Origin of the sequence: Aeromicrobium sp. YIM 150415 (assembly GCF_016918125.1) — a bacterium.
GTDB lineage: Bacteria > Actinomycetota > Actinomycetes > Propionibacteriales > Nocardioidaceae > Aeromicrobium > Aeromicrobium piscarium.
In genome coordinates, this window is the sequence record NZ_JAERWM010000016.1 from 1 (window position 1) to 55357 (window position 55357).

Below are 55357 nucleotides of genomic sequence, written 5' to 3' on the forward strand. Positions count from 1 at the left end.
AATACGCCTTCGCATCGGAGTCGTCGAGGTGATAGGCGACCTCACGCGCGGTCAGCAGGATGTTGAGCGGCACCACCGTGGCACCAGCCTTCAGAATGCCGAAATACACGATCGTGAAGTACGGCAGGTTCGGGATCGAGATCGCGACCTTGTCACCCGGTTCAATACCGCGCGACACCAACAAATTCGCGACCTGATTCGCCGCGCCGTCGACCTGCGCATACGTCAAACGCGTATCGCCGAAAACAATCGCAGTACGGTCGGGATACTTCTTCGCCGATTCCTCGAGGATGCGAGACAGATTGGCCACGGTGGTTCTCCCTGTGATCAGTGACAGTGACGATGTCACGTTCACTGTAACGGGAGTCTCACCCGGGCTGTCCAGCGAGTCCGTCCGTGGGTCGTCGGCGAGCTACCAGGTCTGACCGGTGAGACGCTCGAAGGCCTCGATGTAGCGGGCGCGCGTGCGTTCCACGATCTCGTCGGGCAGGCGCGGCGGGGGCGCCTCGCCACGACGGTCCCAGCCGCTCGCGGACGAGGTCAGCCAGTTCCGCACGATCTGCTTGTCGAAGGAGGACTGCGCACGGCCCGGCTCCCACTCGTCGGCCGGCCAGAAACGGGAGGAGTCCGGCGTGAGCACCTCGTCGGCGAGCACGATGGTGCCGTCCTCGCGGGCACCGAACTCCAGCTTGGTGTCGGCGAGGATGATGCCCCGCTCGCGAGCCGTCCGCTCGGCCAGGTTGTAGATGCCGAGGCTGAGATCGCGCAGCCGGGTGGCCGCCTCCTGGCCGATCGTCGCAGCGACCTGCTCGAAGCTGACGTTCTCGTCGTGCTCACCGAAGGCGGCCTTGGTGGCCGGGGTGAAGATCGGCTCCGGCAGCCGGTCGCCGTCGACCAGACCGGCCGGCAGCAGCACACCGCAGACCTCGCCGGTGGCCTGATAGTCGGCCAGGCCGGAACCGGTGAGGTAGCCGCGGACGACGCACTCGACGGGGAACATGTCCAGCTTCTCCACGAGGAGTGCCCGACCGGCGACCACCTCGGGCACCTCGGTGCTGACCACGTGATGGGGGACGAGTGGGCTGAGCTGGTCGAACCACCACAGCGACATGCGCGTGAGGATCTCGCCCTTGTCGGGGATCGGGGGCTCGAGACTGAAGTCGTAGGCGCTGATGCGATCGGAGGCCACCATCAGGTAGTGGTCGCCATAGGAGTACAGGTCGCGCACCTTGCCCGAGTGGACATGGGTCGCGCCGGGGATGTCGAGGGCCACGTCGACACCCTACCGGCGGGGGCCGCCCGCTGACCCGGCGCGCGTGACAGCATGAGGACATGGCCATCGTTCATCCTGACGCGACCCTCACCCCGAGCAAGCACGAGCTGCTGAGCGCCTGGCTGCCGACGACCTCGTGGTGGCCGAGCACGGAGCCGGTTCCCTCCTTCGCCGCCAACCTGCGCTTCGACGACCCTGCGGGACAGGTCGGCATGGAGCTGCAGCTGCTGCCCCTGCCGGTCGCGGGGCGGTTCGCGGTGGTGACCCTGACCTACCGCGACGCGCCTCTGGAGGGGGCCGACCTGATCGGCGAGATGGAGCACACCGTCCTGGGCCACCGCTGGGTCTACGACGGCTCGACCGATCCGGTCTTCCTCGCCGAGATCGCTGCGGTCATCGCCGAGGGTCGGGGCGGTTCGGCGCTGCAGCTGCGCGATGGCACGCCTCTGGACCGGCCGGGGATGGCGACGGGGCGTGGCTCCGGCAGCGGCGCGGGCGAACCGCAGATCCCGCGCTTCGTGCCCGCCGACCTTCCCGACTCGGCCATCGGCACCCTCGAGGCGTCCTGGGACGCTCACCCGGACCCGGTCGTGGTCGCCTGGCTCACCGCCTGACGCGAGTCCCAGGGCGGTGGGTTACGCACCCCTCCCTCGATTCAGCGGTGGCCTAGGCACGTCTCAGCTGCGGTGAGGGGTGCGCAGGTCACCGCTCACCGGGCCGAGAGGTGCGTAAGTCACCGCCCCCGGGGAAGGGTCAGAGGATGTCGCCGGGCGTGTAGGCGGCGGCATCGGGATGGGCCTTGAGGACCGCCGCGATGCGCGCGACGACCTCCTCGACCTGCGACCGGGCAGCGCCGGTGAACTCGATCGGCTCCGCGACGAGGGCATCGAGATCGGCCTGGCTCAGCCCGAGCCGAGGGTCCCCCGCGAGTCGCTCGAAGAGATCGTTCTCGGACGTGCCCTGCTCCCGCATCTCCAGGGCCACGGCGACGGCGTGCTCCTTGATCGCCTCGTGCGCCTCCTCACGTCCCACACCGTGACGGACGGCCGCCATCAGCACCTTGGTGGTGGCCAGGAAGGGCAGGTACCGGTCGAGCTCGCGCTGCACGACCGCCGGGAACACGCCGAACTCGTCGAGCACCGTCAGGAAGGTCTCGAAGAGGCCGTCGGCGGCATAGAAGGCGTCGGGCAGCGCGACGCGGCGCACCACCGACTCGGAGACATCGCCCTCGTTCCACTGGTCGCCGGCGATCTCGCCGACCATCGAGGCGTAACCGCGCAGCACGACCGCGAGGCCGTTGACCCGCTCGCACGAGCGCGAGTTCATCTTGTGCGGCATCGCGCTCGACCCGACCTGGCCGGGCTTGAAGCCCTCCGTCACCAGCTCGTTGCCGGCCATCAGCCGGACCGTCGTGGCGAGATTGGAGGGGGCGGCGACGAGCTGCACCAGTGCGGTGACGACGTCGTAGTCCAGGGAGCGCGGGTAGATCTGCCCCACGCTGGTGAAGCGGTGGTCGAAGCCGAGGTGCTCGGCGACCCGCTGCTCCAGCTCGGCGAGCTTGTCCTCGTCCCCGAGCAGGTCCAGCTGGTCCTGCGACGTGCCGACGGGGCCCTTGATACCGCGCATCGGATACCGGTCGACGACCTCCTCGACCCGCTGCAATCCCACGAGAAGCTCGTCGGCGACGGTCGCGAAGCGCTTGCCGAGGGTGGTGGCCTGCGCGGCGACATTGTGGCTACGGCCGGCCATCACCAGCTCGGCGTGCTCGGACGCGAGCCGTCCGAGGCGGGCGAGGGTGGCGACGGCCTTGTCGCGCACGATCTCCAGCGAGGCGCGGATCTGCAGCTGCTCGACGTTCTCGGTGAGGTCGCGCGAGGTCATGCCCTTGTGGATGTGCTCGCTGCCGGCGAGCGCCGCGAACTCCTCGATACGGGCCTTGACGTCGTGACGCGTCACCCGCTCACGCGCGGCGATCGAGTCGAGGTCGACCTGGTCGACGACGGACTCGTAGGCCTCGATCACGCCGTCCGGGGTCTCGACGCCCAGATCGCGCTGCGCCTTGAGCACCGCGATCCACAGCTGTCGTTCGAGGCGGATCTTGTGCTCGGGGGACCAGATCTCGGCGAGCTGGTCGGAGGCGTAGCGGGAGGCGAGAACGTTGGGTGCGGTCACTCCCCCAGTATCGCAGCCGCGCTCCGCCGGGCGGAGCGGTGTTCGTTCCGGTCACGCCGGAGCGGTGACGTACGCACGGCTCGAAACGATGGTCGGTGAGTCATCCCGCACCCGAGGCGCGAAGGTGCGGGGTAGCTCACCGCCCCGGGCAAGGTGCGTATCCCACCTCCCAGGGAGACCTCAGTGCTCAGTTCGCGGGCTCGACGCGCTTGAGCGACCAGAGGTGGAGGTGGTCGTAGCCCTTCACCGAGATGCGACGGGCCCGGCGCAAACGCCACCGCTCCTCATCGGCCTGCAGCTCACCGGCCAGGTCGTCGTCGACCAGCACCCGCCCGGGTCGCGCGGCGGAGGTCAGGCGCGCGGCGAGGTTGACGGTGGAGCCGAACAGATCGCCGAGCCGGGCGACGACCGAGCCGTACGCCATTCCCACCCGCACCTCGGGGAACCGCTCGTCGTCCTCGGCGCGTTCGACGAGCCGCTGACCGAGCTCAGCGGCCTCGGGCGCGCTCTCCAGCACGAACATCGCCTCGTCGCCGATCGTCTTGACCACCTGTCCGCCGTGCTCGACGACGAGTTCGGTGGTGACCCGCTCGAACCACTCGACCATGTCGCCGAGCTCTCGCGCGTTGAGCTGGCGGCTCTGTGCGGTGTAGCCGACGATGTCGACGAAGCCCACGACGACCGGCACGTCGCCTCCGGAGGCGACCTCTCCGAGCGCGATCCGGCTCGCGGCGGCCAGCAGATGCCGACGCCACACATAGCCTTGGAGCGCCTCGACGGTCGGAATGACCTCGGCGAAGGCGTCGATCGAGGTCGGCTCCTCCTCGCCTTCCGCATCAGCGGCGAGCGCGGCGAGCATCACCCGGATGTGCCAGTCGGCCAGCCGCGCGAAGGTCCGCCCCGTCGACCGCACGAACTGCGGGAGCCGGTCGCGGTCGAGGACCCCGAGCTCCACGAGCCGCTCGGTCAGCCGCAGCGCCTCGACATCGGAGGGCAGGAAGCCGGGCTCGTCCTCGGCGACAGCGGGGAAGCCGAGATGGCGCCACAGCGCGTTGGCGGTGTCGAGGTCGACCCCGGCCGCTTCAGCGACCTCGGACTGCCGCAGGGTCGGCTCCCCGTCGAAGAGGAACTGCGCGGCGACATCGATCAGCAGCGACGGATCGAAGGCGTGTCCGTCGCCGCGGGGGTCCTCGGTGCTCACGAGGACGATGCTAGTAGTCGTGCCGGCCCGGCGGCGCCCGTCTCGCGCTCGCACGACAGATCGATGACGATGCGTTACGGCTGCCGGAGCGACCCGAACGCATCACCATCGGTCCGCGGCGCGGGAGAGCGTCAGAGCGTGATGTCGCCGCGCTCGGCGGCAAGCGCGATATCGGTGCGGTGGTGGGCGCCGCGGATGGAGATCCGCTCGACACCGGCGTAGGCGCGCTCGCGGGCCTGTCCGAGCGAATCGCCCACGGCCGTCACCGCGAGCACGCGTCCGCCGGCGGTGACGAGTCGGCCGTCGCCGTCCTCCGCCGTTCCGGCCTGGATCACATCGACACCCTCGATCTGCTCGGCCTCGTCGATGCCCTCGATGACATCGCCTTTCACCGGCGATTCCGGGTAGTTCTCGGCCGCGACGACGACCGTCAGCGCTGCGCCCTCGCGCCACTGCGGGAGACCCACCTCACCGAGATTCCCCTGCGCGGCCCCCATGAGCAGCGCCGAGATCGGTGTCTCCAGCAACGCGAGCAGCGCCTGGGTCTCCGGGTCGCCGAAGCGCGCGTTGAACTCCACGACGCGCACGCCCCGGCTGGTGAGGGCGAGACCGGCGTAGAGCAGGCCCGAGAACGGGGTGCCGCGCGCGGCCATCTCCTTGACCGTGGGGATCAGCACCCGGCGGGAGACATCCTCCACGAGCCCGTCCGGCGCCCATGCCAACGGCGTGTAGGCGCCCATGCCGCCGGTGTTCGGTCCGTCGTCGCCGTCATAGGCCCGTTTGAAGTCCTGCGCGGGCTGCAACGGCAGCACCGTCTGACCATCGGTGATCGCGAACAGGGAGACCTCGGGGCCGTCGAGGAACTCCTCGATCACGACCCGGTCGCAGGAGGAGGCGTGCGCCTCGGCCGCCGCACGGTCTTCGGTCACCACGACGCCCTTGCCCGCGGCGAGGGCATCGTCCTTGACCACATAGGGCGGTCCGAAGGCGTCGAGCGCCTCCGCCACCTGCTCGGGGGTCTCGCAGACCCGCGCGAGCGCCGTCGGCACCTCGGCCGCCGCCATCACCTGCTTGGCGAAGGCCTTGGAGCCCTCGAGCCGAGCCGCCTCGCGACTCGGGCCGAAGCAGGCGACCCCGGCCTCGCGGACGGCATCGGCGACCCCCGCGACGAGCGGCGCCTCAGGTCCGACCACGACGAGATCGATGCCGAGCGACGACGCGAGAGAAGCTACCGCGGCCCCGTCGAGAGGGTCGACATCGTGCAGCTCGGCCACCCGCCCGATACCGGGATTGCCGGGCGCGGCGTGCACCTCGGTGACGTGGGGATCGCGGGAGAGCGCGAGCGCGAGGGCGTGTTCGCGGCCGCCGGTGCCGATGACGAGCGTCTTCACGGGTCACCAGCCTACGGGGCTTCCCCTTCGGCGCCGTCAGGAGTTCACTGGGAACAGGCGGAAGGAGCTCTCATGGCCACTCGACTCATCCCCTATCTGCACTTCGACGGCACTGCCCGCGAGGCGATGGAGTTCTATCGATCGGTCTTCGGCGGGACGCTCGAACTGGCTCGCTATGCCGACATGGGCGCACACGATCCGGCCGATGCCGAGCGGATCATGCACGGTGACCTCGCCACCGACCACTTCGAGCTCATGGGCAGCGACGTCCCGACGGGACAGGCCGCTCCGAGGCCGCCCGCGCACGGCGTGGCCGTCTCCGCCGAGGACAGTCCCCAGTCGAGGGAGTACGTCGAGCGGCTGGCGGAGGGCGGCACCGTGATCGTCCCGCTCGAGACCGCGCCCTGGGGCAATGCCTTCGGCATGGTCATCGACCGCTACGGCATCGAGTGGATGGTCAACCTCGCGCCCTCCTCGTAGAGGTAGCTGGTCAACCTCACCCAGGCCGTGGCGGTAGCTGGTCAACCTCACCCAGGCTCGATGAGGTTGACCACGTACCGCCCACCGGGCGCGGCCGTGCGGGAAACGTTGACCACGTACCGCTGCCGGCCGGACCGCGGAGCCGAGATCAGAGGAGGTCGTGGACGACGATCGTCTCGTCGCGACCGGGACCGACGCCGATCGCCGAGATGCGCGCGCCGCTCATCTTCTCGATCGCCGTGACATAGCGCTGCGCGTTGACCGGAAGGTCGTCGATCGTGCGGGCACCGGAGATGTCCTCACTCCAGCCCTCGAAGTACTCGTAGATCGGGGTGGCGTGGTGGAAGCCGGTCTGCGTCATCGGCATCTCGTCGACCCGCTCACCGTCGACCTCGTAGGCCACGCACACGGGGATCCGCTCGAAGCCGGTGAGCACATCGAGCTTGGTGAGCACGAAGTCCGTGAGTCCGTTGATGCGAGCGGCGTACCGGGCGATCGGCGCGTCGTACCAGCCGCAGCGGCGCGGACGCCCTGTGGTGGTGCCGAACTCGCCGCCGTTGTCGCGCAGTCGCTCGCCATCGGCGTCGAAGAGCTCGGTCGGGAACGGCCCCTCGCCCACACGCGTGGCGTACGCCTTGACGATGCCGATGACGCGCGTGAGCCGCGTCGGCGGGATGCCCGAGCCCGTGCAGGCGCCGCCGGCGGTGGCCGAAGAGCTCGTCACGAACGGATAGGTGCCGTGATCGACATCGAGCAGCGTCGCCTGGCCGGCCTCCAGCAGCACCGTCTGATCGGCATCGAGCGCGTCGCCGAGCAGCAGCGACGTGTCCGCCACCATCGGCCGCAGCCGGTCGACATAGCTCAGCAGCTCCTCCACGACCTCGTCGACCTCGACCGAGCGCCGGTTGTAGACCTTGGTGAGGATCTGATTCTTCAGTTCCAGCGCACCCTCGACCTTGGCGCGCAGGATCTTCTCGTCGAAGAGGTCCTGCACCCGCACGCCGAGACGGTTCATCTTGTCCGCATAGGTGGGCCCGATGCCGCGGCCGGTGGTGCCGATCTTGCGGCTGCCGAGGAACCGCTCGGTGACCTTGTCGAAAGTACGGTTGTAGTCGGCGATGACGTGGGCGTTAGCCGACACGACCAGCTTGGAGGTGTCGATCCCGCGCGCCTCCAGACCGTCGATCTCCTCGAACAGCACGCCGAGGTCGACCACGACGCCATTGCCGATCACCGGCGTGCAGCCGGGGCTCAGAATGCCGCTGGGCAGCAGGTGCAGGGCGTACTTCTGGTCACCGATGACGACCGTGTGTCCGGCATTGTTGCCGCCGTTGAACTTGACCACGTAATCGACCCGGCTGCCGAGCAGATCGGTCGCCTTGCCTTTGCCTTCGTCGCCCCATTGGGCACCGACGATGACGACTGCGGGCATGGAGTTGCACCACCTCAGGGCATGCGGAAAGCCCCGCGTGGGGCCCTTACCCCCGTATTCTAACGAAAGGCCGGGTTCGGCCGGACGGTCCGCCATCGCGAGGCCGCGTAGGCTGGCGAGACCATGCCCCGCCTCCTCGCGATCACCAACGCCTCCGCCGGCACCTCGACCACCTCGTCGATCGATGCCGCCGTCGAGGTCCTCTCCCGGGTCCACGAGGTCGACACTGTCGCGACCGGCTCGACCGACGAGCTCGACGCGGCCCTCTCCGAGCGTCCCGATCTCGATGCCGTCGTGGTGTTCGGTGGCGACGGCAGCCTGCATGCCGTCGTCGACGCCGTCCACCGCGCCGGACGGTTGGACGACCTCGCCGTCGGGCTCGTGCCGCTCGGCACCGGGAACGACTTCTCCCGGACGCTCGGGCTCCCTCTCGACCCCGCGGCGGCCGCGGAGCGCATCCTCGGGTCCGAGGGCCGGCGCATCGATCTGCTGGAGGACTTCGGCGGTGCCGTCGTGGTGAACGCGGCGAGCATCGGCCTGGGTGCCGAGGCGGCCGTGCGCGCGAAACGCTATAAGAAGCGGTGGGGGCCCCTCGGGTACGCGATCGGGGCCGCCAAGTCGGCCTTCGTTCCCGACGCCAAGGTCGAGGTGAAGATCGATGGGCGTCCGGTGCGACGCCGGCACGGGCACATCACGCAGTTGTCCGTGGGCAATGGGCGTTTCGTGGGTGGCGGGACCGATCTGTTCCCGACCGCCGAGATCGACGATGGGCAGATGGACGTTCAGGTCGTGTTCGCCCACACGTTGGCCGGACGCGCCGCGTACGTCGTGCGTCTGTTGACCCGCACGACCGACGAGTCCCCGCTGGTGCACTACGAGCGTGCGCAGCGAGTGGAGGTGCACGGGGAGGGCCTGCGGTGCACGAGCGATGGAGAGATCAGCGATCCGTGCCCTGATCACACCTGGCAGATCCGACCCGGCGCCCTCACCTTCCTCGCCTGAGGGCTCACCTCCGCGGCGGTAGGCCAGCAACCTCATCGCGCGTCGATAACGTTGCCGGCCTACCTCCACCGCAACCCACCACGAGCGGTAGGCCAGCAACCCTTCGCCCCATCCGGCCGTCGCTGGCGGTAGGCCATCAACCTCATCGCGCGTCGATAACGTTGCCGGCCTACCGCCGTAGGACGGGAGAGGTTGCTGGCCTACCGCTGCCGGCTCAGCCGACGAGGACGGCGTAGCCCTCGGGACTGGACTCGCGCAGGAACTCGCGGCAGCGATGCGCCTCGGCCTCGTCGCCGAGCCGCTCCGAGGCGGTCGCCAGGGCCGCGAGCGAACGCAGGAAGCCGCGGTTCGGCTCGTGGGACCACGGCACCGGGCCGTGCCCCTTCCAGCCGTTGCGGCGCAGCCCGTCGAGGGAGCGGTGATAGGACGTGCGAGCGAAGGCGTAGCCCTCCAGATCCCGATTCTCCGCGAGCGCCTCGGTGGCCAACAGCGCCCAGGCAGCCGTGGAATCGGGATGGGCCGTAGCGGCCTCCGCGGGCGTCGATCCGGCGGCGAGAGCATCGGCTCCCGGGTCGGCGGGCAGCAGGGTCTCCGGCGGTTCTCCGAGCAAGTTGGTCATACCCAGAACCTAGGCCGTGCCTGGTCATCCCGGCTCCTGGGGCGCTGCCCGGCGACGTCGCCGGCCGGTGCGACCTCCCATCGCAACCCCGGGCCGGCCAGAGGTCGCCCGACGCTGCACCGCGCGACTGTCGGTGGAACGTGTCATCGTGTGACCGACGACGAAGGAGACCCCATGCTGCCCCTGACTCCCGGCCCGCTCCACGATGTGACCTGGTTCGACACCGAGCGCGTACCGCTCGCGATGGCGATACACGAGCGGGTCACGATGGACGTCCTGCGCGATCTCTTCGATGCCACGTACTCGGCGATCGGCGGTGCAATCGCCCGGGGTGAGCTCACACCCGCTGGTCCCGCGCTCGCGCTGTACCGCGGCGACCCGCGCGGCACCTTCGACATCGAGATCGGCTTCCCGGTCCACACACCGTGGGCCGGGCCGGTCGTCGCGGACGGCATCACCATCGTGGCGAGCGAGTGGCCCCCAGGGCCCACTGTGGCCGTGAGCCATATCGGCGGCTACGACACCCTCGAGGCCAGCTGGGAGCAGCTCGCGGCGGTGGCCTCGTCCTCAGCCAGCGGCGAGCCCGTCGCGCTCGGCGAGCTGTACGTGACCGAGCCGTCACCGGAGGCCGACCCGGCGACGCTGCGCACCGATCTCATGATCGCGGTCGAACGCACGAAGGGCCGGTGACGCCCCAGCGTCCCCGGCCCCTCGTGTCGTCGGATCAGAGCTTGTTGCCGGCCGACCGCAGATTCTGGCAGGCCTCGACCACACGTGCGGCCATACCCGCCTCAGCGGCCTTGCCCCAGGCGCGCGGGTCGTACATCTTCTTATTGCCGACCTCGCCGTCGATCTTCAGGACGCCGTCGTAGTTGCGGAACATGTGGTCGACGACCGGGCGAGTGAAGGCGTACTGGGTATCGGTGTCGACATTCATCTTGATGACGCCGTAGTCGACCGCCGCCGAGATCTCCTCGGGCAGCGAGCCCGAGCCGCCGTGGAAGACGAAGTCGAAGGCCTGCTCGGTGCCGAACTCGGCGGCGACGGCCTCCTGGGCATTCTTCAGCACCTCGGGACGCAGCTTGACGTTGCCGGGCTTGTACACGCCGTGCACATTGCCGAAGGTCAGCGCCGTCAGGTAGCGGCCCTTCTCGCCGAGGCCGAGCGCGCGGACCGTCGCGAGGGCGTCCTCGGTCGAGGTGTAGAGCTTCTCGTTGATCTCCGCCTCGACACCGTCCTCCTCGCCGCCGACGACGCCGATCTCGACCTCGAGGATGATGCGGGCGGCCGCGGCCTTCTCGAGCAGCTCCTGCGCGATCTCCAGATTCTCGTCGAGCGGCACGGCCGAGCCGTCCCACATGTGCGACTGGAAGTACGGCAGGCCGCCGCCCCGGACGCGTTCGGTGGAGGCCTCGATGAGCGGGCGGACGAAGCCGTCGAGCTTGTCCTTCGGGCAATGGTCGGTGTGCAGGGCGACGTTGATCGGGTACTTCTTGGCGACCTCCTGCGCGAAGGCGGCGAAGGCCAGCGATCCGCTCACCATGTCCTTGACCGTGGGGCCGGAGAAGTACTCCGCGCCGCCGGTGGAGACCTGGATGATGCCATCGGACTCTGCCTCGGCGAAACCGGCGAGCGCGGCATTGAGGGTCTGCGAGCTCGAGACGTTGATGGCCGGGAAGGCGAACGAGTCGCGCTTGGCCTTGTCCAGCATCTCGGCGTAGATCTCGGGAGTTGCGACGGGCATCAGTTCTCCTGGTGTCGAAAGCGGGCGCTACCGCCAGTATTCCAGCCCGCTGGTGCCTCGCTCGCCCTGGACCGGTCAGAGCAGTTTGTAGGCGGCGCGGGCGGCGACGTGCAAAGGCGACCAGACCGACGAGAAGGGCGGGGCGTAGGCGAAGTCCAGCATGATGAGGTCGTCGACCCGCATCCCGGCGGTGATCGCGGTCGCGGCGGCGTCGATGCGCAGCCCCGCCGTAGGCCCGCCGACGATCTGCACGCCGCGGACCTGCCGGGTGCGGCGGTCGGCCAGCAACCAGACGGTCATCGGCTCGGCCCCCGGGTAGTAACCGGCCCAGGTGGTGGTGTCGATGGAGACGCTGACCGTGTCCCACCCCAGCTTCTCTGCCTCGGCGGTCGAGACACCCGTTCGGGAGATCTCCAGATCGCAGAAGCGGGTGATGAAGGTCTGGACCACTCCCGGGAACGACCACTCGGGCTCGCCCCCGACGATCGCGGCCTCGATCCCGGAGGCCGCGACCATGCCCTGCTTGTTGGCGTGGTCGCCCAGCGGTAGGTGCAGCAGCTCGCCCGACTGACGGTCCCGGACGGCGGTGCAGTCCCCGGCCGCCCAGATACCGCGTGCGGGATCGGCGCACTGATACTCGTCGACGACGATCGCGCCCTTGGGCCCCAGGGGCAGTCCCGCCTCTCGGGCCAGCTCCGAGCGCGGCGTTACCCCGAAGGCGAGGATCACCAGATCGGCGTCGAGGACGGTCGAGTCGTCGAGTTCCACGCCGGTCACCCGGCCGTCCTTGGTGCGGAACCCCGTGAGCCGGCGACCGCCGTGGAAACCGATCTGCCGAGAGGCCATCTGCTCGTGCACCCGCTCCCCCACGAGCTTCTCGAACTGGGCGAGGGGGAACTCGGTGGCGCTGATGACCGTGGTGTCGAGACCGAGCCGCAGGCAGGCCTCGGCCATCTCCGTGCCGATGAACCCGCTGCCGGCGACGACGACTTTCTCGGGCTTGCGATCCAGCTGGCGCAGGATCTCCTGTCCCTGCGGAATGGTGGTGATGGGCACGATGCCCTCGGCATCGGCACCCTCGACCTCCGGCCACACCGGTTCGGCACCGGTCGCGATGAGGAGATGGTCGTAGCTCAGCTCACCGTCGGTGGTGGTGAGCACCTTGGCATCGGCGTCCAGCGAGGTGGCGGTGACCCCGAGGCGCAGGTCGATGCCGTTCTCGCGGTGTTTGTCGGGCGACCGGGCAATGAGGTCGTCACACGACTCGACCTCGCCGGCCACCCAGTACGGCAGTCCGCACGCCGAGTACGAGGTGAACTCGCCCCGCTCGATCACCACGACCTCGTCCTCGTCGCCGAGACGTTTGACCAGTGCGGACGCGGCCGTCATGCCGCCGGCGTCACCCCCGACGACCACCACACGAGAACCCATGCCCCGAGCCTAGGCGGAACCCGTTGAGGCTGGGCTGCGTGATCCCGTGCTCGACGTGGGTGGTGACTCAGCGCGATCGCGCGAAGCCAGATCACGAGCGAAGCGAGGTGGGCCACCTCAAGCCAAGAACTCACCTATCCCGCCTCGGGGTCCTCGTCCCTCGGACCCCTCACGTTCGGGCGCCGAGCGCCCTCTCTGGCGGGCGAGGCGGGTCAGACGGCGTGCTGGCGGATCCAGGCGTGCATCGCGATGGCGGCCGCGGCACCCGCGTTGATCGACCGGGTCGAGCCGAACTGCGCGATGGAGACGGTGCGGTCGCTCGCCGCACGCATCGCCTCGGTGATCCCGGGGCCCTCCTGGCCGAAGACCAGCACACAGGCGCGCGGCAGCTCCGTCGTCTCGAGGGGCACCGAACCCGGCAGGTTGTCGACGGCGATCAGCGGCAGTCCCGCGTCGTGCGCCCACCGCGCGAGGTCCTCCACCCCGTCGTGGTGCCGCACATGCTGATAACGATCGGTCACCATCGCGCCGCGCCGGTTCCAGCGCCGCTTGCCCACGATGTGCACCTCGCGCGCGGCGAAGGCATTGGCCGTGCGCACGATCGAGCCGATATTGAAGTCGTGCTGCCAGTTCTCGATGGCCACGTGGAAGTCGTGACGACGCGCGTCCAGGTCGGCGACGATGGCCTCCATCGTCCAGTACCGATAGCGATCCACGACATTGCGCCGGTCGCCGTGCCCCAGCAGCTCCGGATCGAATCGAGGGTCATCGGGCCACGGACCCTCCCACGGTCCGACGCCGATCTCGGCATCGCTCACGCGGCGCCGTACTCCTCGCGGTACGTCCGCATCGCGTCCAGGCGCTCGGCGAAGCGCGCGGTCTCCTCGAGATAGGCGATGATGTCGTCGAGCGTCACGATCGCACGGACCGGGACGCCGCGGGTGCTCTCCAACTCAGCGATGGCCGACTGGTCGCTCGTGCCGCGCTCCTGGCGATCGATGGCCACCACCACGCCCGCGGGTTGCGCGCCGACGCCGCCGAGGAGATCGAGCACCTCGCGGATGGCGGTGCCGGCGGTGATGACATCGTCGACGATCAGCACCCGTCCCTCGACCGGAGCACCGACGAAGAGCCCACCTTCACCGTGATCCTTGACCTCCTTGCGGTTGAAGGCCCAGGGGACGTCAAGGCCCTCGTCCGCCAACCCGATCGCCGCGGCCGAGACGAGCGGAATCCCCTTGTACGCCGGCCCGAGCAGGACATCGAACTCGAGCCCGCTCTGCGCGATGGCCGCGGCGTAGAACCGGCCCAGAGCCGCGAGCCGGACTCCGGTGTCGAAGCTCCCGGCGTTGAAGAAGTACGGCGAGGGACGTCCGGACTTCAACGTGAACTCGCCGAATCGCAGGACATCGTGCTCGATGGCGAACTCGATGAACTCGCGCTGATAATCGTGCATGGGCTCAGCCTAGTCAGCGGCCGGCGTCCCTCTGCTCGGCGGCAGCCGGGGATCTGCCCTCGGCACGCAGCGTGTGCAACCGCAGCGCGACCTGGATCCGCAGCATCCGGTCCGGCGATCGCCAGTCCTCGCCGAGCAGCGAGGTCACTCGGTCGAGTCGCTTGAGGAGCGTGTTCATGTGGACATGCAGCGCGCGGGCGGTGCGGGTCAGATTCCCCGCGTGCTCGAAATAGGCCGCCAAGGTCGCGGCGAGGGCCGTCGATCTTCTCGCATCGTAGGCGAGGAGAGAGCCGATCGAGTCGGACAGGAAGCGGTCCAGGTCCCCGGCGCGTCCCCCGTCGAAGAGGATGGCGAACATCGCGTACTCGGCGGTCGTGGACCCGTGATCGCTGATGTCCAGCGTGCGCATCAGCGAGCAGCAACGGCTCGCGATGCCGAACGCACGCCCCCACTGATCGTTGGCCCCGGGCTCCACGACCACACGGACCGGACCGCCGAGATCGCGGCCCAACCGCGCGTGCACGAGCCGAGCCGTGCGGTCGGCATCGCCCGCCTCCAGCAGCAGCGTCGCGCGACCCAGATGCTCACCGGCGAGGCCGCCCCACTCGTGGGACAGCGCGTGGAGTCGCCGGACGACCTCGGCGGCCGGCGCGGTGGGTGACTCGGCGACTACCAGCGTGTCGAGCGAGGCGATGTCCACGCCGCGGGCCTGAGCGCGGGCGCGCAGGGCCTGGCCGACCGGCGGCACCGACATCAGCAGCTCGGTGAGCAGTTCGCCGCTGACGCGGTCCTCGGCATCGGCTACCGCCGTCTCCTTCAAGATCAACAGCCCGAGGATCTGGGCGGCGCGTTCGAGGGTGCGCAGGTCCAGTTCGCTCGGCTCGTGCGCCTTCGTCAGCAGCATCGCTCCGAGGTGGGTATCACCTGCCTGGGCCGTGGCCGCGCTGTGCCACAGGCCGCCCCGGTCGGTGGTCGTCGCGCACCGGCCGGACTGCCGCGCCTGCTCGACGGGATCGGGGGACGGACGGCGAGCCGGCTGCTCGAATCTCTCGTCGCGTGCGGACTGGGCGCTCACCGCGCCACCGCGGTCGAATACGGTGACCGCTCCCCCGAGGTGCTCGACGAGGAGGTCGGCGACCTCGGCGGCACCACCGCCGGTGAGCACCACATGGGACAGCGCCTCATGCACCGACTGCGCCTGCTCGACGGCCGCGGCATGGCGCTCGATGGTCTGATAGGCGCTCTGCAGTTCGAGGAGCGCGGAGCGGGTCTCGTCGTAGAGGCGGGCATTGTTCAAGGCGACCGCGGCGTGGTCGGCGAAGGCGCTCAACAACGCGATCTCGTCGTGCTCGAAGGGACGCTCGGCACGGTCGGCGGCGAAGAGGATGCCGATGACGTCCTCACCGACGAAGAGGGGGACCCCGAGCAGCGCCACCATGCCCTCGGGTTGCACGAGGCTGTCGAACTCCTCGTCGTGGGTCAAGTGCGGGGTCTGCAGATAGTTGCTGACCCAGGCCGGTGCCCCCGTCGCGATGATCCGGCCACCGACTCCCGCCCCGGCGGGCAGGCTCGCGGTGTTGAAGGAGCTGAAGGCCTGCGTGATCGTACCCTGTGTCGCCTTGATCGTCAGGCTGCCATCGGGCTGCACCAGCGAGAGATAGGCGAAGTCGGTCCCGATCAGCTCATGGGCGTGACGGACGATTGATTCGAGCACCTCGTCGACCTCGCCCAGGGCGGTGAGCGAGCGCGCGGAGGCGTACAGCGAGTTGAGCTCACGCTCGCGGCGATTCCGATAGGCCACCAGCTCGGCGCTGTCCGTCACCGGGGTATTCGTCATGGTCGCTCCGTGAGGTGAGGGTGCATGATTCCTCCACCTGAGGCATTCCAAGAGTGGAGAGAAACGTGCTCCACAGTGTGTCCTACGCCACCTAGAGTCGATGACACGGGCCACGGGCTCGCCGACGCACCGGTGCCACGGCGAGGACCCACCGGCCTTCTTCTCCCGCCTTCCACGAGGAATCGTCATGCCCGAAACGACCCTGATCTTCTCCGACCTGCGCTTCCCCGAGGGGGCGCGGTGGCATGGGGACCGACTCTGGTTCTCCGATATGCACACGGGTCAGGTCTTCCGCGCCAACCCGCTGCTCCGCACGCTCGAGGAGTACGCCATCATCGACGATCAACCATCCGGCCTGGGCTGGCTGCCCGATGGCGACCTGCTCGTCAGTTCGATGCTGAGCCGCGCCGTCCTGCGGGTCGCCGCGACCGGAGAGGTGAGCCGATTCGCCGAGCTCTCCTCTCTCACGGCCGCCCCCGTCAACGACCTCGTGACGACACCGTCCGGCACGACCTATCTCGGCGGTTTCGGCTACGACCTCTATGCCGACGCGCCGGCCAAGCCCGGCCCGATCCTGCGCATCGACCCGGACTCCTCGACGCGGATCGTCGAGACCGACATGACCTTCCCCAATGGCATGGTCATCCTGCCGGGAACGTCGACCCTCGTCGTGGCGGAGACCTGGGCAGCACGGTTGACCGCCTTCGATATCGACGATGACGGCGGACTGTCCGGCAAGCGAGTCTGGGCCGAGCTGCCACCGGACTCCACCCCCGACGGGATCTGCGTCGACGCGGCGGGGGCCGTCTGGGTGTCGTCCATCGCAACCTCGCAGTTCCTGCGGGTCGAGGCCGGGGGCCGTATCAGCGATGTCATCTCGGTCGACGGCCGGTGCGCCACGGACTGCGTCCTCGGCGGGCCGAACGGGACCACCCTGTTCCTGCTCACCTCGAACAGCTGGCAACCGTCCGACACCACCACGCGGCAGGGGCGGATCGAGGCCGTGGAGGTCGCGGTGCCCGCACCGGAGGCCGGAGCATGATCCGGGGCCTGATGCAGGACCGTCCGCTGACGATCCCCGGCCTGCTGACCCGCGCCGAGACCAGCTTCGGGCACAAGCGGATCATCACCGGCGGCACCGAGGAGACCGTCGCCACCTGGGCGGAGATCACGCCCCGGGTCCGCCGGCTCGCCCATGCGATGGACGCCCTCCAGGTGCCCGCGGGAGCGTGCGTCGGGACCTTCGCGTGGAACAGCCAGCGTCATGTCGAGCTCTATCTCGCGATCCCCAGCTCCGGCCGGATCCTGCACACCGTCAACCACCGTCTGCATGGCGAGCAGATCAGCTTCATCGTCAACGATGCCGCCGATGACATCCTCTTCGTCGATCGCACCCTGCTACCGGTCGTCTGGCCGCTGGTGTCCTCCTTCACCTCGGTCCGCCACGTCATCGTCATGGACGACGGCGGGGACGTTCCCCTCCCGGACGATCCGAGGATCCTCGACTACGAGGACCTCCTGCGCGGTCAGCCGAAGACCCCGATCGAGACGGTCATCGAGGACGAACACGCCGCGGCCTCGCTCTGCTATACCTCGGGGACCACCGGGAACCCGAAGGGCGTGCTCTACAGCCACCGCTCGGTGGTGCTGCACAGCCTGCTGCTGCTCGGTGCGGATGTCTTCGCGCTGAGCGAGTCCGATGTCATCGCACCGATCGTGCCGATGTTCCACGTCAACGCCTGGGGCCTTCCCTATGCGGCGATGCAGTGCGGCGCGGACCTGGTGCTCCCCGGACCCGGCACCGCTCCCGCGGAGCTCGCCGGTCTGTTGTCGCGCCATCGGGTGACCTTCAGCGCCGCGGTCTCGACGGTGTGGCGTCAGCTGCTGTCCGAGCTCGATGGGCACGACCTCAGCGGCCTGCGGCACCTGGTCTGCGGCGGCGGAGCCGTCGACGATGCCCTCTCCCTCGCCTATCAGACGACCATCGGCCTCCCGCTGTCGAATGCCTGGGGCATGACCGAGACGAGTCCGGTCGTCACCACCGCGCGCCTCGGGACCGCCCACCGGGGGTTGTCCGCCGAGGAGTCGCGGCAGGTGCTCGGCACCCCGGGCCCGGCCGTGCCGCTGACCGAGATCCGCGTCATGTCCGATGACGGCGTGGAACAGCCCCGCGACGGCGCCAGCCCCGGCGAGTTGCAGGTCTCCGGGACGACGATCGCGAGCGCCTATTTCGGCACGGATCGCGGCGCGGAGTCGTTCACCGCCGATGGCTGGCTGCGGACCGGCGATGTCGCCACCATCGACCGCTGGGGGCACCTACGGATCGTCGACCGCACCAAGGATCTCGTGAAATCCGGTGGCGAGTGGATCTCCTCGGTCGAGCTCGAGAACGCCATCATGGCCCACCCCGAGGTCCACGAGGCCGCCGTCATCGGGGTGGCCGACCCCCGCTGGGGCGAACGCCCCCTGGCCTGCGTGGTCCCCGCCCCCGGTGTCACCCTCACGATCGAGGACCTCCGTCAGCATCTCCGCGGACGGGTCGCCTCCTGGTGGATCCCCGAGCAGATCGAGCTCCTGGAGGAGATCCCCATGACCGCCACCGGCAAGTGGTCCAAGCAGTCATTGCGTCGACGGTTCGCGGACACCGCATCGCCCGCCGTCGCCGAGGACGATGTGAAGGAGCGCGCATGAGCGACCGACCGCCGATCCTCAGTGTCGAGAACGTCAGCGTGGACTTCTCCCTCGGCCGCGGCCGGCCATTGCGCGCCGTGGACGATGTGAGCTTCGCGCTGCGCCCCGGCGAGGTGCTGGGCGTCGTCGGCGAGTCCGGCTCCGGCAAGTCGACCCTCGGACGGGTGGTCGCCGGATTCCAGCGGCCCTCCGCGGGACAGGTGCGCTACCCGACCCCCTCGGGCGATCTGGCTCCGCGTCCGGCCGACCACCCCCGCGGGCACCGCGATGTGCAGATGATCTTCCAGGAGTCGGCGATGGCGCTCAGCCCCCGGCTCCCGGTGTGGCGCCTCGTCGGCGAGGCCATCGAACCGAATCTGACGACCTGGCCGGCCGGACGACGCTCCCAGGTGGCCGAGCTGCGGGACCGCGTCGCACCGCAGCTGGAGCGCGCCGGTCTCTCGGCCGCGAGCTTCCTCGACAAGAGACCCGCCGAGCTCTCCGGCGGCGAGAAGCAGCGGGTCGCCATCGCGCGGGCCCTCGCCACCTCGCCGGTCGCGATGGTGTGCGACGAATCCGTCTCCGCCCTCGACGTCTCGGTGCGCGCCATCGTGCTGAACCTGTTCCGCCGCCTCAGCCAGGAGGAGGGGATCGCCCTGCTGTTCATCACCCACGACATCTCCGTCGTGACCCATCTGGCCGATCGCGCGGCGGTCATGTACCACGGCCGCGTCGTGGAGAGCGGCACCCCGCGCGAGATCGTCGACCACCCGGGCGACGACTACACCCGCATGCTCATCGACGCCGTCCCCTCGCTGGAGCAGTCATGAGCCCCTCTTCCGCCCCCTCATCGACCGCCGATCCTGGCGACCCGTCATCAAGGAGTGTCATGAAGTCCCACCTGTTCTCCCGTTCCCGGCGACTCGCCGGCACCTGCGCGCTGGTCGTGGCCGCCGCCCTGACCGTCGCGGCCTGCGACTCCGGCGGCGGATCGTCCCGCGACACCGACGGGAAGATCGTCATCGGGTCGATGTTCCCGCCCGGCACCCTCGACCCGACCACGGGCACGCAGGGCTCGGATCTCGGCTACCTCGATCTGGTCTTCGACCGGCTGATCCAGCAGGACCCTCAGACCGGTGAGCTCATCCCGATGCTCGCGACCTCCTGGGAGTTCGTGGGCGACGACTCGCTCGAGCTGCGCGTAGAACTGCGCGACGATGTCACCTTCCACGACGGCACCCCGTTCAACGCCCAGGCGGTCGTCGACTACTCGCACGACTTCATCGAGGCGGGCAATATCGCGAACCTGCTCGAATACGTCACCGACATCACCGCGGACGACGAGTACACCGTCACCTATCACCTGAGCCAGCCCAATGCCCGGCTCCCGATGGGCCTGACGGCGCGTGCCGGCATGATCCCCTCGCCGACAGCGGTGGAGGAGGCCGGTGAGGACTTCGCCCTGCATCCGGTCGGCACGGGGCCGTACGCCTTCGAGTCCCAGGTCCAGGGCTCGAAGTACACCTTCACACGCTTCGACGAGTACTGGGACGAGGAGGACACCGAGCGGGCCGAGACCGTCGAGTTCTCGATCTTCCAGGGCGACACCGCGCTGGTGAACGCGATCCGCAGCGGCGAGGCGGATGCCGGTCTGCACCTGGCCGCCTCGAATGTGGACGCCCTGGAATCCAATCCCGACCTCAATGTCGTCGTCGGCCCGGAGGCCGCGATCGGCATCGCCTATCTGAACGCCGCCGTCGCGCCCCTCGACGATGAGCGCGTCCGGCTGGCCATCAACCTGGCCCTCGACCGTTCCGCCATCGCCGACACCGTGACCGAGGGCCTCGGCCAGCCGGTCACCCAGTCACTTCCCGAGGGGGCCCACGGCTTCATCGAGGACATGGACCCGCTGTGGGAACAGGATGTCGACCAGGCCAAGGAGCTGATGGCCGATGCCGGCTACGGTGATGGCGTCTCGATGACCTGTTACGCCTACCAGGGCCTCGGCTTCGAGAAGGCCGGACCGATCCTCATCTCCCAGCTGGCCGAGATCGGCATCGACCTGGAGATCGTCCCCTCCACCCCGGCTCAGGTCGGCCCCTTCTTCACCAACCAGACCGATGCGCACTGTGCCCTCGCGAACTGGGGCTCCACCGACCCGTACAAGGCCTATCAGCTGCTGTGGAGCAACTCCTACTACAACGCCGGCAAGGTCGACCTCGGCATCGACGAGGAGATCGCCGAGTTCACCACGACCTACGACGACGAGGGCGAGGTCGAGCTGGTGCGGTCGATCCTGGAGAAGCAGCAGACCAACCCCGGTTATGTGCCGATCATGCGCTCGCCCCTCGTCGACGTCTATCGCCAGAACATCGGCGGCCAGGTGGAGAGCCCCCTGGGCATCACCAATGCTCGCGGCCTCCACTACACGAGCTGACGGGAGGAGTTCGATGACGAGGCACCCTGCGCGAGGCCGGATCGGCCGCCGGTCACCGGCCACCGAGCCGGAGCCCGGTGAGGAGATGCTGACCGTCGAGGATCTCGTCGTGGAGTTCGGCGACGGCCCTACGGCGACCCGGGCTCTGCGTGGTGTGGATCTGAGCTTGCGCGCCGGCCAGGTGCTCGGGGTGGCGGGAGAGTCCGGCAGCGGCAAGACCACGGCTGCCCTCGCGACGATGGGCCTGCTGGCCCGGGGGGCCCGCACCTCGGGCTCGATCCGCTATCGCGGTACCGAGCTCCTGAGCCTGCCCGAGCGAGAGCTCCGCCAGTACCGCGGCAGTCAGCTGGCGATGATCTTCCAGGAGACCGCCTCGGCCCTGAACCCGGTGTTCACGGTGGGCGATCAGCTGATGATGGCCGCCCGGGCTCACACCCCGGGCGGCCGGGGCGAGGTGCGGCGGCGGGTGGAGGCCGCGCTCGCCGATGTGCGACTCCTCGACACCGATCGGGTGATGAACAGCTACCCGCACGAGCTCTCCGGCGGCATGTGCCAGCGCGCCATCATCGCGATGGCCTTGAGCTGCGGCTCGCGGGTGCTGTTCGCCGATGAGCCGACCACGGCCTTGGACGTCTCGGTGCAACGGGAGATCCTCGATCTGATCCGCGGCCTGGTGGACCGGCACCGGCTCGCGGTCATGATGATCTCGCACGATCTGGCCGTGTTGTCCGATGTCTGCGACGACCTGATGGTGATGTATCGCGGCCGGGTCGTCGAGAGCGGCGACGCGCGCACGGTGCTGTCCGCACCGGGACATCCGTACACGCAGGCCCTGCTCGACTGCATCCCGACGCTGCACGGGACGGGTGGCGATCTGCGCGAGATCACCCCCGAACAGCGGGTCATCATCGAGAACGCCGCCCCGGTCGGGGTGGCCGCCCACGGAGGTGCGAGGCGATGACCCGGATGATCCTGCGTCGCCTGGCGACGTCGATCCCGACGATCCTGCTCGGCACGATCCTGATCTTCGCGCTGCGCTATCTCCTCCCGGGGGGCCCGGTCGAGGCGATGCTCGGCGGCGGCGCCCAGGGCGAGATCAGTCCCGAGCAGATCGCGGCCTTGGAGGAACGCTACGGCCTCGACGCCCCGGTTCCGCTGCAGTACTGGCACTGGCTGACCCAGGTGGTGCAGGGAGACCTCGGGCATTCCTATTACAGCCAGCAGTCGGTCACGGCGGTGCTCAGCCAACGGGTGTTCCCGTCCTTGGAACTCATCGTGCTGTCCTTGCTGCTCTCGATCGTCATCGGTCTGACCCTCGGCATCATCGCCGCGGTGCGACGCGATCATGCGTCGGGCCGAGCCGTGCGCGTCGCGACCGGCCTGGGCCTGTCCGTGCCCGATTTCTGGCTCGGTGCCATCGCCGCGGGCACCCTCGGCCTCACCCTGGGCATCTTCCCCGCCGTGGGATTCACCCCGCTGTCGGAGGGACTCGGAGCCAATCTCTACTCCGTGACCCTCCCGGCGCTGGTGCTGTCGGTGGTGACCGGCTCGTTCCTCGCCCGGCACATCACCAGCGCTATGAGCGCGGCACTGGACAGCCCTTATGTCCGCACCGCGTGGGCGATGGGTCTGCCCAGCCGGACGATCTATCTACGCTGCGCGCTCCGCAATGCGCTGGGTCCGGTCATCACGCTGATCCCCCTGGCCTTCGCGGGTCTGGTCGGCGGCACGCTGCTGGTCGAGACGATCTTCGCCATCCCCGGCCTCGGCACCGAGATCATGCGATCGGTCACCAGCCAGGACTATCCGGTGGTGCAGGGGATCGTGCTGATCGTCGGCGTCCTGGTGGCGGTGCTGAATCTGCTCGCCGATGTGGTGCTGGCCTTCCTCGATCCGCGGATGCGGAGGGCGGCGGCATGACCCGATCACGGCCTCCCGTGCCCGCTACCGACCCGATCGCGATCACCGACCCACAGCAGGGAGCATCATGAGCATCCCCGGACGCACCGAGCCCGCCGACACCCTCGATATCGGCGGGACCCCCGGACCCGAGGCACCGATGGTCGGCCCGGGTGTCGTCGAGGCGGACACTCGCCGGCGTCGGCGATCCGGGCGCCGTTTCGGGGCCATCCCGATGATCGGGCTGGTCATCTTCGCGGCCCTGCTCCTCGTCAGCATCCTCGCTCCGCTGCTCCCGTTGGCCGATCCCCTGGCCCAGTCCCTGGACTCTCGCAGCAGCGGTCCGCTGTCCGGACACCTGTTCGGCACCGATCTGGTGGGCCGCGATGTTCTGAGCCGCACCATCTACGGCGGCCGCTCGGCCTTCGCCGGGATCGGCATCGCCGCGGCGGTGATGCTGCTGATCGGCATCCCTTGGGGGCTCATCGCGGGCTTCTCGGGGACGGTCGTCGACGAGACCCTGATGCGGATCGCCGATGCCCTGCTGTCCTTCCCCTCGCTGGTGCTCGCCATTGGCGTCGTCTCGGTGCTGGGCCCCTCGATGGAGAACGGCATGGTCACGGTCGGCGTGATCTGCTCACCGGTGATCGCCCGACTATTGCGGGCTGCGGTGCTGCCCTTGCGCGATGCCCAGTTCGTGCAGGTCGCCGGGTCACTCGGCGTCACCCGCACGAGGGTGGCGTTGCGCCATGTGCTTCCCAATGCGATGGCCCCGGTCCTGGTGCAGACCTTCGCGCTCGGCGCTCAGTTCCTGATCGTCCAGGCGGCGCTCGGCTTCCTCGGTCTCGGATCGCCGCCGCCCGCACCCTCCTGGGGACAGGACATGGCCGATGCCTATATGAACTTCACCTCCGAACCCTTCGCGACGATCGTGCCGGGCCTGGCGATCACACTCGGTGCGTGGAGCATCAGCGCGATCGGCGACGGACTCCGCGATGTCCTGGTCCGATCCTGAACACGATGACGAGGAGAACATGATGATCACGCCCACCGTCGAGCCGACCGAGGTCGGCCTCGATCCCGACCGCCTCACCCGGCTGGACCGCTATCTCCAGCGCTATGTCGACGACGGGCTGCTGCCGAACTGGCAGATCGCCGTGACCCGACGCGGCGAGGTCGCCTACACCGCCTCCGGCGGATATCGCGATCTCGAACAGCGGACGCCGGTGGGCTCGGACTCGCTGTTCCGCATCTACTCGATGACCAAGCCGGTCACCTCCGTGGCGGCGATGATGCTGTACGAGCAGGGTGCCTTCCAGCTGTCCGATCCGATCGGCGACATCCTGGAGTCCTTCGCCGATATGCGGGTCTACGCCGGTGGCAGCGACCTCGCGCCCTCGACCGTCGCGGCGACCGAGCCGATCCGGATGGTGCATCTGCTCACGCATACGGCGGGCCTGACCTACGGTTTCTTCCGCCAGCATCCGGTGGACGCCATGTACCGGGACGCCGGCCTCGACGGCAGCGTGCCGATGGACCTGGCCGGCCTGTGCGACACCATCTCCGAGATGCCGCTGCTCTTCCAGCCCGGCACGGAGTGGGCCTACTCGATGGCGACGGACGTACTGGGCCGCGTCGTGGAGGTCCTGAGCGGACGGTCGCTGGCGGAGTTCCTCACCGCCGAGATCTTCGAACCCTTGGGCATGGACGACACCCGTTTCGGCATCGGCGAGACTCCCGACCCCCGCCTCGTCCGCCTGTACGGGCTGACCGAGTCCGGGCTCGTCCCGGCCGATGACGCCGCCCGCGGGGTCGAGCATCCACCGCATCGCTCCGGAGGCGGCGGGCTGATCAGCTCGGCACACGACTACCACCGTTTCACTCAGATGCTGTTGCGCGGCGGGGAACTCGACGGGGTGCGGCTGCTCGGCTCGCGCACCGTCGATTTCATGACCCGCAACCACCTGCCCGGTGGAGTCGATCTGGCGACCTATGGGCGCCCGCTGTATTCGGAGTCGCCGATGCCGGGTGTCGGCTTCGGACTGGGGTTCTCGGTCGACCTCGATCCGGCGGCCACCGGGCGCCCCGGCAGTCCCGGTACCTACGGCTGGGGCGGTATGGCCGGGACCCGGTTCTGGGTCGATCCGGCCGAGGAGCTCACGGCGCTGTTCTTCACGCAGGCGTTCACCTCGCGACCGCTGCCTGTGCGGGAGGGGCTGCGCCAGCTGGTCTACCAGGCGCTGACCGATCGGCCTCCGGCTCGCTGAGCGTGGCGGGCGCGGGTCAGCCGGCGTCGCTCTTGGTCTGCACGTCCACCAGCTCACCGACCGCGACACTGCGGTCGTCGGTGTGGAAAAGCTCCGAACACGTCAACAGCGTCACGAGCTTCTCGGTGGGCTCGACGCCGGCGGCATCCGGCGACGGCACCGGCTGCAGCGGCCAGGTGGTGCGGAAGTCGACGCGGGTCGCATCGCCGTTGTCGCGGAGCCGGTAGGTGAAGATCTCGGTGCGCGTCTCGACGATGATGTCGTCGCCCGCCTTGAGATCGAAGAAGTGGCGGAACGGCTCGCCATGCGTGACACGGTGGGCGGCGAGCACCAGATTGCCGACCTCGCCCGGCTTGGCGCCCTCGGGGTACATGCCGATGCCCTTCGCGAAGGTGGGATCGTCGAAGCCGAGGAGGATCGGCACCTCGTAGTCGGCACCGAATCGCGGAACCCGCAACAGCCCCTCGCCCTTGATCTCCGTGGCATCGTCACCACGATCCCAGTCCTGGACGATCGTGGTGCGCAGCGACTCGTGCTCCTTCTTGGCCAGCCAGGTGGTACCCCAGTACTGCCAGGCCACATAGCCGAGCACGGCGAGGCCCGCGATCACCAAGGCGAGGCCGAGGGCCCCGAGAGCGCGGCCCGAGCGGCGCGAGGTCGTCTGCGTCGTCACCATGCCAGTCTCTCATCTCGGGCCTAGAGTGGGTACTGTCCGCTTCCGAGGACCGGACGCGAGATTTCTTTTCCCGAAAGTGCTTGCCGCCCTGCACCTGGTGTGTATAGTTGAACATGCAGCACAGAGGTTCCCTCGCAGCTGCCGACGGCCCGCCGTTTCACCCCCCGAGAACGGCGGGCCGACCTCTGTCTTCAGCACCTTTCAGCGCGGACCGCGGGTATCGTCGTAGCCGATGAAGACCTCCAGCGCACGCCTCACCGGCCTCGGCACCACGATCTTCGCCGAGATGACCGCGCTGGCGCAGTGCACCGGGGCGATCAACCTGGGCCAGGGCTTCCCGGACACCGACGGACCCGACGAGATCCTCACCTACGCGGCTGACACCGTCCGAGGTCACGGACATCACCAGTACGCCCCCGGCATCGGCATCCCCGAGCTGCGCCGGGCGATCGCCGAGCATCAGCACCGCTGGTACGACCTGGTCGTCGATCCCGATACCGAGGTCATCGTCTCCACCGGCGCCACCGAGGCGATCGCCGCGTCGCTGCTCGGCCTGCTCGACCCCGGCGACGAGATCGTCGTCCTCGAGCCCTACTACGACTCCTATGTCGCGATGATCCAGATGGCCGGCGCGACGCGGGTCCCCGTCACCCTGCGCACCCCTGACTTCCGCGTGCCGCTCGATGCCCTGCGGGCCGCGATCACCCCTCGGACCACCGCGATCCTGCTGAACTCGCCGCACAATCCCACCGGGACGGTGCTGAACCGCGAGGAACTCGAGACGATCGCCTCGGTGGCGGTCGCGCACGACCTCGTCGTCATCAGCGACGAGGTCTATGAGCACCTCGCCTTCGACGAGCCGCATGTCCCGATCGCCACGCTGCCGGGCATGCGCGAGCGGACGATCACGATCTCCAGCATCGGCAAGAGCTTCTCGCTGACCGGCTGGAAGGTCGGCTGGGCTACCGGTCCCGCGGAACTGCTGCGCTCGGTCATGGGGGTCAAGCAGTTCCTCTCGTACACCTCCGGCGCGCCGCTTCAGCCCGCCGCGGCAGCGGCGCTGGGGGCCGATGACGCCTACTTCGAGGCCTTCCGGGACCGTCTGCGTGGCCAGCGCGATCTGCTCTGCGACGGCCTGCGCGATATCGGCTTCGAGGTCTTCACGCCGCAGGGCACCTACTTCGCCACCACCGACGTGCGCCCGCTCGGCTATACGGATGGCATCGATTTCTGTCGCCGGCTTCCCGAGCTCGCGGGCGTGGTGGCGGTCCCACAGGAGGTCTTCTACGACGACCGAGAGGCCGGCCGGCCGCTCGTGCGCTGGGCCTTCTGCAAACGCCCCGGGGTCCTCACCGAAGCCCTCGACCGGCTGTCCGCCCTCACCTGAGCCTCGGCTCCTGCCGAGATGTGGCCACCTGTGGCCCGTTTCACCACACCCGAACCGGCCACAGGTGGCCACATCTGGGCAGGGAGAATGTGGGGTATGGAGTTTAGGTTCGGCGGTGTCCTGTTCGACTGCGACGGTGTGCTCGTGGACTCCCTCGAGGCCGCCGGTGCCGCGTGGGACGTCTGGGCGGAACGCTATGCCCCGCAGTTCGACTACCGCACGCAGATGCGCCACGGTGTGCGCGCCGCTGACATCGTGGCCTCCTTCGTGGTCGCCGACCGGAGGGCGGAGGCCGAGAGCTTCCTGGAAGAGGCCGAGATCGAGGGGGCGGCGGGAACGCACGGCATCGCCGGAGCGGCGAGCCTCACCGCCGCTCTCCCCGGAGGCCGATGGGCCGTCGTCACGTCGGGGACGAGCCGGCTCGTCCGCGCCCGCCTCGACGCCGTCGGCATCGCCCGGCCCGAGCACATCATCGCCGCCGAGGACGTCACCTACGGCAAGCCGGACCCGGAGCCCTATCTGCTGGGCGCCAAAGGTCTCGGCCTAGAGCCGTCGGTCTGTGTCGTGTTCGAGGACGCGCCGGCCGGGGTCGCCGCCGCACGGGCCGCGGGAGTCGCCGCCGTGATCGGTGTCGGGGACCACCTCGAGGGAGCCGAGGTCGACGCCCGCGTCGACGACCTGCGTCAGGTGCGGGTGGCCGGGGACACCCTCATCCTCCAGTCCCGCTGAATCATTCGACGCCGGGATTGAGCACCCGGCGCAGGAACCGCCGCGTGCGCTCCCGCTCGGGATCGCCGATGACCTGAGCCGGCGTTCCCCGCTCGATGACGACACCATCGTCGAGGAACAGCACCTGATCGGCCACCGCCTCGGCGAACCGCACCTCGTGGGTCACGATCAGCATCGTCCATCCCTGACTCGCCAGATCTCGGATCACGGCGAGGACCTCACCCACGATCTCCGGATCGAGGGCCGAGGTCGGCTCGTCGAACAACACGACGCGCGGCGTGATCGCCAGTGCACGGGCGATGCCGACCCGCTGCTGCTGCCCTCCCGACAGCTGCGAGGGATACGCGTCCTCCCGATCGCCGAGACCGACCTGCGCCAGCAGCGCCCGGCCCTCGGCGACCGCCTCGTCGCGCGGGCGCCGCTGAGCGGTGACCGGGCCTTCGATGATGTTCTGGAGCGCGGTCAGGTGCGGGAAGAGGTGGTGTTGCTGGAAGACCATGCCCGACTGCGCACGCAGCTCCCTCAGGATCGTCTCGCGGCCTCGTCCGGATGCCGGCAGCCGGTCGAAGTCGACCTCGACATCACCGACCGACACGATGCCGCTCTCGGGGACGTCGAGGGCGTTGAGACAGCGAAGCAGCGTCGTCTTGCCCGAGCCCGACGGTCCGAGCAGAGCCGTGGCCGTGCCCTGCGAGGCCTCGAGATCGACGCCGCGCAGGACGGAACGGTCGCCGAAGGACTTGTGCAGTCCGTGAGCGCGCAACAGCGGCGGAGAGGAGGTCATGTCACGTACCGATCCAGTCGACGTTCGAGCCGGTGCTGGGCCCGCGACAGCAGCCAGCACACGATCCAGTAGTAGAGCCCCGCGAAGGCGTACAACGCGAGGAACTCGTTGCTCTCCCCCGCCGCCACCTGAGCGACGCGGAACAGATCGGTCACCAGCAGCACCGAGGCGAGCGAGGTGTCCTTCACCAGTGAGAGCAGGCTGTTCGAGAGCGGCGGGACGGCCGTGCGCAGGGCCTGCGGCAGGATGATGCGCCGAAGCGTCTGGCGATAGTCCAGGCCGATCGTGCGGGCGGCCTCGGTCTGCCCTCGAGGCACGGCCAGGATCGACGACCGGATGATCTCGGCGGCATAGCCGGCGACATTCAGGCTGAAGGTCGCCACCGCGGCCGGGAAGCGATCGAAGGTGAGTCCGAGCTGCGGCAGGCCGTAGAAGACGACGAAGAGCTGGAGGAGCAGCGGCGTCCCGCGAATGATCGAGACGAATGCCCCCGCCGGCCAGGAGAGCCAGCGGGTCCGCGAGATGCGGGCCAGGGCGACGCCCAGCGCGAGGATGAGACCGAGGACGAAGCTTGCCGCGGTGAGCGGGATCGTGACCTTGAGGAGCGCCAGCGTCATCGGCCAGGCCTCAGCTCGGAGCACGTCCCACGTCGATCGGCCGCCGCGCCCCTCGGTGGTCGCCTCCCCGCCGTCCTCGATCGACACGTCTGCACCGAAGTAACTGTCGGAGATCTCGGAGAGCGAGCCGTCCTCGCGCAACGAGTTCAGCGCCCGGTCGGCCTCGTCGCGGAGAGCGCCCTCGTCCTGCCGGAAGACGAGTACCTGCTCGGAGGTCTCCTGGTCGGCATCCGCGGCGATCTTGACCGCGTCCGAACCGGTGGTGGCGAGGTAGTCGAGGACGGCGATGTTGTCGTTGACGATCGCATCGACCCGGCCCTGCACCAGCAGCTCCGCGGCCTGGGCGAAGCCCTCCACCGTCTCGACCTTCGCACCGGCCTCGCGCGCGATCGCGGCCCAGTTGGTGGTGCTCGACTGTGCGGTGGTCTTGCCCTCGAGATCGGCCAGGCTCTGGATCGAGTCGTCATCGGATCGGGTGACGATCACACCCCGCGAGTAGGTGTACGGCTCGCTCAGCGCGTACCGGGCCTCGCGCTCGGGATTGATAGAGACCTGATTGGCGATGATGTCGACGCGACCGGCATCCAGGGCGGGGAAGATCGCGTCGAACTGGGTCTCGACGAACTCCAGCCGCCAGCCCGCGCGCTCGGCGACCGCCTCGATGACCTCGATGTCGTAACCGGTCAGCTCGTCGGTATCGGGATCGCGGTAGGTGAACGGCGGATACGTGCCCTCGGTACCGACGCGGAGGACCGGATCGTCCTGCTCGGCCGGCATCGCCGTCGCTGGTCCACCGAGCAGGAGCGTCAGCAGGACGGCGAGCGCCATCGACCAACGGACGGCACGCGACATCGCTCCCCCTCGGTCAGACTCTCACCCTGGCCGCGCGGCACAGGCGACAGCGGCGAGCACGGCCCTCAGTGTAGCCCCGGCAGTCCCTCGCGGCCGGTCGTCTCAAGGCGCCCGACCACCGCATTGGCATCGCCCCGGCGCGGTCGCACATGAGCGATGAATGAGCAACCATCACGCCTCGGACCGTCGTCCGTGGCGAGACCGGTGGGTGACCACGCACCGCCCTCGATCCACGACGCCGGGGCGGTGCGTCATCAACGATCCTCGCGGCGCACCCCGCCACGCACACCAAAACCGATGGTTGGCCACTCACCGGGATCCGGCCTCGGCGCAAGGCGGTGCACCATCAACCATCCCGATCGCAGCGTGGTTGAGCACTCACCGCGATCGATACGGACCCGATACAGGTGCGCCATCAACCATCGCGTCGGGTGAAGGTTGGTTGATCACTCACCGCCCTCGGGAAGGGACCGAGGAAGTCAGGCGAGGGGGGTGGTCCAGGCGTCGTAGCCGTAGACCCAGTCTCCGTCGCCGGAGTCCTTGAGCCACTCGTTGCCGCGTGAGCCGATCTGGATCGTCGCCGTACGGTCGTGGCGCGCCTCCTCATAGGCGCGGAGACGGTCGGCGAGCTCACCGGGCTCGGCCAGCGCGCGGGCGAGCACCACCGCGTCCTCGATCGCCTGCCCGGCCCCCTGCGCCATGAACGGCATCATCGGATGGCAGGCATCGCCGAGCAGGGTCACCCGATCCGTCGACCAGCGCGGCAACGGGTCGCGGACGTAGAGCGCCGACTTCAGCACCTCGTCGACGGCATCGAGCAGCCGCCGGGCCTCGGGATGGAAGGACGCGTACATCGAACGCAACTCATCGGAGTCACCCGGCGTGGTCCACGACTCCTCGAGCCAGCTGTCCTGCGGGGCGGTGGCGAAGATGAAGACGTCCTCGCCCCGGTTGAGTGGGAAGGTGACGATCTGCGTCTGCGGATCGGGCCCCCACCACTTGGTGAACGTTCCGAGATCGGCTTGATCGGAGAGCTTCTCGGCCGGCACGACCGCGCGGAAGGCGACGACGCCGGTGAACTCCGGATGCTCCTGTCCATGGACGGCGGTGCGGACGGCCGAGTGGATCCCGTCCGCGCCGACGACGAGATCGGCCCGATGGGTCGTGCCGTCGGCGAAGCCCAACTCGACACCATCCGCATCTTCGGTCAGCGAGGTCAGTCGCTTGTCGAGCTGCAGGGAGCCCTCCGGCAGCGCCTGCTGCAAGGCCGCGAGCAGGTCGGCCCGATGCATCGTCAGCTGCGGGGAGCCGTAGGCCCGCTCGGCCGCATCGGACATCTCCAGCCGCGAGGTCACCTCGCCGGTGTCCCACGTGCGGCTGATGCGGTGGGTCGGCCGGGCAGCCGTGCGCCGCAACTCCTCGCCCACACCGAGCCCGTCCAGCGCGCGGACGGCGTTCGGGGTGAGGTTGATGTCGGCGCCCACCCGACCGAGCCCCGGGGCCTGCTCGAAGACCCGGACCCAGTGTCCGGCCTTGTCCAGCGCGATGGCAGCGGCCATGCCGCCGATGCCTCCGCCGATGATCGCGATATCGCGCTCGGTCATGTTCGTCTCCCTCATCTGGTCAGGCCACCCGCACGTCCGACGCATCGTCCGGCGTCGCGGTACCGCGCAGCAGCCGCAGTACGTGTGCTCGCGCATGGACGAACTCGGCCTCCTCCTTGGTCGTGATCTGATCACGCGGACGCGCCAGGCCGACGTCGATCACCTCGGCGACGGTGCTCGGCGGCTTGGAGAGCACGATGATCCGGTCCGCCAGATAGACGCTCTCGTCGATATCGTGCGTGACCACCAGCACCGTGATGTCGAGCTGCGCCTGGATCGACAGCAGCAGGTCCTCCAGCTCCGCGCGGGTCTGGGCGTCGACCGAGGCGTAGGGCTCGTCCATCACCAGCAGCCGCGGCCGGCAGGCCAGCGCCCGGGCGATCGCGACACGCTGCTGCATGCCTCCGGACATCTGCCACGGGTACAGCCGGCCCTTGCCGTCGAGGCCGACGGCCTTGAGCGCCTCCTCGACGCGCTGGGCGCGTTCGGCCTTGGACGTCCGGCGGCGCAGCGGGAAGGCGACATTGTCCTCGACCCGCATCCACGGGAACAGCGAACGCGAGTAGTCCTGGAAGACCATCGCGAGTCCCTCTGGCACGCCGTTGACGACCTCGCCGTCGAACAGCACGCGACCGCTCGTGGCCTCCTCGAGGCCGGTGATGATGCGCAGGAGCGTGGTCTTGCCGGCCCCTGAAGGACCCACGATGACCGACACCTTCCCGGCCGGGATGGTGGCGCTGATGTTGCCGATCGCGCGATTCTGCCCGTAGGTCTTCGAGATCTCGTCGAGTACCAGCTCCGCGGGGGCGGGGGTCTCGGTGGCGTGGTCAGTCATGCTGAAGGGTCACTCCTCTGTGCCAGGCCAGGACCCGGCGTTCGATCTGGACGAGTAGGACGTTCAGGACGATGCCGATGAGCGCCAGCGCCACCAGCACGGACCAGAAGCCCGGATAGTCGAAGTTCCGTTGGTTCGCGACGAGCAGATTGCCGAGCCCGTTCTTGGAGCGCTGGAGCTCGGAGATGATCATGAGGATCAGCGAGAGCGAGAGCGCGACCCGGACGCCGGCGAAGATCTTGGGGGCGGCGCCGGGGAGCACGATGCGGGTCAGCACATCCCACGAGGAGATCTTGAAGACCGAGGCGACATGGGCTCGCGCGGTGCCGATGCTCTGCACGCCGTCGATCGTGTTGAACAGGATCGGCCAGACGATGCCGAAGGCGATCAGCAGCACCTTCGGCCAGTCTCCGGTGCCGAACAGCAGGAAGAAGACGCCGATGAGAGCCGGCGTCGGCAGCGAGCGTCCTAGGTGCACGAGCGGCTGGAAGAGGGCGGCAAGCACCGGCTGCAGGCCGAGCGCAATCCCGAGGCCGACGCCCACCACGACCGCGAGCCAGAAGCCGAGGGTGGCCCGCCACAGGCTGGGGATGAGATCGCCACGCGCGACATCGCCGAGGAAGAAGTGGCGTGGATCGGTGCTCAGGAAATCGCTGATCACCCGCTGCGCGACCTCCAGCGGAGGCGCGATGAACAGGCCGTTGGTCTCGCTGCGCGAGCCCAACCACCAGAGGAAGACCAGCAGGACCGGGACGATCAGCCGGATGGCCGCGGTCTTCAGCAGGGGTCCGAGACGATGGGGCAGACGCGTGGACGGCATCGCCGTCGACTCGTCGTGGGTCATGGAGGTCACTGAGCCAACCCCTCCTTCCAGCCGAAGGCCAGTCGATCGATGGAGGCGAGGACGCCGGTGACGAGCACACCCAGCACACCGGCCACGAGGGTCGCCGCGTAAACGCCGTCGAGATTGCCCGCATTGGTGCTGGCCACCAGGATGTAGCCGCCGATGCCCTGCCCGGAGCCGAACAGCAGCTCGGCGCTCACCGCGACGATCAGTCCGATCGAGGCGGCCACGCGAATGCCCGTGAACATGAAGGGCAGCGCGGCGGGGAGGCGGATCTGCATCAGGATCCCGGCGCGCGAGACGTGCAGCGTCCGGGCGGTCTGGATGGCCACCGGATCGACCGCCCGGGCCGCGTACATGGAGTTGAAGAGGATCGGCCACATGCACGCCAGCGCGACCGTGAGCGAGAGCGGCAGCATGCCCGCGCCCAGGATCAGGACGAGCAGGGGCCCGACGGCGATCGACGGCAGCGGGCGGAGGATCTCGACCGGCAGCAGGAACATCGAGAAGATCGTCGGCACTGCCCCCATCAGGCCGCCGAGGATGATGCCCACGACCGAGGCGATCACCAGTCCGAGCAGCCACTGCCGCAGCGTGAAGCCGATCTGGGTCCAGAACTCGCCATCGCCGAGCAGGTTGACGACCTGGCCGCCGACGGCGCTCGGCAGGGGCAGGCCCTCGCCGGAGAGCAGCCCCGTGCGGATCACCAGCTCCAGCACCGCGACGAAGCCGACCACGCCGACGACGCCCAGGACCACCTGGGTGCGCCGCGTGAGCGGATCGTGGATCAATTGCATCGAATCAGTCCTCTGGTGGTGTGGATGGTGCCGCGCGGAGCCTGGGCCCCGCGCGGCACGGCCCGGGGGACGTCAGTCCTCGTTGACGATCGTGAACTCGGACGCGTCATAGCCTTCTTCGATGATTCCCAGCTCGGCCATGAAGTCGGCGATGTCCTGCATGCCCTCGACACTGAGCTGCACGTCGAGCACGGGAAGGTGCATCTCGGCGGTCGCGTCGGGGTCGGCGTCAGTCGCCTCGGGCCACCAGGAGCGGAACTCGTCGTCCTTGCCCTCCATGTCATCGCGGGCGGCGTTCAGCGCCTTGGCGAAGCGCTCGACGGTGTCGGCATCGGAGTTCGCGAACTGGGTGCTGGTGACGAAGGTCGAGACCGGCAGGCCGACCGTCTCACCCTGCACGAGATTGGCCACCTGGCGAAGACCCGCCTGTCGCGCCGCGGTGGCGTAGGGCTCGGGGAGGTAGCCGGCCTCGATCGATCCGTTCTGCACGCCGGCGACCATCTCCGGGAAGGGCACCTCGACCCACTCCGGCTCGGCGTCGACGCCCTCCTCCTGTGCGTGCCGCGCGAAGGTCACGTCGCCGATGTTGTTGGTGGTGTTGATGCCGACGGTCGCGCCGTCGAGGTCCCCGAGCTCCTCGATCGGCGAGTCGGGGGTGACGAAGACGCCGAGCTCGTCCTCGCCGAGACCGCTCACGAGGGCGACGGTCTGGACCGGGGCGCCCTGCGCGCTGGCCACGGTGGAGCTGATGGCATTGGAGAAGGCGAAGTCCAGCTCGCCGGCCACGACCTGCTGGATGCCGACCGGGCCGCCTTGCAGCGGCTCGAAGGTGACCTTCAGGCCCTGCTCTTCGTACTGGCCGTGGTCCTCGGCCCAGTAGACCGGGGCGTAGTCCGCGAGCGGCAGTACGCCGACGGTGATCTCGGTGAGCTCGTCACCGTCCCCGCTTCCGTCGCCGCCGTCACCCCCGCAGGCAGTGAGTAGCAAGGGCGTGGTGGCGGCGAGGGCCGCGAGCTTCCAGCGTGTGCGCATCCGTGAACTCCTGGGGGGGGTGGACCGGGGTGTGTCCCCGATCACGTCGCTGATGTCGCACCAGTGTGGACATCTTTTATCTAAGAGGTCAAGCTCTAAGAGACTTTTTTTTACCTGCCCGACATCAAATGAGAGACAACTACCGCTCGATCGAGTACCTTTTGTGAGGGTAGGCAAACCAGACGTGACCCCACCCGCGAGGTACTGTCGGGTAGCGCCCGAGGACGGTGCGACACCTTACCGCTGAGGAGATTTCGACAATGGCGACATCGCGCCCCAGGCGATCATCGGACCTGGTCGACCTCATCATCGACCAGTGGAGCCGGGAGATCCCCGATCTGGACGTGGGTAGCATCGGCGTGCTCGGACGCCTCCACCGCTGCGACCTGCGTTACCAGGCGCTCGTCAGCGAGATCCTCGCCGAGTTCAACCTCACCACCGCCGCCTTCGACGTGCTCGCCTCCTTGCGACGCAGCGGCCCGGACTACCGGCGCACCGCCGGGCAGCTGGCCGAGATCGGCCTGGTCAGCAGCGGCGGCATCACCCAACGCATCGACCGACTCGTCGACGCCGGCCTGGTGGAACGTTCCAAGGAGCCGCACGACCGCCGGATCGTCTACATCCAACTGACCGCGGAAGGCAAGGACCTCATCGACACCGTCCTCCAGCGGCACTTCGACGAGCAGAACACCCTCCTAGCGGGACTGAACCGGGCCGAACAGCGTCAGCTCGCCCAGCTGCTGTCGCGGCTGGAGGTTTCCCTCGAGATGGCCGAACGCCGCCGCGACGAACCCAACCTCGACGCCGGCTGACGCACCCGCTCGGGATCGACATACCCGCTACTGACGGTCCGCCTCGCCGAGTCGATGCCTCCAGTAATCAGGCCGGCGGCGGTGGTGTGCATAAGCGAGGATCACGACGCCGGGACCGGAGTGGTAGTACAGCACCCGATAAGGGAAGACCCCGACCTTCCTGCTGCGGATCGACGGGGTTCCCTCCCACCCGGGAAGCACCGACGCAGCGTGCGGCCAGTCGAGGATGCTCTGCACAGTGGCATCGACCGCGTCGAGATAGTCATTGCCCAGCCCTGGCTGTTCGTCGTCATACCAGAAGGCGGCCGCACGCAACTCGACACGAGCCTCTGGATGCTCGCGCTTGCTCGGGCTCACACCCGACGCGCCGCCAACTCGTCGCGGAGCTGGGCATGCGACTCATCGACCTCGAGCAGCTGGACCTGGCCGCTCTCCACTCCGTCGACACGGCGGCGCAATTCAGCACGCCACGCCGCATCGACACGCACCTGATCGGCCCCGGCATCGCGCTCATCGTCGAGACTGGAGAGAACTCGGTGAATCACCGCCGCGCGCTCATGCGTGTCGAGTGCGAGCAATGCTCGCTCGACCTCCACGGCGTCCGATGTCATGCAGCGAGTCTAGCGCCGGAGACCCGCGGCCACCAGGAACTTCTCCACAGCTGACGTGCCCGTTGAGCGTGGGGGGACCTCCCACACTCAACGAGTGTGAGGTCAGTGGCGGCCCCAGGGGATGGGGTCGCCGGTGAGATCCCAGTACAGGCTCTTCTGGCGCATGTACTGCGCGATACCGTCGCGGCCCTTCTCCGTCCCCAGGCCGCTCTCCTTGTGCCCGGAGAACGGCGTCGAGATGCTGAACTGCTTGTAGGTGTTGATCCAGACCGTTCCCGCCTCGACGGCCCGCGCGATACGCCAGGCACGCCGGTAGTCGGCGGTCCAGATGCCGCAGGCGAGACCGAAGTCGTTGTCATTGGCTTGCGCGACGAGCTCGTCCTCGTCCTCGAAGGGCAGCACCACGGCGACCGGACCGAAGATCTCCTCACGGCAGATGGTGTCCTCATTGCGCACCCCGGCGAGGATCGTGGGCAGATAGTAGGCACCCTCGGCCAGCGACTCGTCGTCCGGCACGCTCGCGCCCGTGAGCACCTGGGCCCCCTCCTCGACCGCCTGCCGCACCATCTCCGCCACCTGATCGCGGTGGTCGTGGTGGACCATCGGCGCGATATCGGTCGCCGGATCGGTGCCTGGGCCGACCCGCAGCGTTTCCGCGCGCTCGACCAGGCGTCCGACGAACTCGTCGTAGACCTCGGCGTGGACGAACACGCGTGAGCCGGCGATGCAGCTCTGCCCGCTGGACGAGAAGATCCCGTACGCGACCCCGGCGACGGCTTGATCGAGGTCGGCATCGGGGAAGACGATCGTCGGCGACTTCCCGCCGAGCTCGAGCGTGACGGGCATGACCTTGTCGGCAGCGACACGACCGATACTGCGACCGGTCGTGGTGCCGCCCGTGAACGAGATCTTGCCGACGCCCGGATGGGCGACGAGGGCATTGCCGATGATGCGCCCGGAACCCGGGAGCACCGAGAGCAGACCTGCCGGGAGACCGGCCTCCTCGCAGATCCGGCCGAGCAGCAGGGAGACGAGCGGCGCCCACACCGGCGGCTTCAGCACCACGGCATTGCCGGCGGCGAGGGCGGGGGCGACCTTCTGGGCATCCGAGGCGATCGGCGAGTTCCAGGGGGTGATGGCCGCGATGACCCCATAGGGCTCGTGCACGGTCATCGTGAGACTGCCGCCGCGCTGCGGGGTGACCGACTCCTCCATGGTCTCCAGTGCCGCGGCCATATAGCGGAAGGTGCCGGCGGCGCTCGCCGCGAGGGCACGGGTCTCCCCCAAGGTCTTGCCGGTGTCGGCGGTCTGCACACGCGCGATCTCGTCGGCGCGCTCCTCGATGAGATCGCCGATCCGATACAGCACGCGGGCCCGTTCATGCGGGAGCAGGTCGCGCCAGCCGCTCTCGCGTGCCGCGGCGTGGCCTCCGGCGACCGCGTCCTCGACATCGTCGAGCGCCGCACCGTGGAAGGCGTGCACGACGGCTCCGGTGGCGGGATCCCGTGTCTCGATGAGGTCGCCGCCGCCACGGCGCCACCGGCCGGCCACGAGGATCTCATCGGACCACCCGGTGACCGGACCGATGCCGTCTACCGTGGATAGAGTCATGAAAATCTCCTTAGGGCAAAGATATTTTTGAAGGGCCGGTGAACCCTGGGAAGCTGGGCCGATCGGCGTCTCACACCTGTTTGAATGTCGCTTTTCTCAGCGATCAAGCCTTGACGCGCAGCGTGACACGCCTCATAGTACTAAATATCTTAGCTCTGAAACAACAGCTTGAAGGAGTCACCCGATGACCACCACCGATGCGAATGTCGACGCCAACCCCGAGCTCGAGCAGCTGATCGATTCCTGCATTGCCTCGCGCGAGACCCGCAACGAGGACTGGGACACGCTCGGCTTCCAGGCCCAGAAGGGCGGCGACCGCTTCCGCCGCGCCCAGATCCGCTACGTCGGCTCCGGCGCGACGGGCAACCACGAGGGCGATGACAACATCATCCCCTCGAAGGGCTTCACCTTCTCCAACATGCGGCTCCCCTCCGGCGCGGTCGGCCCCGAGCACACGCACAATGACGTCGAGGAGGCCTTCTTCGTCCTCGAGGGCGAGGTCGAGGTCACCGTCCACGATGTCGAGGACGGCACCAAGACCGCCACCCGCGTGCTCGGCTACCGCGACCTCATCGTCGTGCCGGCCGGCGTGCCGCGCAGCCTGCGCAACCCGGGCACCGAGGACGCGCTCTTCTGCGTCATCATCGGCACCCAGAAGCCCCAGCTGCCGACCTACCCCAAGACGTCGGAGATGTACGGCGTCACGCGCGACTGAGCCGCGGCTCAGCCCGATTCACCACCACAGGGAGGCACACCTGCGATGGACACCCGGAATGATTCACGCGAGCTGCGCGTCAGCCAGATGCGCTGGGAGGCCGACGGCGTCCTGAGCGTCCGGTTCTGCGACCCGTCAGGAGAGGATCTGCCCTCCTGGCAGCCCGGCGCCCACCTCGCGCTGCATCTCCCCGGCGGTCTCGTCCGGGAGTTCTCCCTCTGCTCCGATCCGCAGGACCGCGACGGCTGGACCGTCGCGGTCCTGCGGGAGCCGAGCTCACGCGGCGGCAGCGCCTATGTGCACACGCAGCTGCGCGTCGGCGACCTGATCACCGTCGACGGGCCCCGCAACAACTTCGGCCTCGAGGACGCCGAGCGCTACCTGCTCATCGCGGGTGGCATCGGCATCACGCCGATCCTCGCGATGGCCCGCGAGCTGGAGAGCCGCGGCGCCGACTGGCGCATGCTCTACGCCGGCCGCTGGGTCACCACCATGGCCTTCCTCGCCGAACTGGATCGGATCGGCGCGGGCAAGGTGGAGCTGCATGCCGACGACGAGGCCGGAGGCCCGCCCGATCTGGCGGCGACCCTCGCCGATGTCGACGGCCGCACCCTTGTCTACGTCTGCGGCCCCGAGCCGCTGCTCGCCGCCGTCGAGGAGCAGCTGGCTGATCCGGGCCGCCTGCGCCTCGAGCGCTTCAAGGCGCCCGAGCCCATCGCCCCGCCCGCGGGCGGGGACCAGCCCTTCGACATCGTCTGCGCCGGCTCCGGCCGCCGCATCCACGTGCCGGTCGACACCACCGCGCTCGCCGCGCTGGAGGCCGCCGGGGTCCCGATGCCGAGCTCCTGCACGGAGGGCATCTGCGGCACCTGCGAGACCGGCGTGATCGCCGGTACCGTCGACCACCGCGACTTCCTGCTCACCGAGGACGAGAAGAGCGCGCAGAAGACGATGTTCGTCTGCGTCTCGCGTGCGCTCACCCCCGAGCTCACCCTCGACGTCTCCTGATCCTTCGACCCTTTGGAGCCCACCGTGACCGATTCGATGATCGTCAACCCCGGACCTCCCGTCGCCACCGTGCGCTCGCTGCGCTCGGTCTCGCTGCTCGTGCCCGATCCCCAGGCGGCGATCGACTTCTACACCGGCTCATGGGGACTCAGCGCCGTCGACCAGGGCGATGACGCGGCCTGGCTGCGCGGCACCGGCGAGGAGCACCACATCCTGCACCTCGGCCACCACGAGGAGAACGCCCTCGGCCGCATCGTCTTCGCCGTCGCCACGCGCCGGGAGGTCGACGACGCCGCTCGCGCGCTGGAGACCCTCGGCGTGCCGATCGTCCACGAGCCCGGCCCGCTCGACGATGCCGCGGGCGGCTACGGCGTGCAGTTCGTCGACCCCGAGGGACGCCTCATCGAGCTCAGCGCCGACCGTTACGCGGTCACCGCCCAGGACGCCAACGGCCGCGAGGCGATCCCCCGCAAGATCGCCCACGTCGTGCTCAACACCGTCGACATCGACGCCGCCTGTGCCTTCTACACCGAGGTGCTGGGCATGCGGATCTCGGACTGGTCCGAGCACCAGATGGCCTTCCTGCGCTGCAACAGCGACCACCACGTCATCGCCTTCAACCAGGCCCCGTGGACCTCGGTCAATCACGTCGCCTACGAGATGCCGACCGTCGATCACTTCATGCGCGGCATCGGCAAGCTCAAGCAGACCGGGGTCAGTCCCGAGTGGGGACCGGGCCGCCACGGACCGGGCGACAACACCTTCTCCTACTTCACCGATCCGGCCGGACTCGTGTGCGAGTACACCTCCGAGGTCGCGCAGATCGACGAGGACAGCTGGCTCTGCCGGGTCTGGAAGCGGACCCCGGAGCTCTCGGACCAGTGGGGCACCGCGGGCCCGCCCACCGAGAAGATCCGCCGGCACATGGCCGGCATCCCCGACTCGGGCCACCTCACCCGCCTCTCGACCACCGCCTGAGCGAGCACGACGATGAGCGAAGCCGTAGCCGTTCCCGTGCCAACCGCGCCTCGTCCCCGCGAGGGCGACCTGCGGGTCGTCGTGCTGGGCAAGGGGGCGATCGGGGCGCCGGTGCGCGAGGCGCTCGCGTCCGGACATGTCCAGGGGGCCCAGCTGACCGCGATCGTCGACCGTCGCGGCGCGACTCGACCCGATGGCGAGCCCATCCAGGGCGATACCTGGCTGGACGAGGCCGATCTGGTCGTCGAGGCGGCCGGGCAGACGGCCGTGGCCTCCCTCGGGCCCTCGGTCATCGCCGCCGGGGTGGACCTGCTCGTACTCTCCATCGGCGCGCTCGGCGATGGAGACCTGCACGACCGGCTCTCCGCCGGGCCCGGCCGGCTCTACCTGTCGACCGGGGCGATCGGGGGACTCGACGTGCTCCGCGCCGTCGCAGATGCAGGCACACTGCAGCACGCCCGTATCGAGACCACCAAGAAGCCCCGGACGCTGATCCAGGACTGGATGTCCCAAGGCCAGCGCGCCGAGCTGCTCGACGCCGTCAGCCGTGTGGAGGTGCTGCGGGGAAGCCCCCAGCACATCGCCGCTGCCTTCCCGGCCTCCGCGAATGTCGCGATGGCCGTGGCGGCAGCCGCGGGCTCCCCCTCGCTCGTCGAGGCAGCGGTCTTCGCCGACCCCACATGTACCGTGACGACCCACGAGATCACCGTCGAGTCGACCACCGGCACCTATCGCTTCCAGATCGCGAACCGGCCGTCTCCGGAGAATCCGGCGACCTCCGGTCTGGTCCCGCTCAGCGTGCTGCGTGCGATCCGCGACCTCGCCGGGCGGAAGGAGACCGTGCTGTGACCGGCCCCCAGCCCACCGAGGTCGCCGTGCGTACCTGGGCCCCCTCGGGTTCCTCTTCTCCCCGGACGACCCCGATCCTCCTCCTGCACGGCATCGGCGGCCGCGCCGACGCGTTCTCGGCGATGGGCGAGCTGCTCGCCGAGGCGGGCTGGAACACCGTCGCCTGGGACGCTCCCGGCTACGGCGCATCCCCCGACCCCGGCGCCGACATGCCCGGGGACGATGCTCCGGGCACCTATGTCGACGCCGTTCTCCGGCTCCTGGACGAGATGGGTGCGGCCGAGGCTCACCTCGTCGGCGTCTCCTGGGGTGGGGTGATCGCGACCCACGTCGCGGCGCGCGCCTCCGAGCGGGTCGCCTCCCTCACCCTCATCGACAGCACCCGGGGCTCCGGGACCACCGAGGAGAAGGCCGCCGGGATGCGAGCGCGGGTCGACGAGCTGATCGAGCTCGGCGGACCCGACTTCGCGGCGCGCCGCGCCCCCCGGCTGCTGGCCGACGGCGCCGACCCGGCGATCGCGGCCGAGGTCACCGACCACATGGGACGTGTCCGCGTGCCCGGTTACCGCGGCGCCGCCGAGATGATGGCCCAGAGCGACACCGGACCGCTGCTGCCGACGCTCCGCGTACCCACGCTCGTGGTGGTCGGCGACGAGGACCGCGTCACCGGTGTCGACGAGTCCCGGCTGCTCGCCCGCGAGATCCCCGGAGCCCGGTACGCCGAGATCGCCGGCGCCGGCCATGCCGCCTCCCAGGAGCGGCCCGCCGAGGTCACCGCCGAGCTGCTGGCCTTCCTGTCCGACCTTCCCGTCGCCGAGGGACTGAGCCGATGAGCGAGACTCCGCTGTACGTGGTCACCGGCGCCGGGCGCGGCCTCGGCCTGGCGATCGCCGAACGCCTCGGGCGCGACGGCGCCCGCATCGTGGTGGCCGAGCTGCGCCCCGAGATCGCCGAACAGGGCCTCGCCCACCTGACCGGACTCGGCATCGAGGCCCATCGGGTCGACACCGATGTCGCCGATGCGGACTCGGTCTCCGCACTGGGCGAGGCCGTCCGGGTCCTCGGCGGCGCGCACGGCCTGGTCAACAACGCCGCCCTCGCCGACGGGGTCGGCGGGCTGCCCTTCCACCAGATCCCCGAGGACGCCTTCAGCCGCGTCCTCGACGTGAACGTCCGCGGCACCTGGCTGGTGTCTCGCGCGCTCTACCCGCAGATCGCGCAGCACCGCGGGGCGATCGTCAACCTCGCCTCGGATGCCGCGCTCTACGGCTCCCCGCGCCTCGCGCACTACATCGCCTCCAAGGGAGCGATCATCTCCATGACCCGGGCGATGGCCCGCGATGCCGGGCCCGATGAGGTGCGCGTCAACGCGGTCGCCCCCGGGCTGACCCGCGTCGAGGCGACCGAGACCGTGCCCGATGAGCGCTACGACCTGTACCGCACGGGCCGTGCGCTCGACCGCGACCAGACCCCGGAGGACATGTCCGGGGCGGTGGCCTTCCTGCTGTCCGACGATGCCCGCTACGTCACCGGCCAGACGCTCGTCGTCGACGGTGGCTTCGTCATGCACTGACCTCGATCTTCGACCGAAAGGGAATGCGATGGATCTGCGACTGCGCGACCGCACCGTCCTGGTGACCGGTGCCAGCTCGGGCGTCGGGCTGGCCACCGCCCGGATGCTGCTCGCCGAGGGCGCGAATGTCGCCGCCTGCGCACGGGACGCCGAGCGCCTCGACGCGACCCTGCGCGCCGCCCAGGCCGACACCGAGGCTCCGGGCCGGATCCACGCGGTCTCCGCGGATGTCACCGATGCCGCGGCGATGGGCTCCTTCGTCGACTCCGCCGTCCAGGCTTTCGGCGGCATCGACGGTGTCGTCTGCAATGCCGGGCGCTCGCTCATGGCGACGATCGACGAGACCACCGATGACCAGATCCGCGAGGAGTTCGAGCTGAAGCTGTTCGGCGTGCTCAATGTCGTCCGGGCAGCGGCGAAGCATCTCGCGGCCTCCGAGGTCGCCTCCGTCGTGGCGGTCAACGCGATCCTCGCCCGCCAGCCCGAGCCGAAGCTGGCGATCACCTCGGCCGCCCGCGCCGGGCTGCTGAACCTCACGCAGACGCTCAGCCACTCCCTCGGCGCCGACGGCATCCGCGTCAACTCCGTCCTGCTCGGCCTCGTCGACACCGGCCAGTGGACCCGGCGGTACGAGTCCTCCGGCAGCGACCTCGACTACGCCGAGTGGACCGGCCGGCTCGCGGCCGACCGGGGCATCGTGCTCGGCCGGCTCGGCACCGCCGAGGAGGTCGCCTTCCCGATCGTGTCGCTGCTGTCCCCCCTGTCCGGCTACACCACCGGCGCCTGCATCGACGTCGGCGGCGGCGTCGCCCGCTACGTCTGACCCCCAGGAGAACCCATGTCCGATCCTCAGCAGCCCACCGGCGGCGACATCCTCGTCGACGTCATGCGCCGGCATGGTGTCGAGGTCGCCTTCGGCGTCGTCAGCATCCACAATCTCCCGCTGGTCGAGGCCGTCGATCGCGAGCTGCGCTTCGTCCCGGTCCGGCACGAGGCAGCCGCGGTCAACGCGGCCGACGGGTACGCCCGGGCGACCGGCCGCTTCGGCGTGGCGATCACCAGCACCGGCACCGGCGCCGGCAACGCCGCCGGCTCGATGCTCGAGGCGCTCTCCGCCGGCAGCCGCGTCCTCCACATCACCGGTCAGATCGACAGCGAGCACCTGGGCTCCGGTCGAGGGGTGATCCACGAGGTGCCCCGTCAGCTGCAGATGCTGGAGTCGATCTCGCGCTTCGCCCGCACGGTCGAGCACGTCGACGACGCCGAGCGGGTGCTCGAGGACGCCATCGCGGATCTGCAGACCCTGCCCCATGCGCCGGCGAGCATCGAGTGGCCGATCGACCTGCAGTATCTCGGGGAGCCCGAGCGCCAGGTCGCGGCCTCACCCGTCATCGGCGAGCCGCGCAGCCCCGAGGACGACGAGATCGAGGCCGCGGCAGCCCTGCTACGCTCCGCCCGACGCCCGCTGCTGTGGGCCGGAGGCGGCGCACGCACGATCGGCGCTCCGCTGCGCGAGCTCATCGAGCGGGTCGGGGCGGGACTGCTCACCAGCAACGCGGGACGCGGCAGCGTTCCGGAGGACCACTCCCTCGTGCTCGGCAACTTCGCCTCGAACCCGGGCCTCGACGAGCTCATCGGCGATGCCGACGTGCTGCTGAGCATCGGCACGCACTTCCGGTCCAATGAGACGCGCTCCTATCACCTGCCGCTCCCCCAGACCCAGATCGCGATCGATGTCGACGCGGCGGCCATCGGCCGGGTGTACCCCGCCGAGGTCGGCCTCGTCGGGGACGCGGCTGAGATCGTCCCCCGGCTGCTCGCGGCGCTCGGCGACGAGGCCGGGGCCGAGACGGGGTGGACCGATCGCGTCACCGCGACCCGTGAGAAGGTCCGCGCGGTGATGACCGAGAACATCGGCGCCTATGGCGACATCTGCGCCGCGATCGACGAGGTCCTCCCGACCGGATCCATCATCGCCCGCGATGTGACCATCCCGTCCAGCTCCTGGGGCAATCGGCTGCTGCCGATCGTCGACCCGCGATCGAATATCTTCCCGCTGGGCGGAGGCATCGGCCAAGGGCTGGCGATGGGTATCGGAGCGGCCGTCGGCCGACCGGACGTGCCGACCTTGATCATGGCCGGCGACGGTGGGCTCGTCGTGCATCTCGGCGAGCTGGCGACACTCGCCGGCGAGGCGCCCTGGTGCGTGCTCGTCATCTTCAACGACGGCGGTTATGGCGTGCTGCGCAATCTCCAGGAGGCGCACTCCGGCGAACGCCACGGGGTCGACCTCTTCACACCGGACTTCGGCGATCTCGCCTCCGCCCTCGCGCTGCCGTACGCGCTGGCCCGCGATGCGGGCGAGTTCCGCAGCGCGCTGCACAAGGCCGTCGACCTGCGCGCCCCGATGGTGATCGAGGTCGACGTGACCGCGCTGTCCCCGGCACCGGCCCCCTTCGTACCGCCGGTGCACGTCCCCGAGCGCCCCACCGCAGAGCCCCGCAGCAAGGAGGAAGACCGTGACTGAGACCCCCGTCAGCCCCCACGGCGTCGGCGCGATCGATTCGCCCGAGGCCGCCGTGCTGACCCTGCACAGCCACGAGAGCTGGTCCCGGCCGAGCCTGGAGGAGCACACGCACCTCACGGTGAGCTTCCAGGCCGGCCAGGACCTCGACCAGCGCACGTCCGCGGCCGCATCGACGGTCGAGGAGTTCGGCTCCCCCGTGCACGTCGTGGCCAGCGGCCCCGACGGTGCCGTGGCCGTACGGCTCGCGGTCACCCGTCCCGACCTCGTCAAGTCCCTCGTGCTCGCCGACTGCAGCCCGGCGAACGACCTCGGCGATGTCACCGACGATCTGCCGTCCGTGACCGTGCCTGCGCTCGTGGTCGCCGCCTGCCCGGACGGCACCAGCGGACTCGAGGAGTCCCAGACCCTCGCCGGACAGATCCCCAATGGCGTCTTCGTCGTCATCGACCACGTCGAGCTGCCCGCACACGACTCGCGGCCGGCGTCGTTCAGCGCGTGGTCGAACTCATTCATCTCCATCGTCGAGGGCCTGCGATCGCTGGACAGCGACGCGGTCACTGTCTCTTCGGCTCCCGCTACCCCCGCTTGATCACCACCGGAGGAATCATGGAAACACCGCTGTACCTCGAACCGATGCAGACCCGGGACGAGCCGCCGACGCCCTATGAGACGAAGCTCGCCGGACTCATCCACGCGATCTTCGCCGAAGGCCACGAGACGCTTCCGGCGCTCGTCGGGGCCCTCAACGAACGTGGTTCCACCGCGCCGGACGGCAGCGCGTGGACCGAAGAGACCTTCCGTGCCGAGATGCGACGACTGGGAGAATGACATGAGCACCCTGACCACCGCGCCGCGCGTCAACTCCGCGGGCAAGAACTCCGGACCCCTCACCGTCGAGGAACTGCAGGCGACCGGCCTCCGCGACCACTGGTACCCGGTGCTGCCGTCGCGGCTCGTGAAGCCCGGCGAGATGCAGAAGGTCACCCGCCTGGGCAAGGACTGGCTCGTGTTCCGCGATGCCGGAGGACGCGTCTCGGTGCTCGCCGATCGCTGCCCGCACCGCAACGCCCCGCTGTCCATCGGGCAGCACCTGGGCGACCGAGTGCGCTGCCAGTACCACGGGGTCGAGGTCGATCCGACCGGCACCGTCGTCAAGGTGCCCGGCATGCCGGGGTGCGCGTTGGAGGGCAAGCAGGCCACGCTGAGCCTCGAGGTCGCCGAGGGCGCCGGCGCGATCTTCGCCTGGTTCCCGGCGACTCCGGACAGCAAGGCGCCCGAGCTGAAGCTGCCCGACCGCCTCGCCTCCGACGAGCACACGCACTTCCTCAACTATGTCGAGTGGAACGCGCCCTGGCGGTACTACCTCGACAATGTGCTCGACCCGATGCACGGCGCGTTCTTGCACGCGGACTCGCACTCCATGTACCGCGGCGACACGACCGCCCGGTTCCGCATCCGCGAGACCGATCGCGGGTTCTTCTTCGAGAAGACCGACCAGCGCGGCCAGAACTTCGACTGGGTCGAGTACGTCGAGCAGAACGGACTCTCCTATGTCGACCTGGAGATCCCGTACGGCCCGGACGCCGGCCCCGGCGGGCCCTTCGGCATCGTCGGCATCCCCACGCCGATCACCGAGAACGTCACGGCGGTGTTCCACTGGCGCACACGGGAGGTGACCGGTTGGGAGGCCGAGGTGTGGCGCTTCCTGTACAAGACCACGCTCGAGGAGAAGCACTGGGAGGTCCTGGAGCAGGACCGGATGATGCTGGAGAACTTCGCCGTCGACGCCGATCAGGGCGAGCACCTCTACCAGCACGATCTCGGAGTCGCGCGGATCCGGCGCATGTTCCAGGCCGCTGCCCGTGAGCAGGCGAAGCGCATCGCCGGCGAGGCATGAGCGAGCGCGGCGATCTGGAAGGGAATGACGACGGTGAGCTGATGCTCACCGTCGTCCTCCGGCACGACCAGTCCCGTCACCTCGAGGAGTTCCAGCGCCAGTTGGACGAACGCGAGTGGTGGACCGGTTTCCCGCCCGAGGGTGTCGAGATCGTCTCGTGGGTGGTCGCGGTCGGTCTCGGCCAGATCGTGACGCTGCGGCTGCCCTCGGGCCGGCTCAATGCCGTCAATGTGGAGCTCGAGCGGCGCGCGTGGGGCACCTTCTCGACCGAGGTCTACGCGACCTACGACTTCGTGCCGGTGCGCGAGCGGCTCACGCGCGAGTCCATCGCGCGCCGGGCGACAGACGGGCGGGAGCGAGCATGACGGCGATCAACTCACCCGAGGTGGCCGAGCCGCCCCGGCCCGACATGTTCAGCAATGCCCGGCTGGTCGGCGGCCAGCTGTTCCTCTCCGGACTGCATGCCGGTGACGGCTCGGGTGGGGTGCTCGGCGACGGTTCCACCTATGACCAGGCCCGACAGACCTTCATCAAGATCCGGCATCTGGTGGAGGCGGCCGGCGGGGTCATGGACGATCTTGTGACCCTGCGGATCTATCTGACCGATATCGGCGAGAAGGCCGAGGTCGGCAGAGCACGTGCTGAGTTCTTCTCCGGTGACTTCCCGTGTTCGACGCTCGTCGAGGTCAGCGCGCTCGTCGACCCGGTTCTCACCGTGGAGATCGAGGCTCAGGGCGTGCTCGGCAGCGCCGCGCGCCGCTGACCGGCAGAGGCGATGCCCCGGCCCGGAGGGAGGGTCGGGGCATCGCCCTGTCCGCATCGGAGCCTGATGCGCCATGATGGAGTGTCAGCCGATCGAAGGAGCCGAGTTCATGTCGACACCGACGCCGACCGACCCCGGACGGGGTTTCCGCATCACCGGGATCGTCTTGACGATCGTGGGCGCCTTGACGGCGGTGGTGTGCGTCGGCGGGGGCGTCGCCCTGGGCGTGATCGGGATCGGCGGCAGTGTCTCCAAGGTCGGCGACGGCGAAGTGATCTCCGGCGCCGGGCAGATCACGCTGGAGGCCGACGAGGACCTGCAGCTGTACCGCCGCCAGGGCGACGCCACTCCGTCGTGCACCATGCAGACTCCCGACGGCGAGCCGCCGGCACGCGGCACCAGCCAGTCCAGCAGTGTCACCGTGCACGGCGACACCTGGCGGAGCTTCGACTCCTTCCGCACGACGACGGCGGGTGACTACGTCCTGAGCTGCACAGGCGGCGACGTGCTGGTGGCACCGCCGCTGTCGATCGGTGGGATCTTCGCGGGTGTCGGGGGCATCCTGCTCGCCGTGTTCGGCGGCCTCGGCGGGGTGGCCCTCCTCGTCGTCGGCATCATCCTGTGGATCATCGGCCGGTCGCGGCGGCGCCAGGCCGGACTCGCCTGACCCGGACACGTTTCACCCTGCCGGGTAGGGGGTACCAGACCGCCGCGGCCCCGCGCCACGGTCACTCCCACCTACCAGTGTTCGCGGGGCCGCACCGCCGTCACGCACGGCAGAGTGGTCCCGCCTCTCGGGACGGGACCACTCAGTGCGCGCCGGCGGCGGCACGCAGCATCGAGTACACCGTCGGCCCCCGATCGATAGGAGTCGTGGCCGTGAGACGGAAGCCGAGACGCTCGTAGAGTCGCACGTTGCGCTCATCGGAGGTCTCCAGCGCGACCGACGCGCCCGGATCGAGTTCCGCGACCACGTCCAGTCCGGCGGTGGTGATCCGCGACCCGAGCCCCTCGCCGCGGTGGTCCGGATGAACGCCCAATGTGGCGAGCTCCCACGCTCCCGTCGGCGGCGAGGGGGTGGCAGCACCCGCGACAGCGTCGAGACGGTCGCCGTGCAGCGCGACGATGCGCCCCATCGCCGCGCTTCCGGGCTCCGGAGCGCTGGGAGGGACGAAGGCGATCACGGCGCGCACCCCTTCATCGACGAGGACGAGCCCGTGATCGACGGCGTGGGCGAGATAGATCGCCTGGAGCTCCTCGAGCCGCCGTGGATACTCGTCCTCCGGCACGGTCCAGCGGGTCCAGGGGTAGTCGTCGAAGGCGGCGGCAAGGACCGCAGCGGCTTGGACGATGTCGTCCTCAGTGCAGCGGCGGAAGGAAGGATCCACCCGCTCACGCTACTGGTTCAGAGGCGGGTCACGACCATCGCGTCAGGACGCGGGCGGTGTGTCGTCGACACCGCGGTCGAAGACCCAGTCCTGTCCGTCGAAGCGCCAGATCTCCCAGCGCTCGAAGAGCTCCGCGTGATCGAACTTCTGCAGTTCGACCCATGCGAGTGCGTCCTCGGGCTCGATCCAGTCACCTTGCTCGCTGCCGGCCGCGGCACCATCGAAGTCGTATCGGACACGGAGCGTTCCCACCTGTGGTTCCACCCTCGCAACCTACTGCGGGAATCGAGCACGCGCTCAACGGAGCGATCTCTTCGCATCTCTCGAGTCCGCGACCACCTCGGAGAGGCTGGCGGAAGCAGCTTGCGCCCTATAACTATACTTTCGATAGTAAGTATCTCTTTCATAGTGAGGAAATCTCCATGGCTCAGGTCCTCGTCTTCGGCGTCACGGGTTACGCCGGTGGGCACATCACCACCGAGCTGCTCAGTCGCGGCCACCACGTCACGGGAGTCGCCCGCGATGTCTCCTCGGTGGATGATCGCGTCACCGCCCGTCCCGGCTCGATCTTCGACGTCGACCTCGTGCGCGATGCCGCGCGCGGTGTCGACGAGATCGTCGTCGCCCTTCCGGCTCGTGCGCTGGAGGAGAACGGTCCCCGGCTCATCGACGCGCTGCCGACCCTGATCGCGACCGCGACCGCCGAGAACGCGCGGCTGAGTTTCGTCGGCGGGGCCGGATCCCTCGATGTCAGCGAGGGCGGACCGCGCCTCTTCGATACACCCGATTTCCCGACCGACTACCGCACCGAGGCCACCGAGCACGGGGCGATCCTCGATGCCCTGCGCGAGACCGATGACGACCTGGACTGGTTCTACGTCAGCCCGGCCGCGAGCTTCGGTTCGTGGAACCCCGGCGAGCGAACCGGCGAGTTCCGCATCGGCGGCGACGTGCTTCTCACCGATGCGAACGGCGATTCGAGCATCTCCGGTGCCGATTACGCGACCGCCTATGTCGACGAGATCGAGAACCCCCGGCACCGCCGGGCACGCTTCAGCGTCGCATACTGAGAGCTCGATGATTCGAGAGGACGCCGTGAACGAGGAGCCGGACTTCGATCCGTATCACCCCGACTGTCCCAGTAGGCAGTTGGTCGACCGGGTGGGCGATCGCTGGACCATTCTCGTGACCGGCGTGCTCTCGGACGGCCCGGCCCGGTACGGCGAGATCGCGGCGAGTGTCGGCGGAATCTCACCGAAGATGCTGTCTCACACCCTCAAGGCGCTCGAACGCGATGGCCTCGTGACCAGGAAGGCATATGCCGAGGTGCCCCCTCGTGTCGTCTACGAGCTCACCGACCTCGGCCGAACACTGCGCCCGGTGCTGCTCAGTGTCGAGGCGTGGGCCCGCGAGAACGCGCCTGCGGTGCTGTCAGCACGCGAGCGGTACGACGCGAGCTGACCGGCGCAGGCACCGGCGGCAGCCCGCTCAAGCTGGAGGGTCGGAATCTCCTACCGGTCGGAGGGCCTCGATCAGATTCTCGAGGTCATCGACCATCTGCGGGCCTCGGCACCATAGCGCTCGCACACATCTCGCAGGCGCTCCCTTTGCGCTCCCTCGCCGGATCGCCCCCGCCTTGACGGAGAAGAACCACCGCGATCCGCAGGTAAGACCGATGATCCTCTGTCTGATCATGCGGTTATTCACCGAGCGTCCTGGTCATCGTCCGATTCGCCGCTCTTGCTCATAAGAAGACGGCGCCTCCGATCGATCGGAACCACGAACCGACCGGCGGCACCCGGGTGGGACCCGCCGGGCCGGAAGCGAGGCTCAGCACAGGAAACACCAGGTCGTTGACCTGGTTTACGCCCATCACGCAACGGCCGTTAGAAGACCATCGGCCCTACGCAGCGACGTGAGCAGACACGTACTCGTGCTCTCCCGCCCATCCAGTGACCTCGAGATCGTCACCGGTGGCACCCGTCGCCACGAAGAAGGTCAACCTCTCACCCACATAAGCGGGTCCCCGGAGGCGGAAAGCCAGCTCGGTCACGGGACGTCCCAGCACCTGGAACGCCGTCTCCGAGGCGAGGAGCGCCGTGAGTGGACCATGCACCAGCAGAGATGGATGGCCCTCGACCTCTTGGGCATATTTCTCGTCGACGTGGATTCGATGGCGGTTGCCCGTCAGACGACTGAATTGTTCCAAGAGCGATGCGTCAGGCGTGAGCTCCATGACCGCCGTGTCCGTCGTGGCCGCTTCGGAGCGCCTCCCTGGCGAAGCGGGGAGACGTCGATAGACGATGTTGCGCTCCTCGTCGATCGCTAGGCCGTGCGTGTCGAACCATCTGTGCGTCTCGGTCACCAGAAGTAGCGCTCCAGCGGCACCCTGCTTGAGGGCCGTCGAGGTGACCGTCATGTCACGCCAGGCCGGTTCGCCGACCCGTAGCGGGTGATGGACCCGCACTCGGCCACCACCGAAGAGACGCTGCCGACCCGAGAGCGGCGGCAGCACTCCGGAGCCAGCCGGGTGCCCGTCCTCGCCCAGCTCAACACCATCGAGGTCTTCCCGCAGCACCACCTCGTGCCACATCGGGCGCAACGGTTCACCTTCGCCCGGCGCCTCGACCGCCAGCAAATCCGCCAGCTCGAGCACCGAAGCTGGATCTACGACACCCTCCACGCGAACCGACTGCGGCTTCCAGGCCTCGGACAGTTCCACCAGATCATCGAACAGGGCAACCATCACTGATGCCCCACCTTGTGGCGTCCGATGTACTGTGCGGCGATCACATTGCGCTGAATCTCATTCGTCCCCTCGCCGACGATCATCAACGGTGCGTCACGGTAGTACCGCTCGACGTCATACTCCTTGGAGTATCCGTAGCCGCCGTGGACCCGCACCGCGTCGAGTGCGACCTGGGCCGCGATCTCCGAGGCGTAGAGCTTCGCCATCCCTGCTTCCAGGTCGCTGCGGACGCCTTGCTGAAACTGATTCGCAGCATCGAGAGTCAGCAGGCGCGCAGCGTGAACCTTGGTCGCCATATCCGCGATCAGGTTGCCTACGGCCTGATGTCTCCAGATCGGCTTACCGAAGGACTCTCGCTGTTGCGCATACACACTGGCATCGTCCAGCGCCGCTTGCGCGACGCCCACAGCACGAGCAGCGACCTGGATCCGCCCCACCTCGAGACCGGACATCATGTGCACCCAGCCTCGGCCAGGGTCGCCCCCCAGCGCTGCGTCGGCGGGCACCTCCATCCCGTCGAAAGTGAGCTCACATGCCTCCACTCCGCGATAGCCGAGCTTCGGGATCTTCCCTGAGACGGTCATCCCCTCTCCGGGCTCGATCAGGAGAACGCTGATGCCGGAATGGCGAGGTGTCGCTTCAGGATCGGTCTTGCACAGCAGCGCGAAGAGGCCGGCCTTCTGTGCATTCGAGATCCAGGTCTTGCTCCCGCGAACGACGAATCCATTGGCGTTGGGCTTCGCCACCGTCGCCATCGCCTGGAGGTCGCTTCCACCCCCAGGCTCGGTGAGCGCCATGGTCGCGCGGAGCGAACCGTCCGCCATCCGCGGCAGATACTTCTTCTTCTGCTCCGGCGTGCCGAACCGGTCGAGCAGATAGGACACCACCGAATGGCCTCCCGTCGCTCCCGCCAAGCTCATCCATCCGCGAGCGAGCTCGATCGTGACGGAGGCGAACGCAGGAGCACTCAGCCCCGATCCGCCGAACTCCTCGGGTACCAACATCCCGAAGAATCCAAGCTCCTTCATCGACTCGATGAGCGGCTCCGGGTAGACGTCATCCTGTTCGAATTCCCTCACCCGTGGCCGGATCTGGCGATCGGCGAATACGGCCGCCATCTTGACGATCTCTTGCTCATCCTCGGCCAGATACATGATCTCTCACTTTCCTATAGGATCGGAGATGATCTTACATGGAATACTCTTCTCGCGTGAACCGCATCGACACCCCATCCGCTGAAGTCGCCGTGCATCTGCGAGAGCAGATCGTCATGGGAAGGATCGCGCCCGAAACCTACCTGCGCCTCGAACCGATCGCACACGAGTTCAGCCTGAGCGTCACCCCGGTACGTGAAGCGCTGTTCCAACTGGCGGCTGAAGGATTCGTCAGGTTCCTCCCCAGACGCGGTTTTCTGGTGCTTCCGCTCACGGACGAGGACATTCGCGATGTCTACGAAGTTCAGGCCTTCATCGCCGGCGAGCTCGCCGCGCGGGCGACTCTCGCCTTAAGCCGCAAGGACGTCGCCCGCCTCCAGCAGGAACAGGAACGGCTTGAGGAGGCGCTAGCGGCCGGACGACCCTCGGACGTCGATGGACACAACCACGAGTTCCATCGCCAGATCAATCGCGCCGCCGGGTCCGAACGGCTGGCCGCGATGCTGCGCACCTCGACGCTCTTCGCACCTCGACAGTTCTTCTCACGCATCGAAGGGTGGAGCGAGGCATCCGCTACCGAGCACCACGACATCCTGCAGGCGTATCACGATGGTGATGCCGAGGCGGCTCGCCAGGCCATGTGGGCCCACATCATCCACGCCGGCGAACTACTGGCACAACACAGAGGAGCTCCTCATGACTGACCTTCACGAGAAGGCCACCAACGCAGTGACCTGGCTCTTCGTGCCCGCATCGCGACCGGACCGCTTCGACAAGGCGCTCAGCGCCGGCGCCGACCTCGTGATCGTCGACCTCGAGGATGCCGTCGACGCACCGGAGAAGGCCGCTGCCCGTCAGAATGTTGCCGAGCTGCTCGGCCGGCGCCAGGACATCATCGTTCGCATCAACGCGCGGGCGACTCCGTGGTTCGAGGAGGACTGTTCGCTGGTCTCCGAGATCGCGTGCGGCGTCATGCTTCCGAAGACCGAAGGTGCCGACGACCTTCGCCTGGTCCGCGCGAGAAGCGAAGGAACCGTCGTGATCGGCCTCATCGAGACCGCCCATGGTGTCCTTAACGCCCCGGGCATCGCCAGCGCGGCAACCCGACTCGCCTTCGGGAACGCCGATCTGGCCGCCGAGCTGGGCGTGGCCCCCGATGACAGGGAAGCACTCGCATGGAGCAGAGGTGGCGTCGTGGCAGCAAGCGCCGCTCACCGGCTCCCCGGACCGATCGACGGTGTCACCCTGCGCATG

At 68.9% G+C, this 55357-nt stretch carries 60 protein-coding genes (1 of these 60 cut by a window edge); 33 read left to right on the forward strand and 27 right to left on the reverse strand.

Features of this window, described 5'->3' with window-relative positions; all coding sequences use genetic code 11:
- Both JL108_RS10995 and JL108_RS11000 read right to left on the reverse strand, forming a co-directional pair.
- Positions 1 to 310 (reverse strand): AMP-binding protein (locus JL108_RS10995; protein ID WP_205198322.1); only part of this gene is annotated, 310 nt, incomplete at its 3' end.
- A 102-nt stretch (positions 311 to 412) separates the two neighbouring features.
- Positions 413 to 1273 carry a phosphoribosylaminoimidazolesuccinocarboxamide synthase gene (locus tag JL108_RS11000; RefSeq protein ID WP_205198323.1) on the reverse strand — a complete coding sequence of 287 codons (861 nt, stop codon included), beginning with the start codon at positions 1271 to 1273 and terminating at the stop codon, positions 413 to 415.
- A gap of 59 nt (positions 1274 to 1332) precedes the next feature.
- Here JL108_RS11000 and JL108_RS11005 point away from each other — a divergent pair, with 59 nt between their 5' ends.
- Positions 1333 to 1887, forward strand: coding sequence for a hypothetical protein (locus JL108_RS11005; RefSeq protein ID WP_205198324.1), 555 nt, complete (start codon positions 1333 to 1335; stop codon positions 1885 to 1887).
- Between the two features lie 139 nt (positions 1888 to 2026).
- On the opposite strand, the gene purB is transcribed toward JL108_RS11005, so the two are convergent.
- From purB to purD, 3 genes are all read right to left on the reverse strand, one after another.
- The gene (gene purB, locus JL108_RS11010) at positions 2027 to 3445 is read right to left on the reverse strand and encodes an adenylosuccinate lyase (protein ID WP_205198325.1); all 1419 of its coding nucleotides are present in this window, start codon (positions 3443 to 3445) and stop codon (positions 2027 to 2029) included.
- A 187-nt stretch (positions 3446 to 3632) separates the two neighbouring features.
- The gene (locus JL108_RS11015) at positions 3633 to 4646 is read right to left on the reverse strand and encodes an adenylate/guanylate cyclase domain-containing protein (protein WP_307837245.1); all 1014 of its coding nucleotides are present in this window, start codon (positions 4644 to 4646) and stop codon (positions 3633 to 3635) included.
- Positions 4647 to 4777: 131 nt separating this feature from the next.
- On the reverse strand, positions 4778 to 6037 hold the full coding sequence (purD, locus tag JL108_RS11020; protein WP_205198326.1) for a phosphoribosylamine--glycine ligase: 1260 nt from the start codon (positions 6035 to 6037) through the stop codon (positions 4778 to 4780).
- 72 nt (positions 6038 to 6109) lie between these two features.
- Here purD and JL108_RS11025 point away from each other — a divergent pair, with 72 nt between their 5' ends.
- Positions 6110 to 6517: a VOC family protein gene (locus JL108_RS11025; RefSeq protein WP_205198327.1), complete on the forward strand. Its 408-nt coding sequence runs from the start codon at positions 6110 to 6112 to the stop codon at positions 6515 to 6517.
- A gap of 148 nt (positions 6518 to 6665) precedes the next feature.
- Here the strand turns inward: JL108_RS11025 and JL108_RS11030 are convergent, their stop codons facing one another.
- Positions 6666 to 7949, reverse strand: coding sequence for an adenylosuccinate synthase (locus tag JL108_RS11030; protein WP_205198328.1), 1284 nt, complete (start codon positions 7947 to 7949; stop codon positions 6666 to 6668).
- Between the two features lie 123 nt (positions 7950 to 8072).
- Between JL108_RS11030 and JL108_RS11035 the strand changes: the two genes are divergently transcribed.
- Entirely contained in the window at positions 8073 to 8951 is an 879-nt protein-coding gene (locus tag JL108_RS11035) for a diacylglycerol kinase family protein (protein WP_205198329.1), read from the forward strand.
- Positions 8952 to 9165: 214 nt separating this feature from the next.
- Here JL108_RS11035 and JL108_RS11040 read toward each other — a convergent pair whose 3' ends face one another.
- Positions 9166 to 9570, reverse strand: a complete 405-nt coding sequence (locus tag JL108_RS11040; protein ID WP_205198330.1) for a DUF3151 domain-containing protein — start codon at positions 9568 to 9570, stop codon at positions 9166 to 9168.
- A 174-nt stretch (positions 9571 to 9744) separates the two neighbouring features.
- Here JL108_RS11040 and JL108_RS11045 point away from each other — a divergent pair, with 174 nt between their 5' ends.
- Positions 9745 to 10260, forward strand: coding sequence for a hypothetical protein (locus JL108_RS11045; protein ID WP_143914590.1), 516 nt, complete (start codon positions 9745 to 9747; stop codon positions 10258 to 10260).
- Between the two features lie 34 nt (positions 10261 to 10294).
- Here JL108_RS11045 and fbaA read toward each other — a convergent pair whose 3' ends face one another.
- The 5 genes from fbaA to JL108_RS11070 all read right to left on the reverse strand — a co-directional run bounded on the left by fbaA (position 10295) and on the right by JL108_RS11070 (position 16038).
- On the reverse strand, positions 10295 to 11314 hold the full coding sequence (fbaA, locus tag JL108_RS11050) for a class II fructose-bisphosphate aldolase (protein WP_205198331.1): 1020 nt from the start codon (positions 11312 to 11314) through the stop codon (positions 10295 to 10297).
- Positions 11315 to 11389: 75 nt separating this feature from the next.
- Positions 11390 to 12745, reverse strand: coding sequence for an FAD-dependent oxidoreductase (locus JL108_RS11055; RefSeq protein WP_205198332.1), 1356 nt, complete (start codon positions 12743 to 12745; stop codon positions 11390 to 11392).
- 212 nt (positions 12746 to 12957) lie between these two features.
- The gene (locus tag JL108_RS11060) at positions 12958 to 13563 is read right to left on the reverse strand and encodes a TrmH family RNA methyltransferase (protein ID WP_205198333.1); all 606 of its coding nucleotides are present in this window, start codon (positions 13561 to 13563) and stop codon (positions 12958 to 12960) included.
- Positions 13560 to 14201: an orotate phosphoribosyltransferase gene (gene pyrE, locus JL108_RS11065; protein ID WP_205198334.1), complete on the reverse strand. Its 642-nt coding sequence runs from the start codon at positions 14199 to 14201 to the stop codon at positions 13560 to 13562. Before pyrE ends, JL108_RS11060 begins: the two co-directional genes overlap by 4 nt.
- A 13-nt stretch (positions 14202 to 14214) precedes the next feature.
- Entirely contained in the window at positions 14215 to 16038 is a 1824-nt protein-coding gene (locus JL108_RS11070) for a GAF domain-containing protein (protein ID WP_205198335.1), read from the reverse strand.
- 187 nt (positions 16039 to 16225) lie between these two features.
- Between JL108_RS11070 and JL108_RS11075 the strand changes: the two genes are divergently transcribed.
- The 8 genes from JL108_RS11075 (at position 16226) to JL108_RS11110 (ending at position 25311) form a co-directional block, all read left to right on the forward strand.
- Complete coding sequence (locus tag JL108_RS11075; protein ID WP_205198336.1) at positions 16226 to 17080, forward strand: SMP-30/gluconolactonase/LRE family protein; 855 nt, start codon at positions 16226 to 16228, stop codon at positions 17078 to 17080.
- Complete coding sequence (locus tag JL108_RS11080) at positions 17077 to 18729, forward strand: long-chain fatty acid--CoA ligase (RefSeq protein ID WP_240190953.1); 1653 nt, start codon at positions 17077 to 17079, stop codon at positions 18727 to 18729. Before JL108_RS11075 ends, JL108_RS11080 begins: the two co-directional genes overlap by 4 nt.
- A complete protein-coding gene (locus JL108_RS11085; protein WP_205198337.1) occupies positions 18726 to 19538 on the forward strand; it encodes an ABC transporter ATP-binding protein in 813 nt (270 codons plus the stop codon). Before JL108_RS11080 ends, JL108_RS11085 begins: the two co-directional genes overlap by 4 nt.
- Before the next feature lie 59 nt (positions 19539 to 19597).
- Positions 19598 to 21145, forward strand: a complete 1548-nt coding sequence (locus tag JL108_RS11090; RefSeq protein ID WP_205198338.1) for an ABC transporter substrate-binding protein — start codon at positions 19598 to 19600, stop codon at positions 21143 to 21145.
- A gap of 13 nt (positions 21146 to 21158) precedes the next feature.
- Positions 21159 to 22106, forward strand: a complete 948-nt coding sequence (locus JL108_RS11095) for an ABC transporter ATP-binding protein (RefSeq protein WP_205198339.1) — start codon at positions 21159 to 21161, stop codon at positions 22104 to 22106.
- Complete coding sequence (locus JL108_RS11100) at positions 22103 to 23065, forward strand: ABC transporter permease (RefSeq protein WP_205198340.1); 963 nt, start codon at positions 22103 to 22105, stop codon at positions 23063 to 23065. The genes JL108_RS11095 and JL108_RS11100 overlap by 4 nt, the downstream gene beginning before the upstream one ends.
- Before the next feature lie 67 nt (positions 23066 to 23132).
- Positions 23133 to 24059 carry an ABC transporter permease gene (locus JL108_RS11105; protein ID WP_205198341.1) on the forward strand — a complete coding sequence of 309 codons (927 nt, stop codon included), beginning with the start codon at positions 23133 to 23135 and terminating at the stop codon, positions 24057 to 24059.
- On the forward strand, positions 24040 to 25311 hold the full coding sequence (locus JL108_RS11110) for a serine hydrolase (RefSeq protein ID WP_240190954.1): 1272 nt from the start codon (positions 24040 to 24042) through the stop codon (positions 25309 to 25311). The genes JL108_RS11105 and JL108_RS11110 overlap by 20 nt, the downstream gene beginning before the upstream one ends.
- 16 nt (positions 25312 to 25327) lie before the next feature.
- Here the strand turns inward: JL108_RS11110 and JL108_RS11115 are convergent, their stop codons facing one another.
- The gene (locus JL108_RS11115) at positions 25328 to 25987 is read right to left on the reverse strand and encodes a sortase (RefSeq protein ID WP_143914597.1); all 660 of its coding nucleotides are present in this window, start codon (positions 25985 to 25987) and stop codon (positions 25328 to 25330) included.
- 232 nt (positions 25988 to 26219) lie between these two features.
- Here JL108_RS11115 and JL108_RS11120 point away from each other — a divergent pair, with 232 nt between their 5' ends.
- Positions 26220 to 27374, forward strand: a complete 1155-nt coding sequence (locus tag JL108_RS11120; RefSeq protein WP_205198342.1) for a pyridoxal phosphate-dependent aminotransferase — start codon at positions 26220 to 26222, stop codon at positions 27372 to 27374.
- Positions 27375 to 27470: 96 nt separating this feature from the next.
- Positions 27471 to 28103 carry an HAD-IA family hydrolase gene (locus JL108_RS11125; protein WP_205198343.1) on the forward strand — a complete coding sequence of 211 codons (633 nt, stop codon included), beginning with the start codon at positions 27471 to 27473 and terminating at the stop codon, positions 28101 to 28103.
- Between the two features lies 1 nt (position 28104).
- On the opposite strand, the gene JL108_RS11130 is transcribed toward JL108_RS11125, so the two are convergent.
- The 7 genes from JL108_RS11130 to JL108_RS11160 form a co-directional block, all read right to left on the reverse strand.
- A complete protein-coding gene (locus JL108_RS11130) occupies positions 28105 to 28887 on the reverse strand; it encodes an amino acid ABC transporter ATP-binding protein (RefSeq protein ID WP_205198344.1) in 783 nt (260 codons plus the stop codon).
- The gene (locus JL108_RS11135; RefSeq protein WP_240190955.1) at positions 28884 to 30356 is read right to left on the reverse strand and encodes an ABC transporter substrate-binding protein/permease; all 1473 of its coding nucleotides are present in this window, start codon (positions 30354 to 30356) and stop codon (positions 28884 to 28886) included. Before JL108_RS11135 ends, JL108_RS11130 begins: the two co-directional genes overlap by 4 nt.
- Positions 30357 to 30835: 479 nt before the next feature.
- Positions 30836 to 31960, reverse strand: a complete 1125-nt coding sequence (locus tag JL108_RS11140) for an FAD-dependent monooxygenase (protein ID WP_205198345.1) — start codon at positions 31958 to 31960, stop codon at positions 30836 to 30838.
- Between the two features lie 19 nt (positions 31961 to 31979).
- Positions 31980 to 32795 (reverse strand): ABC transporter ATP-binding protein, encoded by an 816-nt coding sequence (locus tag JL108_RS11145; RefSeq protein ID WP_205198346.1) that lies wholly within the window; start codon positions 32793 to 32795, stop codon positions 31980 to 31982.
- On the reverse strand, positions 32788 to 33639 hold the full coding sequence (locus JL108_RS11150; protein WP_240190961.1) for an ABC transporter permease: 852 nt from the start codon (positions 33637 to 33639) through the stop codon (positions 32788 to 32790). The genes JL108_RS11145 and JL108_RS11150 overlap by 8 nt, the downstream gene beginning before the upstream one ends.
- Positions 33640 to 33644: 5 nt before the next feature.
- On the reverse strand, positions 33645 to 34436 hold the full coding sequence (locus JL108_RS11155) for an ABC transporter permease (RefSeq protein ID WP_205198348.1): 792 nt from the start codon (positions 34434 to 34436) through the stop codon (positions 33645 to 33647).
- A gap of 72 nt (positions 34437 to 34508) precedes the next feature.
- Positions 34509 to 35468 carry an ABC transporter substrate-binding protein gene (locus JL108_RS11160; RefSeq protein WP_205198349.1) on the reverse strand — a complete coding sequence of 320 codons (960 nt, stop codon included), beginning with the start codon at positions 35466 to 35468 and terminating at the stop codon, positions 34509 to 34511.
- A gap of 260 nt (positions 35469 to 35728) precedes the next feature.
- Between JL108_RS11160 and JL108_RS11165 the strand changes: the two genes are divergently transcribed.
- Entirely contained in the window at positions 35729 to 36280 is a 552-nt protein-coding gene (locus JL108_RS11165; RefSeq protein ID WP_205198350.1) for a MarR family winged helix-turn-helix transcriptional regulator, read from the forward strand.
- A gap of 27 nt (positions 36281 to 36307) precedes the next feature.
- Here the strand turns inward: JL108_RS11165 and JL108_RS11170 are convergent, their stop codons facing one another.
- The 3 genes from JL108_RS11170 to JL108_RS11180 all read right to left on the reverse strand — a co-directional run bounded on the left by JL108_RS11170 (position 36308) and on the right by JL108_RS11180 (position 38502).
- Positions 36308 to 36637: a type II toxin-antitoxin system RelE/ParE family toxin gene (locus JL108_RS11170; RefSeq protein ID WP_205198351.1), complete on the reverse strand. Its 330-nt coding sequence runs from the start codon at positions 36635 to 36637 to the stop codon at positions 36308 to 36310.
- Positions 36634 to 36891 (reverse strand): addiction module protein, encoded by a 258-nt coding sequence (locus JL108_RS11175; protein ID WP_205198352.1) that lies wholly within the window; start codon positions 36889 to 36891, stop codon positions 36634 to 36636. The genes JL108_RS11170 and JL108_RS11175 overlap by 4 nt, the downstream gene beginning before the upstream one ends.
- A 102-nt stretch (positions 36892 to 36993) precedes the next feature.
- Positions 36994 to 38502 (reverse strand): aldehyde dehydrogenase, encoded by a 1509-nt coding sequence (locus JL108_RS11180; RefSeq protein WP_205198353.1) that lies wholly within the window; start codon positions 38500 to 38502, stop codon positions 36994 to 36996.
- A gap of 184 nt (positions 38503 to 38686) precedes the next feature.
- On the opposite strand from JL108_RS11180, the gene JL108_RS11185 reads away from it, so the two are divergent.
- The 14 genes from JL108_RS11185 to JL108_RS11250 all read left to right on the forward strand — a co-directional run bounded on the left by JL108_RS11185 (position 38687) and on the right by JL108_RS11250 (position 49479).
- On the forward strand, positions 38687 to 39217 hold the full coding sequence (locus JL108_RS11185) for a cupin domain-containing protein (RefSeq protein WP_143914607.1): 531 nt from the start codon (positions 38687 to 38689) through the stop codon (positions 39215 to 39217).
- Positions 39218 to 39262: 45 nt separating this feature from the next.
- On the forward strand, positions 39263 to 40225 hold the full coding sequence (locus JL108_RS11190; protein WP_205198354.1) for a PDR/VanB family oxidoreductase: 963 nt from the start codon (positions 39263 to 39265) through the stop codon (positions 40223 to 40225).
- Positions 40226 to 40249: 24 nt separating this feature from the next.
- Positions 40250 to 41203 carry a VOC family protein gene (locus JL108_RS11195; RefSeq protein WP_307837246.1) on the forward strand — a complete coding sequence of 318 codons (954 nt, stop codon included), beginning with the start codon at positions 40250 to 40252 and terminating at the stop codon, positions 41201 to 41203.
- Positions 41204 to 41215: 12 nt separating this feature from the next.
- Positions 41216 to 42052 carry an aspartate dehydrogenase domain-containing protein gene (locus JL108_RS11200; protein ID WP_205198355.1) on the forward strand — a complete coding sequence of 279 codons (837 nt, stop codon included), beginning with the start codon at positions 41216 to 41218 and terminating at the stop codon, positions 42050 to 42052.
- Positions 42049 to 42885 carry an alpha/beta fold hydrolase gene (locus tag JL108_RS11205; protein ID WP_205198356.1) on the forward strand — a complete coding sequence of 279 codons (837 nt, stop codon included), beginning with the start codon at positions 42049 to 42051 and terminating at the stop codon, positions 42883 to 42885. The genes JL108_RS11200 and JL108_RS11205 overlap by 4 nt, the downstream gene beginning before the upstream one ends.
- Complete coding sequence (locus JL108_RS11210) at positions 42882 to 43625, forward strand: 3-oxoacyl-ACP reductase family protein (RefSeq protein WP_205198357.1); 744 nt, start codon at positions 42882 to 42884, stop codon at positions 43623 to 43625. Before JL108_RS11205 ends, JL108_RS11210 begins: the two co-directional genes overlap by 4 nt.
- 28 nt (positions 43626 to 43653) lie before the next feature.
- Positions 43654 to 44448 (forward strand): SDR family oxidoreductase, encoded by a 795-nt coding sequence (locus tag JL108_RS11215; RefSeq protein WP_205198358.1) that lies wholly within the window; start codon positions 43654 to 43656, stop codon positions 44446 to 44448.
- A 15-nt stretch (positions 44449 to 44463) separates the two neighbouring features.
- Positions 44464 to 46152 carry a thiamine pyrophosphate-binding protein gene (locus JL108_RS11220; protein WP_205198359.1) on the forward strand — a complete coding sequence of 563 codons (1689 nt, stop codon included), beginning with the start codon at positions 44464 to 44466 and terminating at the stop codon, positions 46150 to 46152.
- On the forward strand, positions 46145 to 46741 hold the full coding sequence (locus tag JL108_RS11225) for an alpha/beta fold hydrolase (RefSeq protein WP_205198360.1): 597 nt from the start codon (positions 46145 to 46147) through the stop codon (positions 46739 to 46741). The genes JL108_RS11220 and JL108_RS11225 overlap by 8 nt, the downstream gene beginning before the upstream one ends.
- 17 nt (positions 46742 to 46758) lie before the next feature.
- Positions 46759 to 46980: a recombinase-like helix-turn-helix domain-containing protein gene (locus JL108_RS11230; RefSeq protein WP_205198361.1), complete on the forward strand. Its 222-nt coding sequence runs from the start codon at positions 46759 to 46761 to the stop codon at positions 46978 to 46980.
- Position 46981: 1 nt separating this feature from the next.
- A complete protein-coding gene (locus JL108_RS11235) occupies positions 46982 to 48049 on the forward strand; it encodes a Rieske 2Fe-2S domain-containing protein (protein WP_205198362.1) in 1068 nt (355 codons plus the stop codon).
- Positions 48046 to 48414: a hypothetical protein gene (locus tag JL108_RS11240; RefSeq protein ID WP_205198363.1), complete on the forward strand. Its 369-nt coding sequence runs from the start codon at positions 48046 to 48048 to the stop codon at positions 48412 to 48414. The genes JL108_RS11235 and JL108_RS11240 overlap by 4 nt, the downstream gene beginning before the upstream one ends.
- A complete protein-coding gene (locus JL108_RS11245; protein WP_143914615.1) occupies positions 48411 to 48812 on the forward strand; it encodes a RidA family protein in 402 nt (133 codons plus the stop codon). Before JL108_RS11240 ends, JL108_RS11245 begins: the two co-directional genes overlap by 4 nt.
- Positions 48813 to 48921: 109 nt before the next feature.
- The gene (locus JL108_RS11250) at positions 48922 to 49479 is read left to right on the forward strand and encodes a hypothetical protein (RefSeq protein ID WP_205198364.1); all 558 of its coding nucleotides are present in this window, start codon (positions 48922 to 48924) and stop codon (positions 49477 to 49479) included.
- Between the two features lie 142 nt (positions 49480 to 49621).
- Here JL108_RS11250 and JL108_RS11255 read toward each other — a convergent pair whose 3' ends face one another.
- Positions 49622 to 50200: a GNAT family N-acetyltransferase gene (locus tag JL108_RS11255; protein ID WP_205198365.1), complete on the reverse strand. Its 579-nt coding sequence runs from the start codon at positions 50198 to 50200 to the stop codon at positions 49622 to 49624.
- A 42-nt stretch (positions 50201 to 50242) separates the two neighbouring features.
- Positions 50243 to 50464 carry a hypothetical protein gene (locus tag JL108_RS11260; RefSeq protein WP_205198366.1) on the reverse strand — a complete coding sequence of 74 codons (222 nt, stop codon included), beginning with the start codon at positions 50462 to 50464 and terminating at the stop codon, positions 50243 to 50245.
- A gap of 158 nt (positions 50465 to 50622) precedes the next feature.
- Between JL108_RS11260 and JL108_RS11265 the strand changes: the two genes are divergently transcribed.
- Both JL108_RS11265 and JL108_RS11270 read left to right on the forward strand, forming a co-directional pair.
- A complete protein-coding gene (locus JL108_RS11265) occupies positions 50623 to 51270 on the forward strand; it encodes an NAD(P)-dependent oxidoreductase (RefSeq protein WP_205198367.1) in 648 nt (215 codons plus the stop codon).
- A 7-nt stretch (positions 51271 to 51277) separates the two neighbouring features.
- A complete protein-coding gene (locus JL108_RS11270; protein WP_205198368.1) occupies positions 51278 to 51661 on the forward strand; it encodes a helix-turn-helix domain-containing protein in 384 nt (127 codons plus the stop codon).
- Between the two features lie 442 nt (positions 51662 to 52103).
- On the opposite strand, the gene JL108_RS11275 is transcribed toward JL108_RS11270, so the two are convergent.
- Together JL108_RS11275 and JL108_RS11280 are read right to left on the reverse strand one after the other, a co-directional pair.
- Entirely contained in the window at positions 52104 to 52946 is an 843-nt protein-coding gene (locus tag JL108_RS11275; RefSeq protein ID WP_205198369.1) for a MaoC family dehydratase N-terminal domain-containing protein, read from the reverse strand.
- Positions 52946 to 54103, reverse strand: a complete 1158-nt coding sequence (locus JL108_RS11280) for an acyl-CoA dehydrogenase family protein (RefSeq protein WP_205198370.1) — start codon at positions 54101 to 54103, stop codon at positions 52946 to 52948. Before JL108_RS11280 ends, JL108_RS11275 begins: the two co-directional genes overlap by 1 nt.
- A 56-nt stretch (positions 54104 to 54159) precedes the next feature.
- Here JL108_RS11280 and JL108_RS11285 point away from each other — a divergent pair, with 56 nt between their 5' ends.
- Together JL108_RS11285 and JL108_RS11290 are read left to right on the forward strand one after the other, a co-directional pair.
- A complete protein-coding gene (locus JL108_RS11285; RefSeq protein ID WP_205198371.1) occupies positions 54160 to 54807 on the forward strand; it encodes a GntR family transcriptional regulator in 648 nt (215 codons plus the stop codon).
- On the forward strand, positions 54800 to 55357 hold the 5' portion of the coding sequence (locus JL108_RS11290) for a CoA ester lyase (protein ID WP_205198372.1). The gene runs 273 nt beyond the window's last position; 558 of the gene's 831 nt are visible here — the first part of the coding sequence; the start codon lies at positions 54800 to 54802; its stop codon lies off the right edge, out of view. Before JL108_RS11285 ends, JL108_RS11290 begins: the two co-directional genes overlap by 8 nt.

Coding starts and splice junctions, on each gene's coding strand:
- JL108_RS11165 (WP_205198350.1), top strand. CDS start 35,729: ATGGCGACATCGCGCCCCAGGCGATCATCGGACCTGGTCGACCTCATC.
- JL108_RS11110 (WP_240190954.1), top strand. CDS start 24,040: ATGTCCTGGTCCGATCCTGAACACGATGACGAGGAGAACATGATGATC.
- JL108_RS11040 (WP_205198330.1), bottom strand. CDS start 9,570: ATGACCAACTTGCTCGGAGAACCGCCGGAGACCCTGCTGCCCGCCGAC.
- JL108_RS11230 (WP_205198361.1), top strand. CDS start 46,759: ATGGAAACACCGCTGTACCTCGAACCGATGCAGACCCGGGACGAGCCG.
- JL108_RS11160 (WP_205198349.1), bottom strand. CDS start 35,468: ATGCGCACACGCTGGAAGCTCGCGGCCCTCGCCGCCACCACGCCCTTG.
- JL108_RS11235 (WP_205198362.1), top strand. CDS start 46,982: ATGAGCACCCTGACCACCGCGCCGCGCGTCAACTCCGCGGGCAAGAAC.
- JL108_RS11210 (WP_205198357.1), top strand. CDS start 42,882: ATGAGCGAGACTCCGCTGTACGTGGTCACCGGCGCCGGGCGCGGCCTC.
- JL108_RS11200 (WP_205198355.1), top strand. CDS start 41,216: ATGAGCGAAGCCGTAGCCGTTCCCGTGCCAACCGCGCCTCGTCCCCGC.
- JL108_RS11090 (WP_205198338.1), top strand. CDS start 19,598: ATGAAGTCCCACCTGTTCTCCCGTTCCCGGCGACTCGCCGGCACCTGC.
- JL108_RS11185 (WP_143914607.1), top strand. CDS start 38,687: ATGACCACCACCGATGCGAATGTCGACGCCAACCCCGAGCTCGAGCAG.
- JL108_RS11025 (WP_205198327.1), top strand. CDS start 6,110: ATGGCCACTCGACTCATCCCCTATCTGCACTTCGACGGCACTGCCCGC.
- JL108_RS11085 (WP_205198337.1), top strand. CDS start 18,726: ATGAGCGACCGACCGCCGATCCTCAGTGTCGAGAACGTCAGCGTGGAC.
- JL108_RS11055 (WP_205198332.1), bottom strand. CDS start 12,745: ATGGGTTCTCGTGTGGTGGTCGTCGGGGGTGACGCCGGCGGCATGACG.
- JL108_RS11275 (WP_205198369.1), bottom strand. CDS start 52,946: ATGGTTGCCCTGTTCGATGATCTGGTGGAACTGTCCGAGGCCTGGAAG.
- JL108_RS11250 (WP_205198364.1), top strand. CDS start 48,922: ATGTCGACACCGACGCCGACCGACCCCGGACGGGGTTTCCGCATCACC.
- JL108_RS11180 (WP_205198353.1), bottom strand. CDS start 38,502: ATGACTCTATCCACGGTAGACGGCATCGGTCCGGTCACCGGGTGGTCC.
- JL108_RS11270 (WP_205198368.1), top strand. CDS start 51,278: ATGATTCGAGAGGACGCCGTGAACGAGGAGCCGGACTTCGATCCGTAT.
- fbaA (WP_205198331.1), bottom strand. CDS start 11,314: ATGCCCGTCGCAACTCCCGAGATCTACGCCGAGATGCTGGACAAGGCC.
- JL108_RS11035 (WP_205198329.1), top strand. CDS start 8,073: ATGCCCCGCCTCCTCGCGATCACCAACGCCTCCGCCGGCACCTCGACC.
- JL108_RS11140 (WP_205198345.1), bottom strand. CDS start 31,960: ATGACCGAGCGCGATATCGCGATCATCGGCGGAGGCATCGGCGGCATG.
- JL108_RS11105 (WP_205198341.1), top strand. CDS start 23,133: ATGAGCATCCCCGGACGCACCGAGCCCGCCGACACCCTCGATATCGGC.
- JL108_RS11100 (WP_205198340.1), top strand. CDS start 22,103: ATGACCCGGATGATCCTGCGTCGCCTGGCGACGTCGATCCCGACGATC.
- JL108_RS11190 (WP_205198354.1), top strand. CDS start 39,263: ATGGACACCCGGAATGATTCACGCGAGCTGCGCGTCAGCCAGATGCGC.
- JL108_RS11280 (WP_205198370.1), bottom strand. CDS start 54,103: ATGTATCTGGCCGAGGATGAGCAAGAGATCGTCAAGATGGCGGCCGTA.
- JL108_RS11075 (WP_205198336.1), top strand. CDS start 16,226: ATGCCCGAAACGACCCTGATCTTCTCCGACCTGCGCTTCCCCGAGGGG.
- JL108_RS11130 (WP_205198344.1), bottom strand. CDS start 28,887: ATGACCTCCTCTCCGCCGCTGTTGCGCGCTCACGGACTGCACAAGTCC.
- JL108_RS11215 (WP_205198358.1), top strand. CDS start 43,654: ATGGATCTGCGACTGCGCGACCGCACCGTCCTGGTGACCGGTGCCAGC.
- JL108_RS11175 (WP_205198352.1), bottom strand. CDS start 36,891: ATGACATCGGACGCCGTGGAGGTCGAGCGAGCATTGCTCGCACTCGAC.
- JL108_RS11095 (WP_205198339.1), top strand. CDS start 21,159: ATGACGAGGCACCCTGCGCGAGGCCGGATCGGCCGCCGGTCACCGGCC.
- pyrE (WP_205198334.1), bottom strand. CDS start 14,201: ATGCACGATTATCAGCGCGAGTTCATCGAGTTCGCCATCGAGCACGAT.
- JL108_RS11150 (WP_240190961.1), bottom strand. CDS start 33,639: ATGACCCACGACGAGTCGACGGCGATGCCGTCCACGCGTCTGCCCCAT.
- JL108_RS11030 (WP_205198328.1), bottom strand. CDS start 7,949: ATGCCCGCAGTCGTCATCGTCGGTGCCCAATGGGGCGACGAAGGCAAA.
- JL108_RS11045 (WP_143914590.1), top strand. CDS start 9,745: ATGCTGCCCCTGACTCCCGGCCCGCTCCACGATGTGACCTGGTTCGAC.
- JL108_RS11120 (WP_205198342.1), top strand. CDS start 26,220: ATGAAGACCTCCAGCGCACGCCTCACCGGCCTCGGCACCACGATCTTC.
- JL108_RS11220 (WP_205198359.1), top strand. CDS start 44,464: ATGTCCGATCCTCAGCAGCCCACCGGCGGCGACATCCTCGTCGACGTC.
- JL108_RS11135 (WP_240190955.1), bottom strand. CDS start 30,356: ATGTCGCGTGCCGTCCGTTGGTCGATGGCGCTCGCCGTCCTGCTGACG.
- JL108_RS11070 (WP_205198335.1), bottom strand. CDS start 16,038: ATGACGAATACCCCGGTGACGGACAGCGCCGAGCTGGTGGCCTATCGG.
- JL108_RS11265 (WP_205198367.1), top strand. CDS start 50,623: ATGGCTCAGGTCCTCGTCTTCGGCGTCACGGGTTACGCCGGTGGGCAC.
- JL108_RS11145 (WP_205198346.1), bottom strand. CDS start 32,795: ATGACTGACCACGCCACCGAGACCCCCGCCCCCGCGGAGCTGGTACTC.
- JL108_RS11155 (WP_205198348.1), bottom strand. CDS start 34,436: ATGCAATTGATCCACGATCCGCTCACGCGGCGCACCCAGGTGGTCCTG.
- JL108_RS11245 (WP_143914615.1), top strand. CDS start 48,411: ATGACGGCGATCAACTCACCCGAGGTGGCCGAGCCGCCCCGGCCCGAC.
- JL108_RS11240 (WP_205198363.1), top strand. CDS start 48,046: ATGAGCGAGCGCGGCGATCTGGAAGGGAATGACGACGGTGAGCTGATG.
- JL108_RS11125 (WP_205198343.1), top strand. CDS start 27,471: ATGGAGTTTAGGTTCGGCGGTGTCCTGTTCGACTGCGACGGTGTGCTC.
- JL108_RS11115 (WP_143914597.1), bottom strand. CDS start 25,987: ATGGTGACGACGCAGACGACCTCGCGCCGCTCGGGCCGCGCTCTCGGG.
- JL108_RS11080 (WP_240190953.1), top strand. CDS start 17,077: ATGATCCGGGGCCTGATGCAGGACCGTCCGCTGACGATCCCCGGCCTG.
- JL108_RS11005 (WP_205198324.1), top strand. CDS start 1,333: ATGGCCATCGTTCATCCTGACGCGACCCTCACCCCGAGCAAGCACGAG.